Below are 43,593 nucleotides of genomic sequence, written 5' to 3'. Positions count from 1 at the left end.
CCATTGACGAGTTTTTGCGTCAGGCGGGTGTAGCTCACTACCACTGATTCATCGCTCAGCCAGCGCAGATGTGGGCGGGCCATCGTCACGTTCACAGCGGCGGGGGGCTGCGTGGAATCACCGGGAAGTTCGAAGTAGTAGCGATGGAACGGCAGGCCTTCCACCAAGTGCCCTTCGCTTTCGGCTTCAAAGCAGCTGACGTCTTCGGCGCAGGCGGCCGAGTAGGCCTGCCAATCACCTGAGGCCACGCTATTGAGCATGGCTTGATTCAGTCTGAGGATCTCTTGATCGCGCTCGCTAAAAGCCATCGCCAGGATTCAGTCCGCTGTAATCACTGATCCTCGCAAAGCGTCCGGCATCCCGTGCTGGGTTGCCCTCTCGATCGCTGAACAGTGTCTTCATCCCCGCTGCATCCGCTGCCTCCAGTTCTTGTAGTGCATCGCTGATGAACAGGACATCTGACGGGGCAGTCCCCATGGATTTGGCAATCATCAGATAGCTCTCCTTCGCTTGTTTGATTCCCGTTTTGGTGTCAAACCAGTGCTGGAACAGGGACGTGATATTTCCTGCCTGGCAATGGCCATAAAGCAGCTGCTGTGCAGGAACGGAACCAGACGAATACACCGCCAGAGTGAATCCCTGCACATGCCAGCGCTCCAGTGCCTCAGGAACATCAGGGAAGAGTGGTGCGATCAGTTCGCCTGACGCATAGCCCGATCGCCAGATTCTTCCCTGGAGATCTTTGAGTTCGGTCAGCTTGATGTCTCTTTGAATCAGTTGCCTTAAGTATTCCGCTATGCCTCTGATTTCGAGTGGAGTTGCGCCGCCTTGTTCTTGGAGTAGGTCAACGGCATCGCGGTGGTCATCCTCCCTCCAAGCCTGCTCGACGCTTTCGATCAGGCTTTTGATCTCGGCTTCCTCCTGGTGTTCCTCGAGATAACGCTCGAGCGAGGAACTGGCATAGGGAAAGAGCACCTCAGCCACAAAACTCACGGGACAGGTTGTCCCTTCGATATCGAGAAGGATGTGCGTAATGGACATGGTTTACTTGGCCAGGATCGCTTCGAGAAGCAGTTGCCTCCAGCGCTGTTCCAGTAGAAACTCCAGGATCTCTAGGTGACGCATCGCACTGCCCAGGCTGCGTCCCCAGGCATAGAGCCCGTGTCCGGCAATCAGTAGTCCCTGGGGGGCGTTGCTCAGCAGCGGTCTGGCCTGCGCTGACAATTCAGAGAGGTTCTGATTGTTCGCCAGGACAGGGACCTCCACGGAGCAGTCGTGGGTGTTGATGCCATCCAGCCCCTTGAGCATCTCCAGGTCACTCAGCTCGAGCTTGCCCTGTTTGCTCTTCAGGGCCCACTGCGAAAGGAGCGTTCCGGCCTGCGAATGGGTGTGCAGGACTGCACCGGCTCCGCAGGTTTTCACGATCTCCAGGTGCAGGGCGGTCTCGGCGCTGGCTTTGCCATTGCCCAGCACCACATGCCCTTCCCGATTCACCTGAATCAGATCGATCGGAGCAACCGCCCCCTTGTGCACTCCGCTTGGAGCCATCAGCAGGCGGATGGGGTCCCCATCCAGCAGACAGCTGAAATTGCCGCCCGTCCCGTCGCACCAGCCCCGCCGATGGATCTCCGCCATTGCTCCGCACAGGGCCTTGGCGAGGGCTGTGGTGTTGGCATCGGGCATCTTCGCGTCCCGCTCAGGGGGTTCTTCCACCCTGGCAGGAGGGGCACCAGTGGCTGCTGCGGCCGCCCAACTTGTCACGACGGATCGGTGTGCCGCAGACCCGGCAGGGCTCGCCGGTGCGGCGGTAGACCCAGGCGGCATTGCCGTAGTTCCCATTGGTTCCCGTCAGGTCACGGAAATCACTGAAGGTGGTGCCGCCGGCCCCGATGCTCGTGGTCAGGACTTCCACCAAGGCGCTGTGCAGCCGCTCCAACTGCTTGAGCTTGAGCGAACCAGCCCGCTCCTCAGGCGCGATGCCGCTCATAAACAGGGACTCATCGGCGTAGATATTCCCCACGCCGGCCACCAGGGCCTGATCGAGCAGTGCCGTCTTGATGGCCCGCGATGACCCTTTGAGTTTCTGCCGCAGGTACTGGGGCGTGAAGGCCGCGCTGAAAGGTTCTGGGCCCAGCCGTTTCAGTCCCGTCATCACCGACTCGAGGGGTTGACCGGGGGGGACCCACCACATCTCACCGAAGCTGCGCAGATCCACGAAGCGCAGCTCCTGGCCTTCGGGATTCCAGAACCTCACGCGTGTGTGGCTGCAGGGCTCCTTGGCAGTCTCCATCCAGAGGAACTGACCGGTCATCCGCAGATGCACGCCCCAGTGCCCGGCGTCGGCCCCCGCTCGCTTCAGGCTGGCCATCAGATATTTGCCGCGTCTCATCCATTGGTCGACGCTGCATCCCTCCAGGGCGGAGCAGAACTGCGCGGGGACCGGGGGAGCGGCAATGGCCCGGGCCCGCAGCACCTCGACCCGCTCAATCGTGAAGCCACGGGTCTGGCGTTCGAGTCCGCGGCGCACCGTTTCCACTTCGGGGAGCTCTGGCACCCGTGATCCCTGACCGTTGGTGGCCACAGATTGCCACGCAGACCAGACAGCAAAAATCCCCGACCTGAACCCAGGCCGGGGATCACTACGAGATCTTGAGCGCCTGGATCAGGCCTTCTCGAGTTCGCTCTCGGCGAAGTTGTTGGTGTTGATGCCGCCTTCGGAGCCGCTGACGCCGTTGTAGTTCACCTTCTCGAAGCGCACCACGACGGGGTAACGGATGCCGGAGGTGTCGATGGAGGCAACGGTGCCCACATCGTTGAACCAGTAGGACTCAGGACGCTTGATGCGCACCTTGTCACCGCGGGAGATGGCCATCGCTGCGCTGTAAAGGGGTGGCTGTCATTGGGAATTTACCCGTAGCGGGAGTCCCCAAAGCCAGCCCGTCACGAAACGTGGCACCATCGACCTCCACTGAGCGTTTCCCCATGGCCGAGGCCCCCTCCTTCAGCCTCGACTTGCCTGATCCCGAAAGCGACAGCATCAGCTCGATGGAGTTCCTGGCCCGCATTGAGGAGGCCTGGGCCATTTGTGATCGCTTTGACCTGCAGACCGAAATCTGGCGGGGCCGGATCCTGCGGAGCGTGCGGGACCGGGAGCGCCGTGGCGGCGATACCCGCGGGGGCGGCTTCCTGCAGTGGTTGCGGGAACAGGAAATCAGCAAAACCCGGGCCTACGCCCTGATTCAGCTGGCTGAATCCGCCGACCACATGCTCGGGGAGGGGGTCCTGGAGGAGACCAGCGTCAACAACTTCTCCAAGCGGGCCTTCATGGAGACGGCCCAGTCCGATCCAGAGGTGCAGTTGATGATCGGTGAGGCCGCCAATGACGGCCAGCAGATCACCCGTAAACAGGTGCGTCAACTCACTGACGAGTTCACGGCAGCCACCAGCCCGCTCCTGCCGGAGGAGATTCGGGAACGTACGGCGAACAATCTGCTTCCTCCCAAGGCCGTTGCCCCTCTGGTGAAGGAGCTGGCCAAACTGCCCGACGACCAGCAGGAGGATCTCCGCAAGGTGCTGCGTGAAGAGCCCGAGCTTGAGCGGGTCAAGGACGTCACCAGCACCGCCCGTTGGCTGAGCAAAGCCTCAGAAGCTGGCTTGGCTGTTCGGGCCTTCCAGCAAGGGGAGCTCGATCTCGATAAGGCGATGCAGGAGGCCCTGCGTCTCGATGCCCTTGGACTGCTCTCCGATGCTGTTGGGCAAGCCCAGGCCCTGGAATCGGCGGTCCTCAAGCTCCACACCAGCTGGCGCCGCCTCAACGGTCTTCAGGAGCGTCTCTGGGTCGAGAGCGGCAGCAGCACTCCCCACCTGCGGGAGCTGCTGACCGCCCTGCAAACCCTCAGCGGCAACACCATGCGCGTCTCCCTCGGGGAACTTGCCGGCGGTAAGCGCGTGCGCTTGCAGTTGGTGGAGGAATCCCCGGATCAGCTCGAGGCTCCGGCGATCGCGGTGCTGGCTCAGGCCGGCTGAGATCCGCCTGATGAGCGATCCCCTCGACTCCGCCCTCCAGGAGCACTTCGGCTGGTCTGCCTTCCGGCCTGGCCAGCGCCCGGTGATTGAGGCGATGCTCGCTGGCCAGGACTGCCTGGCGGTGCTCCCCACCGGTGCGGGGAAATCCCTCTGCTATCAACTCCCAGCCTTGGTCCGGGAGGGTCTGGTGCTGGTCATCTCGCCCCTGGTGGCGCTGATGGAGGACCAGGTGCAACACCTGCAGCGAAGGGGTATTCCAGCGGCCTGCCTGCACCGCGGTCTGGATCCCATGCGCCGGCGAGACCTGCTGCAGCGAGTGCGCAGCAATCGCCTGCGCCTGCTGTATCTGGCGCCCGAACGGCTCCAGGTGGAGGCCACCCGGCGCTTGCTGGAGGAGATTCACGAGGAGGGGAAACTCGTCGGGCTGGCCATTGATGAGGCCCACTGCATCAGTGCCTGGGGCCATGACTTCCGCCCGGACTACCGCCGCCTGGGCCAGTTGCGCCGGCTCTGCCCTGGGGTTCCGGTGGTGGCCCTCAGTGCCACCGCAGCCCCCCGGGTCCGCGCCGATCTGATTCGCCTGCTGGAGCTGCGGCGTCCCCTGATTCAGGTGCGCTCAGCCCGGCGCGACAACCTTTCTTATGTGATGCGCCGTCGTCCGGCGGACCCCCTGCCGGAGGTCCTCAAGGCGCTGGAGGAGGCGCGCGGAGCGGTCCTGATCTATGCCCGCACCCGGCGGTCTGTGGAGAGCTGGGCCAAGCGCCTTAGCGACAGCGGAGTCGAGGCGATCGCCTATCACGCCGGGATGGATCCAGAGAGTCGTGCCCTGGCCTTGACCCATTTCCAGGAGCACGAGATGCCCGTCCTGGTGGCCACCGTGGCCTTTGGCATGGGTGTCGATCGGCCGGATGTGGGCTTGGTGCTGCACCTGGATCTTCCGGCCAGCACCGAGGGGTACCTCCAGGAGTCCGGTCGCGCCGGTCGTGATGGCCTGCCCGCACGTTGCATCGTGCTCTTTGACCCCGAGGACCGCTCCAGCCTGGCCTGGGCCATTCGCTCCTCGGCCGAGGAATCCGGGGATCCGCAGGACCGCACCCGGGCGGAGCTCTCCCAGCAGAAGCTCCGGCGGATGGAGGCGGTTGCCGAGGGGGCGGGCTGCCGAGAGCAGGCTCTTCTGCTCTCGGTGGGGGAGCTGGTTCCCCCCTGCGGTCGCTGCGATCGTTGCAGCCAGGCCCCGCGGGTGCGGGACTGGTCTGAGATGGCCTCCCAGGTGCTGGAGCAACTGGACCAACGCAGCGGTGTGGACCTGCGCAGCCTCGGCGAGGACCTGGCTAAGGCCGAAGGGGATGAGGTCGATCAGTGGCGCTGGTTAGCGCGGCGCCTGGTGCAGGAGGACCTGATTAGTGAAAGCGATGACGGCAGTCAGCGCCTCTGGCTCAGGCCTGCGGGCCGCCGCTTCCTGCGCCAGCCCTGGCCCCTGAAACTGGCGGCCTGATCAGCCGGGCTTGGCCTTGCAGAGATCGGTGATCAGCCGCTGCTCAAAGTCGCTCTGGGGGGCATCCCAGGTCTTCCAGGCTCCCGACTGACCGGTGGCATTTAGGCGCTTGGCGTTGCAGTTGATCGCCAGGTAGAGGGGCTGACCTTCGCTGTTGAGGCTTGGTGCCACGTAGCTGCCGCCCATGGCCTGCCAATTGGCCCAATCCACCTGCAGGGGGCCATAGCTGCGCCAGTCGGGCGTGCTGCCCGCGGCAGTTGTGCTCGATGCCTGGGTTTTGCTCACCTCGGCCTTGGCGACCGTTGGTTTGGTGGCTTCAGCCTTGACGGGCTCAGCCTTCTTCTCGGGCTTGGCGGCAACGGTTGTTGCTGCGACTGTGGTGGCCACCGAGGGCTTGACCTTCACCGGTTCAGCTTTGGAGACTTCGGTCTTGGCGGGTTCAGGCTTGGCCGCAACGGGCTCAGCCTTTTTCACTGGCTTGGCGGCCACCACTGCTGCGGGCTTTGGCTTCGGCTTGGCGGCAACAGGAGCAGCGGGCTTGGGCTTGGGCTTGCTGGCGGCGCGCAGGGTCAGGGTGCTGCCGGCCATGACCTGGTTGGGGTTGCTGATGCCGTTGATGGCGATCAGGCGCTGCATCGAGACGCCGTAGCGATCGGCGATGGAGGAGAGGCTCTCGCCGGGTTGCACCCGGTGGGTCTTGGCGTTTTTGTTCACGGCCACCTGCGGGCGAGCGCTGGCGCCAGGCACCTGGATACGGCTGCCAGCCCAGAGGTCGTTGGCATCCCGCAGGCCATTGAGCTGGACCAGGCGGTTGACGCTGGTGCCGTAGCGATCGGCAATTTCAGAGAGGGTCTCGCCCGCTTTGACCGTGTAGTTCCCCGATCCCCCACCGCTGTAGACGTTGCCCGGCACCTTGATGCGGCTGCCGGCCCAGAGGTCGTTGGCATTGCGCAGGCCGTTCATCTCCATCAGCCGATTGACCGTGGTCCCGTAGCGATCGGCGATTTCGGAGAGGGTCTCACCGCGCTTGACCACCACCTCGCCGGCCAACCCCGGAAGGGGAAGCAGAAGGGCCAGGGCTAAAGCGGCGGCAGAGCGGCGGCGCATTGGGTTTAACAACGGTCGACTGGGCGCACCATACGGGGCCTGGAGGCGGGCGCCAGTCCCCCTCCCATAAGGCATGGAAATGGCTTCAGCCCAGGAGTCGTCGCATCAGGGGGAGTCGTCCGGCGTAGGGGGGATAACGGAAGGGCAGATCCAGGGCAAAGGGCCGGCGCAGAACGCTGCGCTGGTGGGAAAAGGTGTCGAAGCCAGCCTTGCCGTGATAGGCCCCCATGCCGCTGGCACCGACGCCGCCGAAGGGGAGTTCGGGAACCCCGACCTGCATCACCACATCGTTGAAGCAGACACCACCGGAGCTGGTCTTGTTGAGCACCGTCTCTTGGTTCCGCTGGGAGCTGCTGAATAAATAGAGAGCGAGGGGTTTGGGGCGTTGGTTGATCCACTCGATTGCTTGCTCCAATCCATCCACCTCGAGGATTGGCAGCAGGGGACCGAAGAGCTCCTCCTGCATCAGCGGATCCTCGCGATCGTTCACCTGGATCACGGTCGGGGCGATCCGGCGGCGTTCCGGATCACAGGCCCCCCCCAGCAGCACCTGGCCCCGCTCGCGGGCCCGCTCAAGCAGGGCGCTAAGCCGCGCGTACTGCGCGTCATTGACGATCGAGGCCAGGTCGCTGGAGTCCAGAGGTTCCTCGCCAAAGCAAGCCGTGAGGCGCTCGCCCAGGGCCTGGATAAGTGAGGCTCGGGCGCTGCTCTCCACCAGGAGGTAGTCCGGGGCGATGCAGGTTTGCCCGGCGTTCAGGCACTTGCCCCAGACCAACCGGCGGCTGGTGACCTCGAGGTCTGCATCCCTGAGGACCACCGCCGGGCTCTTGCCCCCAAGCTCCAGGGTGATGGGGGTGAGGTGCTGGGCTGCAGCGGCCATGACCAGCTTCCCGATGCGCTCTCCGCCAGTGAAAAAGATGTGATCAAACCGCTCAGCGAGTAGGGCCTGGGCGGTGCTCCCATCCCCTTGGACCACCTGGACGATCTCGGGCGGGAAGGCCTCCCTGATCAGGCTGCTGATCAGCTGAGCCGTTGCCGGTGCGTGCTCCGACGGTTTGAGGATGGCGGTGTTCCCGGCCGCTAGGGCACTGACGAGGGGCTGAATCGCCAGGTGGAACGGGTAATTCCAGGGGCCGATGATCAGGACGCAGCCCAGGGGTTCAGCGATCACTTCCGCGCGACCTGGCCGCTGGCTCAGGGGAACGCTGACCTTTTTGGGGGCGATCCAGCGCCGTAGCTGCCGGCGGCAGAGGCTGATCTCTTGGCGAACGGCGACGACCTCGAAGTAGGCCTCGACATCAGGCTTCCCCAGGTCCTTGGCCAGGGCCTCCAGGACGGCGTCGCTGTGGGCGCTGAGGGCGGCATCGAGTCGATCCAGTTGCTCGAGGCGCCACTGCAGCGGGCGGGTGGTTCCACCCACAACCAGCTGACGCATCGCAGCGATGGGGGTAGTCAGCTGGAGCACAGATGGACGGGCAGGGCTTGAGACACCCTATGGACAGCGGCGGAAATCCCGTGGTTAGGGCTTGGGTGACTTCGCCATGAAGCCCTTGCTGGGGAGTTCGGAGTCCGCCTCGGGGCTCACGGACGGAGGGGTGGGCGAGAGCTTGGATTCAATCCAGCGGGAGAGGACATAGATGCCGATGAACATCGGCACATAGATCACGCCCGCGCTGCGTTGATCCAATTCCAGTTGGCTGACCGCCGCAACGCCCGCGCTGCTCAGCCCGAAATAGATCAAGACCCGGCGCAGTGCGATCGACTTCAGCATCCCTAAAGCTCCCCGGTCCTGTTCAGCATTTCATGGGCTCTGGAGATCCAACACCTGCTGAATGGCAGGGGTTTGGATGAGGTCCTGACGAAGCAGTGCGTAGATCCGTTCTCCGGCCACCGGCCGGCTGATCAGCGCGCTTGAGGCTGGCAGAAGAGGGGGCTCACTGAGCAGAACAAGATCCAGGAGTCGCCCCTCCAGCAGTGCGGCCAAGCGCTCGGGCTGCCGGCTGCCCGTCAGGGGCAGCGCTGGGGGAAGCCGCAGGCCGAGGTCACCCAGCAGCAATGGCTCATCGAGGCTGTGGAGCCAGCGCAGTTGGCTCGGCATCAGAGCCAGACGCATCTGCTGTGAGGCCAACCGCAGGCTCGCCAGCAAGGGCTGATTGGCTTGGGCTTGATAGAGGCCGTTGCTCCGTTTTTGGAAGTCCAGATTCAGGACTTGGCTGACATGGCGGTAGATCCGAGAGACCGAGCTCTGGTCGCGCTGGATTCGCTGGGCCACGGCGGTCGTGCTGCTGGTGATCTCCAGCAGATCCAGCACCGGGATCCCTTCCAGCAGTAGGTCCGCCAAGGCCTTGACCCCGAGGTATGCACACCGTGCATGACCCCTATAGGTCTGATCAATCCCCAGAATTGGGTAGGGCAGGGAAGCGCAGCCGCAGCAAGGCGCCTCCTTGGGGGCTGGTGGCAACGTCCAGCTGGCCGCTGTGGTTCTCCATGGTGGTTTGCACCACAAACAGCCCCAGGCCACTGCCGCTGGCTTTGCTGGTTTGCAGGGGGAGTTGATCGAGCAGGCTTTGCGGCAGGCCAGGTCCGTTGTCGGCGACCTCCAGGCACCACTGATCCCCCTGGGCCTCGATGCTGATGCCGATCCAGGGGTTGGCGGTCTGGGCGTCGATCAGGGCTTCGGCGGCGTTGCGCAGCAGGTTGACGATCGCGATTTGGATCTGCACCGCATCGCCTTCAATCCAGGCGGGGGCGTCCTCGCGTTCCAGGGTTGTGCTGTCGATGGCCACGTGGGCCGTGCTGCCCCCCGAGCGGGCATAGAGCAGGGCGCTCTGGCTGATCTCCCGCAGGTTTAGGCGCTGATGCTCCGTTTGGACGTTCCTCAGCAGGGCACGCATTTTCTCGATCGTGAGCACGACGCGATCGGCTTCGTGGCGAATGCCCTCCACCTGTTGCTTCCAGCCGCTGGGGAGCGCGCTGAGGTCGACGTTCTCCGTTTGCTTGATCAGCAGCTGGCTGTTAAGCAGCAAGACGCTGAGCGGTTGATTGATTTCGTGGGCCACGGCCGCAGCCTGCAAACTGCTGCGCAACTTGTCTTTCAGCAGCGCCAGGGTTTGGGCATCGCGGTAGCGCTCTTTCTCTCGCGCTTCCGCCAGGCTGGCTTCCCGTTCCCTCAGCTCGCTGGTGAGGCGGTTGTAGCCATCCACCAGTTGCCGTAGAGCTCCATCCAGGGAGACCAGTTCTTCTCCGGACTGATCTGTCACGCCGCTGTGGAACTGCAAACTCTCCGGCTGCAGCTGTGATGTGGCTTGTCTGAGCTTCTGGCTGAGTTGCTCGGAGGTGCTCTCGAGCTGGCGTAAGGGATAGAGCAGGCTTCGGATCTGTCTGTTGGTCAGGGCTGCAGCTCCGGCCAGGGCTCCGGCTGAGGCCAGCAAGGCGATTAGGGCGTTCCGGTCAGCAGCGGCCGTGCCGGGCTCCACCGTGAGGCTGGTCAGCAGGATCCAATTCAGTCCTTCATCGGTGCCCCAGGGCGTGGCCACCAGGGAATAGGGATGGCCATTGATTTGGGCGCGCTCGGGTTTGCCGTTGGCTCCCCCCTTGAGCCGTTGATGGAGGGCTTGCGCCATGGGGTCGCTCAGCGCGGCCAATCGGGAGCGCTCCAGTTGGCCCTTACTGCGGCTGAGGGTTTGGCTGGGTCTTGAGCTCGCCACCAGGGTGCCGTCGGGCTCCACGATCAAGGCCAAACCATCGCGGCCCTTCCAGACCTGCTCGAGCCAGGTGCTCAGTTGGGAGAGAACCATGTCGACCCCCACCACCCCAAGCAGGTTGCGGTTGGCTCCAAAGAGGGGCGCGTTGTAGGAGATCGAGAAAATCTCGGGCTGGTCTTCCCAGGCGTAAATCGAACTCCAGAGGGGTTTGCCTGCTTTGGCCGTGTCGGTGTACCAGGCTTCCTCGTGGGTTTCGGTCATGCCTGGAATGCGCTCCAGCAGCTCCCCCCGTTGTCCCTGCTTCATCGCATAGACAGCCATCGAGCCCCGGCCGCTGCGATTGGTGTCTTCGTTGAGCAGCAGCTCTCCGTCATCGCCGCGCTCCATGCCGATGAAACGGCCGTCGGCTCCGCCGTAGTTGATGTAATCCACGGGGAAGGCACGCATCTGGTTCCAGAAGCGCTCGGCCATCGCCGCATACTCCGAAACACGTCCTGGGTTTTGCTCCAGCCAGGCGAGGTTGAGGGTGTTGATCCAGCGGGGGTAGCTGAGCTTGCGGGAGAGACGCGTCGAGAGTTCCACCACCGAGGCGTTTTGGCGGTAGGTCTCGCTGATCTCCAGGCCGCTGCGTCGGCCGATGGCGAAACTCAGCACGCTGAGGCTGCCTCCGACGAGCACGAGCTGAAGCGCGCTCAGCAGGGCCAGCCGATTGGCCAGTTTTCTGGGGGTGCTCAGCAAGCGACGTGGAGCCATCTAGGTGTCTTGGGCAATGGTGAGGGGGGCGAGCCGCGAGGCTTGGTGCACCAGTTCGGCGCCAGAGAGTCCCAATTTCTGGGCGATGGCTTTGCGGTGGGTTTCTACCGTGGTGATCGATAGGGCGGTCTCTTTCGAGATCTCCTTATTGCTGAGGCCTCGGCCAATGAGGGCATAGATCTCCTGTTGGCGCGGTGTCAGCGTTGCGATGGGTTGCGGCACCAGTTGCTCGAGAACCTGATGCAGTTGCTGGAAGGCGGCTGTCTTGTCCACAACGCCGCAGATTTGGCTCAGGAGCTCAGGCGGACAGACAAAGCTGGAGGCCTGGCCGGAGAGCACCACAACCTTGGACTCTGGCGACCGCCGATGCAGGGCCCGGGCAACGTCCAATCCCTCGCCATCAGGCAGGGCCAGATCGAGCACCAGCAGGTCGGGTGCATCCAGCTCGCAGAGCTCCTTGGCTTCTTGGCAGCTGGTCGCTGAGCCGATCACTTCAATGCCGGCCATGGCTTCCAGTAGCGAGCGCAGCAGCTGAAGAAACATCAGCTGGTCTTCCACGATCAAGCAACGCAGTGATTGTGGGGGTGTTCCGCTCAAGAAGGCCGACGGATTCGTGGTTGAAAATTACCAACCAGCACGTTCAAGCCGCTCGCCAATCTTGTGGTTCTTCATCAAGGTATCGGCTGAAATGTGTATCACTGGCGCCCCTGATGTGGTCCGCGTGCGGGTCATTGCAATAAAAAACCGGCTTGAGAGCCGGTGGGGTGACAAGTCTGGTGCCGCTTGACTTGTCGGTGATTTTTGGAAGCCCTTGACGAGACTTGAACTCGTGACCTCTCCCTTACCAAGGGAGTGCTCTACCGCTGAGCTACAAGGGCATGTGGAAGGTGGGCCGGGTTGGATTTGAACCAACGTAGGCAGAGCCAGCGGATTTACAGTCCGCCCCCATTAACCACTCGGGCACCGACCCGAACCACACCCCAAGAACTTACCAGCCGGTGGGGCCCCACTAGGCACTCTCCCTACGATCGCCGCAGTGGACCTTGACCCTGGCCGGCACCGATGCATCTGCTGTTGCTGAACGGCCCCAACCTCAATCTGTTGGGACAGCGTGAGCCGGGGCTCTACGGCGCCGACACCCTCGATGCCATAGAGCAGCGGCTGGGCGCAGAAGCGGAGGCGCTGGGCGTCCAGCTCAGTTGCTTTCAGAGCAACCACGAGGGAGCCCTCGTCGATCGGATCCATCAGGCCCGCGGCCAGGTGGACGGGATTTTGATCAACGCCGGAGCGCTCACCCATACCTCGATAGCCCTGCGGGATGCCCTGCTGGGGGTAGCCATTCCCTATGTGGAGCTGCACCTGAGCAACGTGCATGCCCGCGAGGCCTTTCGGCATCACTCCTATCTGGCCGACAAGGCGCTGGGGGTGATCAGCGGCTTTGGGCCGGCCAGCTATTCCCTGGCGCTCCAGGGCTTGGTGGCCAAGTTGCGGACGCAGCCATGACCGTGCTCTTGGAGAGCCAGGCGGCGCGGGTGAAGTGGCTGGCGGCCCCCAGCTCGGAGGATTGGCTCGAGCAGGCCGTGGCCCGCGCTGATCTGGTGCTGATTGACCACGCCCACTGCGAACGCAAGGCGGCGGGGGTCGCCCTGCAGTTGATGTTCCGCTATCCCTCCGATGAGTCCTTGGGCGCGCAGCTCAGCGCCCTGGCCCGCGAAGAACTGGAGCACTTTGAACAGGTTCTGGCCCTGCTCCAGCGCCGGGGCATTCCCTTGAAGCAGCTGCCGGCGCCGGCCTACGGCTCCAGCCTGATGGCCCAGGTCCGCAAGGCGGAACCCCAGCGGATGCTGGACACCTTTTTAGTGGCGGGCTTAATCGAGGCCCGCAGCCATGAGCGCATGGCCCTCTTGGCGGCCCATAGCCCGGATGCCGAGTTGCAAGTCCTCTATGGCGAGCTCCTGGCCAGTGAAGCCCGCCACTTCGGGCTCTATTGGGTGCTGTGTGAGCAGCGCTTTGGCCGGGAGGTCACGGTGGAGCGCCTGCAGGAGTTGGCGGCCTTTGAAGCCCAGGCCCTCAGCGGCAGCTTGGAGCGTCCGGAGTTGGTTCGGATGCACTCGGTGGGCATCCAGGCTTAGTTCAGACGGGGGAAGCGGTCGGCGATGGGGTCGCCGCTGAACTGCGCCACCCAGCCCTCGGGGTTGTCAAAGAAGCGAATGGCGCAGAAGCAGGGCTCTGGCCCCATGTCAAACCAGTGTTTCGTGCCGGCTGGCACGCTGATCCAGTCATCGGCTTCGCAGAGCACCTGCAGCACCTCCTCGCCGATGTGCAGGCAGAAGAGCCCTCGCCCTTCAACAAAAAAACGCACCTCGTCTTCGGCGTGGGTGTGTTCTGCGAGGAACTTCTGGCGCAGGGCGGCGCGCTCGGGATGGTCCGGGGTCATCCGAATCGCATCGACTGTCGGGTAGCTGCCCCGGGCTTGGACCGCTTGGATCTCCCGGGCATAGGCCTTGAGCACGTCCTCGGGACCCGCACCCGCCGGGAGCGCCTCACGGGCCGGCCAGCGCTCGAAGCCGATGCCCCGCTCAGCCAGTTCAGCGGCAATGACCGCCGGATCGTTTGTCGTCAGCTTGGCTTGTTGCTCGGCCTCGCCGAAGACCTGCAGGTCGCTCATCGCCCAGCCCGCTGAATCCCATCACCCTAGAAAGGGGCCGGTTGAGCCCCCTTCGATGTCCTCCAGCGCGATCCTGCGCGTCTTGGCAGACGCTGCCACGGCGGCCAAGCCTGGGGTCACCCTGGTGGGTGTGGGTCCGGGTGATCCCCAGTTACTAACAGTGGCGGCGATCCAGGCCATCGCCTCGGCGGCCGTGGTGGCCTATCCCGTGGCAAGACCCGACGCCGAGGGCATGGCGGCCCAGATCGCGGCGCCCTGGATCTCGGCAGCGCAACGGCGGCTGCCCTTGCTGTTCCCGATGGTGGCGGAGGCGGAGCCGCGCCAACAGGCCTGGCGAGAGGCCGCCGATGCCCTGGCTCTGGCCGTGGAGCAGGGCCAGGCGGTGGTGTTGCTGTGTGAGGGGGATGCCTCGCTCTATGCCAGCTGCTCCTATGCCCTGCTGGCCTTGGCCGATCGCCATCCAGGGGTGCCTGTGGCTGTGATTCCTGGGATTACCGCGGCCGCGGCGGCGGCGGCGGCGGCTTCGGCCCAAGGCTTCCCTTGGCCCTTGGCTCTGCAGCAGGAGGGTCTGATGATTCGCCCCACGCCTGAGGATCCAGAGGCCCTGGAGGCTCTCTTGGATTGGGCGCGCCATCAAGAGGTGGTGTTGGCCCTGCTCAAATTGGGCCGCCGCTGGCGCTGGGTGCAACCGCTCCTTGAGCGTCGCGGTCTGCTCGGCGGCAGCCTGTTTGCCCAGCGGGTGGGCTGGCCCGATCAGCTCTTGGCCCCGGCCGATTCGATCCCGGCGGACGAGCAGCCCTACTTTTCACTGTTGCTGATCCGTCAGGGTTGGCCCAAGGTTCTGCCCTAGAGGAGCTGTTGCCATGAGCGCCATTGACTGGTTTGCCCTGCTCCATCCGGTGCTGGTGATCCTGTTCGTCTATCCCCTGATGGGGGCGACGGTTCGTCTGGGCCTGCTGGTGCGCGAGAAGCGCCTGGGCATCACCAAGCAGCCCGAACCGGTGCCGCAGGAGCACGCCGACCATGGCCTTTGGCTGACGGTTGGGGTGGTCGTGGCGGTGCTGATTGCCATCGTTTATTCGTTCACCAAGGCCTATCTGGAGGCCGGTGCGGACTTCAGCGGCGGCGCCGGCCGCTACGGGCTCCTGCTGCTGGTGTCGGCCGGGACCCTGGTGGCCCTGGCGGCTCTGCTGCGGGTGCACCGGGCGATCTGGCGGGCGAGTTTTGCGCTGCTCTGCTGGGCCGGAGTCCTGGGCCTGGGCAGTCAGGCCGAGATTTGGCGCCTCTCCGACAATCCATTCGGGGCGGGGTTCTGGAGCTCCCACTACTGGGCGGGCGTTCTGCTGAGCGGTCTGATGCTGTTCACGCTCTCGGCGCGGCCGGAGATCAAGCGCAACCCTCGGCTGCGGCAGCTGCACATCAGCGCCAATGTGCTGATCCTCCTGTTGTTTGCCGTGCAGGGGGTCAGCGGCACCCGGGACCTGCTGCAGATCGGCGCTTACTAGCTGCCGAGGGCCGCGGCGGTTTGATCCAGCAGTGCGATGGCTTCGGCCGGCGTTGGCGCCCGCATCAGGGCGTGCCGCAGTTGCGGGGCGCCCGTGAAGCCATTGCAGGTCCAGCCCATGTGTTTGCGGGCGATCAGGAGTCCGTGGTCGCCCTTGGCGGCCACCAGGGCCTGGAGTTGTTCCTTGGCGAGCAGCACCCGCTCAAGCGCTGAGGGGGCCTCTGGGATCGGCCGGCCGCTGAGGGCCGCATCGATTTGGCCGACGAGCCAGGGGGCCCCCATGCTTCCCCGCCCCACCATCACCCCATCGGCGCCGGTTTGCTCCAGGCAGCGCAGGGCATCGGCGGCGGAGTTGATGTCGCCGTTGGCAATCACAGGGATCGCCAGGGCGCGTTTGACAGCGGCAATGGCCTGCCAATCGGCGCTTCCTTTGAAGCCCTGTTCCCGGGTGCGGCCATGGAGGGTGAGCAGCTGGGCCCCAGCGCTCTCCAGTTGACGGCACCAGGCCACCGGGTCGAGGTCACTGCCGCACCAGCCCAGTCGGGTCTTCACGGTGACTGGGATCGAGACGGCCGCAGAGACCGTCTCCACGATGCGGCTGGCCAGATCGGGTTCTCGGATCAGGCCGCTGCCGCCCCCTTTTTTGGCGATCTTTTTGACCGGGCAGCCCATGTTGATGTCGATCAGGAAGGCCCCGGCGGCCTCCGCCCTGCGGGCCGCATCGGCCATCGACTGGGGCCGGTGATCAAACAGCTGAACGCCGATGGGCCCCTGCTCGAGGGCTAGCTCCTCGACCTTTTGCAGGCCATGGCCCAGCTCCAGGCTGGTGGCGTTGACCATCTCTGTGAACAGCAGGGCATCGGGCGCCCAGCGCCGCACCAGCCCGCGGAAGATGCGATCGCTCACACCCGCCAAGGGCGACTGCAGGGCGCGGCAGCGCAGCAGGCGCGGTGTGCCCTGGCCGGACAGCTGAATCGCTTCGGTGGTGGTGGCGGGCGTGATCATGGTGATCCGATTCTCGGACTCCAGGTCGATGCCCATTCCCTACCCCCTCAGCAGGGCGCTGCTGGAAGCGGTGCTGGAGGACCGCACCAACGATCGTTTTGTGTGTGAGTTGATCTGGCCGCGCTTGGGATACGAGCAGAACGGCGAGGGGGTTTGGAGCGCCGGCCCGGCGACGGAGGCCAGTTGGCGGGAGTCCTTTCCAATCGAGCCCCAGTTCATTGCCGAGCGTCCAGCCAGCGTGGCCCTGACCCGGTCGGTTCCCAAGCCCTACAAGCAGCTGCTCAAGGAGCAGCTGGGCTTTGGCGGCTACCGGATTGGCGGCCTCTATCCACGCCGCACCCGCCGGGCCACCGCGGTGAACTGGCTGCTGGCCCACCTGGCGGAGCGGGGCGAACCCCTGCCCGCTAGCGGTCCGATGCCTCCTTTGTTGGAGCAACCCGCTGATCCGGTCCAGGGCCATCCAGGTGACCTGCCGATTGGCTGATCCCCGGGCTCGCGGGGGCTTGATGGGCAGGGAGGGCCAGGACCCACAGGCCCACGATCAACAGCTCCAGGCTCAGGAGCTGCAGGATCTGGCTTGAAGGCCCTCCCCGCATGGCTCAGGCCTGGATGCTGACGGGTGTTCCCTTGGGTGTGTTCTCAAACAGCCAGCGGGCATGGGGGCTGGGGATCCGAATGCAGCCGTGGCTGCGGGGCACACCAAAGGCCTCATTGGCCTGCTCCTGCCAGGGGGCTCCGTGCATGCAGATCATTCCGTTCTGGGTGATGCACATCGCCCAGGGCACGTTGGGCGCGACATAGCCCCGGCCGCGCATGGTCACGCTCCGGTACTTGTCGTAGACCTGGCCAACGCCCATCGGTGTGGGAGTGGAGCCTTTGCCAGTGCTCACCAGCACCGTGCGAACGAGCTCTTGTTGTTGGTTGTAGACGTAGAGCTTCTGGTCGGAGAGATCGACCACGATCGAGGCAATCAGTTCCACCATCGCGGGAGACCGCCGTCGGGCGGGGGACAGAACACCCCTCCTCTAGCGAGACTCGCCTGGTCTCGTTTTGAGACTGGCGGAAAGATTTTCGCTTCTGCCGGCCTGTAGGGTCGGATTACGGCAGTTGTTGCGATAACTCTTTGGCGTTGCCCGTCGTTGCCATTATTGGCCGCCCCAACGTGGGCAAATCCACCCTTGTGAACCGCCTCTGCCGTAGTCGCGAGGCCATCGTTCACGACGAACCCGGTGTGACCCGCGATCGCACCTATCAGCAGGGCTATTGGCGGGATCGCCATTTCAAGGTGGTCGACACCGGTGGTTTGGTCTTCGACGACGACAGCGAATTCCTGCCGGAAATTCGTGAGCAAGCGAACCTCGCCCTCTCCGAGGCCTCAGTTGCGGTGGTGATCGCCGATGGACAGCAGGGGTTGACGGCTGCAGATGAGTCCATCGCCGAGTGGCTGCGGGGGCACAACGTTCCGGTGCTTCTGGCGGTCAACAAATGTGAGTCCCCTGAGGCGGGCCTCGCCATGGCCGCCGAGTTCTGGAGCCTGGGACTCGGTGAGCCCTTCCCGATCTCCGCCATTCACGGCGCTGGGACCGGCGATCTGCTCGATCGGATGGTGGACCATCTGCCGGCCGCCGAGGAGTTGGAGGGGGAGGAGCCCATCCAGATGGCCATCGTGGGCCGTCCCAATGTCGGCAAGTCCAGCCTGCTGAATGCGGTTTGCGGCGAGAAGCGGGCCATTGTTAGTCCGATTCGCGGCACCACCCGCGACACGATCGACACCTCGATCGAGCGGGAAGGGAAGCCCTGGAAACTGCTGGATACCGCCGGTATTCGCCGCCGCCGTTCGGTGAACTACGGGCCGGAGTATTTCGGCATCAACCGCAGCTTCAAGGCGATCGAGCGCTCCGATGTCTGTGTGCTGGTGATCGATGCCCTCGATGGCGTCACCGAGCAGGATCAACGCCTCGCTGGCCGCATTGAAGAAGAGGGGCGCGCCTGTGTGGTGGTGGTCAACAAGTGGGACGCCATCGAAAAAGACAGCCACACCATGCCGGCCATGGAAAAAGAGCTGCGGGCCAAGCTCTATTTCCTGGACTGGGCTCCGATGCTCTTCACCTCGGCGCTGACCGGTCAGCGGGTGGAAAGCATCTTTGCGATCGCCGCCGTTGCTGTGGAGCAGCATCGCCGCCGCGTCAGCACCTCGGTCGTCAATGAGGTGCTCCGAGAAGCGGTCAGTTGGCGCTCTCCGCCCACCAGCCGCGGCGGACGTCAGGGCCGGATTTACTACGGCACCCAGGTGGCCGTTCGCCCCCCAAGCTTCACCCTGTTCGTGAACGACCCGAAGTTGTTTGGGGACACCTACCGTCGCTACGTCGAACGGCAAATCCGTGAGGGTCTGGGCTTTGAGGGGTCGCCGCTCAAGTTGTTCTGGCGCGGTAAGCAGCAGCGCGATGCGGAGCGGGATCTGGCGCGGCAGCAGGCCAGGGGACGCTGACGGCCTGAGCCGGCTTCACCCCTGATGGATTGGTTGCGGCAGATCCCCATCGGCCAGTACGTCGATGGAACCAGCAGCTGGCTGCGGCTTCTCGATGCCCGCCTGAAGCTGGCCTGGACGGTGGCGTTTCTTCTGACGCCGATCCTGGCTGGACCGTGGTGGAGGCTGGCCCTGGTGGGTCTGTTGCTGCTGTTCACCGCCTGCAGTGGGCTGCCCTGGCGCCTCTGGCGCCGCACCCTTCCCTTGCTTCTGGTCCTCTCGGTGTTGGTGGGTGCCCTGGCGACGACCCTGCCGACGGGATCCCTGGCGCCTGCCTCCTTGAATCGTCCTCCCCAGGAATTGGAGCTGGGCTCCGATCAGCAGGGCTTGCGTTGGGAGTTGCTGCGGTTGGGTCCCGTGCAGCTGGGCCCCCTGCCGCTCGGTCCGTTGGTGGTGACCCGCCGCTCGGCGGAGTTGGGGATCAACAGCGCCACGCTCCTGTTCACGGTGATTCACAGCGCCAACCTGCTGCTGCTGACCACCCCACCGGAGGAGTTGGTCTGGGGCCTGAGTTGGTGCATCGCCCCCCTGGGTCGCCTGGGGGTTCCCGTGGAGCGGCTGGGCTTCACCTTGCTGTTGGCTCTGCGTTTTCTGCCGCTGGTTCAAGAGGAGTTCCAGAACCTCCTGCGCTCCCTTGCTACCCGTTCGGTCAACCTGCGGCGCTTGGGCTTTCAGGCGTCAGTCGGCCTGGTCCTGGCCTTGGGTGAGCGGTTGCTGGCCAACGTTTTGTTGAGGGCGGAGCAGGGGGCGGAGGCCCTGTTGGCCCGGGGCGGTCAGTGGATAGCCCCCTCACAACTCCTGCGCTCCAGGCTTCGTGCCCCCGTGCTTCAGGCCTTCGGCTGGATGGGCTTGCTTGCCGTTCTGGTGCTGCGCTGGCGCTTCGGTGCGCTTTGATAGAAGGTTGGCCGACCTTGGCGTGTGAGCAACGAGCGCTATCTCAATCACCCCACCTTTGGCTTGCTCTATCGCGTCGCCGAGACGGGCGATGGCCGGGAGGTCTACGCCACCCTCTACGCCCAGAGGATGTTTTTTCTGGTCACGGTGCAGGGCCGCAGCGTCGAATTTGAGGTCATCCCCTTGATGGATGCCCGCCATCTGGCCGAGCAAAATCTCAATCGCGCCCGCCGAGAAGGTCCCGAGGTGCATGCCAGTTGGCGACAATTGTTCGATAAGACCTTCATTTAATTGTTGGGCCTCTAACTGGTGGGCACTTCCTCTGCTGCAGATCGTCTTGCAGCCCTGTCTGCACAGTTGCCCGCCCACACCCGTTTGCTGGCGGTGAGCAAGGGTCACCCCGCCAGCAGCATTCGCGCGTTGGCGCAAGCCGGGCAACGCAGCTTTGGTGAAAGCCGCCTGCAGGAGGCCACGGCGAAGCAGCAGGAACTGACCGATTGCGTTGACCTGGATTGGCACTTCATCGGCCGTCTGCAGGCCAACAAGGTGCGGCCGGTCCTGAAGCAATTCAGCGTGATTCACTCCGTGGACTCCTTGAGCCTGGCCGAGCGGATCTCGCGGATTGCAGGAGAGGAAGGGCTGCGGCCCTCCATTTTTCTGCAGGTCAAGCTGCGCCCCGATCCCAACAAAGGGGGCCTCTCCGTTGAGGAATTGGAGCGGGAATGGCCGCGGCTTCAGCAGCTGCCGCACCTGCAGATTGTCGGTCTGATGACCATGGCTCCCCTGGAGGTGGAGGGGGCAGAGCGGGAGGCGTTATTTGCGGAGTGTTCGGCTCTTGCCCAGCGCCTGGGTCTGGCCGAATTGTCGATGGGAATGAGCGGTGATTGGCCTGAGGCGGCCGCCGCTGGGAGCACCTGGGTCCGGGTGGGTTCAGCCCTCTTTGGCCCGAAGCTTTGAAACCGGCATGAAAGCCAACAATGATCCGCTGAAACCCTTGTCACCGCTCGCGTGGGACGCTATCTAGGTTGAAAGCCAAATCCGAGGTTTCACGGTGTCGTTGTTCTCCCGCCTGCGTGCAGTTGTTTCCGGAGACGATTACCTCGACGGTTATGAGGACGACGATCTCGATTACGACCAGGGCGACATGCCTGAAACCAGTGGTTCGACCCCCTCTGGTGCACTCGCGCTGACCAGCGATTTCGATGCCGTTGATCCCTTCGCTGGGAGCAATGTGATTGGCATGCCCGGCATCTCCACCTCGGCGGCTGAGGTCACCTTGATGGAGCCCCGCAGCTTCGACGAGATGCCTCGCGCGATCCAGGCCCTGCGTGAGCGCAAGACCGTGATCCTGAACCTCACGATGATGGAGCCCGATCAGGCTCAGCGCGCCGTTGACTTCGTCGCCGGCGGCACCTTCGCCATCGACGGCCACCAGGAGCGCGTCGGCGAGAGCATCTTCCTGTTTGCACCGAGCTGTGTCACCGTCACCAGCGCCGGTAGTGAAGAGGCCTCTGCCCCCACCGTGGCTCACCGCGAGAGCGTTGATGAGCCCCAGCAGGACATCGCCCCCACCCCCGCCTGGGGCCGTGAGTACGGCGCGAACGTCGGTTGAGCCTCACCTCCCCCTCGACCTTCGGGGTGATTGGCCTGGGCCGCATGGCCCAGGCTTTGTTATTTCCGTGGCTGGAGAGCTGCCTGGTGCAGCGTGCTTCGGTACGCGCCGTCGTCGCCTCCCAGGCCTCGGCCCAGCGTCTGCAGACTGAACACGCGGGCCTTTCGGTGAGCGTCGATGGCCGCGAAGCCTGGGCGGCTCCGGTTGTGATGCTGGCGGTGAAGCCTCAGCAGCTGGAGGCCGTGGCAGCCGCGGCTCCAGCCCCCGCTCCCGGTGCATCGCCGCTGCTGATTTCCGTGTTGGCGGGGGTGAAGCTCGAGCGTTTGCAGCGCCTCTTCCCCGGCTGGCGTGTGGTGCGCTCGGTGCCCAACACCCCCTGCCTGGTGCGGGCTGGCCTGACGGCCTTGGCCTGGGGCGAGGGTCTTGAGGCCGAGCAGAAGGATTGGCTGCTGGAGTTGTTTGCCCAGGTGGGTGAGGTGCTGGAGCTGCCTGAAACGCAGCTCGATGCTTTCCTCGCGCTGACCTCATCGGGACCCGCCTTTGTGGCCTTGGTGGCTGAAGCCATGGCGGATGGGGCGGTGGCCTCCGGCCTGCCGCGGGCGCAAGCGCTGCACCTGGCCCATCGCACCTTGGCGGGGACCGCCGCGCTGTTGCATCAGCAGCAGTTGCATCCCGCCCAGCTCAAGGACATGGTGACCAGCCCGGGCGGCACCACCATTGCCGGGGTCCGCGCCCTCGAGAGCTCAGGTCTGAGGTCCGCCTTGATCGAGGCCGTTGTGGCGGCCGCAGAGCGCAGCCGCGCACTCGGTTAGGCCTCTTTTTTCTTGTCACCCAGGCGGGGCTCGGTGCCCGCAGCGATCCGGCTCAGGTTGCTGCGGTGCCTCCAGATCACTAGCACGGCGGCGACGATCGAGAGGCTCAGGTAGGCCGGACGGATCGCCTCTCCAAGGGAGGCGAAGCGCGCCAGCATCAGCAGAGGCAGGCTCAGGGCGGCGAGCACGCTCGAGAGGGAGACGATGCGGCTGACGCTGATCACCGTCAGGAAGACCCCGAAGGTGGCCAGGCCGACGGGCCAGGTCAGGCCGAGCAGCATCCCCAATCCAGTCGCAACGGCCTTACCCCCACGCCAGCCCAGCCAGATGGGCCAGATGTGGCCGGCCAACGCCGCTAAACCGGAGGCGACCACCCACCAATCACTCAGGGCGTTGGTGCCATCGGGCTGGAGTAGGGCTTTGGCCAGGAGCACCGCGGCGGTGCCCTTCAGCACATCGATCAGGAACACCACCAAAGCGGGGCCCTTGCCGATTTGGCGCAGGACGTTGGTTGCGCCGGTGGAGCCGGATCCCAGGGTGCGGATGTCGATTCCCTTGAGCCAACGCCCCGCCAGGTAGCCACTGGGGAACGAGCCCAAGAGGTAGGCCAGAGCCAGGGTTAGCAGAGGCGCGATCACGAAGTCGGTCACAGCAGGTCATCCTCCAGGGCGAGCTCGGTGGGGCTGCCTGCAAAGGCGAGCCAGACCGGGAATTGCAAGATCGGCACCTCGACGGCCGGCTCGGCCGCGTCCACCACGATGAAGGGGAGTTCGCCGCGCTCCTCCAGGCGGTCGGCCCGTTCGATCAGGGCATCGGCGCGCTCGAAGAGAACAATGCCGCTGCTGGGCCCAAAGTCTTCGCGGTTCAGGCCCAGGCAATCCTGCAGGCCACGTCGCCATTCCCCGAGGCGCTCGGGCATCCCCGCCAGCACCAAGGTCTGGAAGCGCTCGCCGTAGAGCTCGCCCAGGATCGAGATGGCGGCGGCGGTGGTCAGGGCATTGCGGTTGCGGCTGCCGCAGCTGGGTTGGGCTCCGCGGCCCCCTTGGGCCAGGAACCAGTCCTCCAACAGGGCCGCGCCGCCGGGCTCCAGGCTCCGGCGCAGTTTCCAGGGATCAGCGTAGAAGTCGGCTTGTCCCTGGAAGGCCTGCAGTCGATCGCGAATCAGCGCTTCGTCATTGCTGAACAGCCCCGCCGGTGCCGGAGCAGGGATCTCAGCCGCCGCTGTGGCTTGGGCTTCGGCTGCGGCTGCTTGATCCAAGGGAGAGGGCTGGACCACCAGGGGCTGGACCACCAGCTCCATCTGTTCGGCGGAGACCGCCAGTTCCTGGAGGGCTCCCACCAGATAGTCCTGGAACCCCTTCACCCGCCGGGCGATGGAGTCGGATTGGCCGGCAAAGCTGCTTTGGATCTCCTGTTGCAGTTGATCCCGGCGGCTGCTCAGCTCGCTGATCTCCTGCTGCAGGGCATTGCGCTGCTGCCGCAGTTCGCTGGTGGCTAGAGCCGTCCAGTCGTCCGGTTGTGTTGGGTTGGTGGCGTCGTCGCTCATGGCTGGGCGCTCACGTGGTGGTTGAGCTGCTCGCGCAGGCTGTTGGCATCAAACAACACGGGCAGGAAGTGAATGCTCTGCTGTTCACGGAAATAGAACAGCACAGGGAATGGCCCCCAGAACACCGTCCAATTGAGCCATTCGCTGTAGGGGAAGCGGCGCAGGACGCTCTCGCCCCGCCAGACGATCAGGGCCTCAGCGCAGAACTGCAGGCGCAGGATCTGGCTCTGGACCAGCAGGAACAGGCCAAAGACGCTGACCAGCGCGGCGGCCCAAACGTTGAGCAGCAGGCAGGCCAAGCCCAGCAGCAGGACCCCCAGGGGCACCCAGATCCGCGGGGCCAGGATCGTGCCCTGATCAGGGTTCGGACCGGATCCAGTCACGGTTGCAGGACTCATGAACCGAAGAGCAATTGGGTCAGGACCAGATCCATCAAGGACACGGTCACCAGGATCATCACCACGGCGCCAGTGGTGCTGGTGCCGACTTCCTTGGGGCCGCCCCGGGTCGTGAGGCCCCAGCCGCAGGCGATCACGGCAATCTGAAGGCCGAAGACACCGGCCTTCAGCAGCATCGCTGGCAGGTCCGAGGGCTGCATCCAGCCGCGCACGGAGGTCCAAAAGACATCCGGCGGGATGTTGTAGAGGATGGCGCTGCTGACTTGACCCGACCAGATCGCCACCCCGAAGAAGGCGAGGCATTGGACAGGGGTCATGACAACCATGGCCAGCAGACGCGGGACGACGAGGTACTGGACCGGGTCGGTGCGCAGCATCGTGATCGCGTCGATCTGTTCGGTGACCTTCATGGTCCCCAGTTGGGCGGCATAGGCCGTGGCCACCTTTCCGGTCACCAGGGTGGCGGTGAGGATCGGTGCGATTTCACGGGCCAGTCCCAGGGCCAGGATCCCGCCCACGGTTGATCCCGCGCCCTGCTTGACCAGCTCCGAGGCGGCCTGGATGTTGAACACCGTGCCTGCCGCCAGGCCGGTGATCAGGATGATCAGGAAGCTGCCGGGGCCCGCCTCCATCAATTCGGCGATGAGGTCATTCGGGTTGATCTGGCCCTTGGCCAGGGCCGAGACGGCTTGACCGCCAATCAGCAGGCTTTCCCCCAAGCGGGTCAGCCAGCGGGGGCGAAGCCAGGCGGGAAGGCGGCGGGCAGGCATGCGATGGGGTGGCTAGCTGGCTTGAAGATGCAGGCCCCTCTCGGGCCAGCGGCGCGTCACCACTAGCCCAAGAACCACCAACACTGCGGGAATGATGCCCATGCACAGCCGGATCGCCACTAGGGCGCTGGCTGGTTGGGCGGTGTTGGCGAGGGCTTCGTCGTAACCGCTGGCGCTGAGGACCATGCCCAATAGGGCAATGACGACGCTGATGCAGACCTTTTGGGCCAGGACCATCCAGGCGCTGTACTGCCCGGCGGGCTTCTCCGGGTCCGCGTCGATGGCATCGGGCAGCAGCGACCAGGGAATGAGATAGGCCGTCGAGGCGCCGATGCCGGCCAAAACGATGGTGACCACCAGCAGGACCAGCTTCAGCAGGTTGCCGGTGGCCAGCAGGGGCAGGCTGCTGTTCAGGGGCTGGAGCACCATCACCAGAAGGCAGCCGATGATCCAGAGCAGCCCCCCCTGGCGCAGGGCCTGAAGGCGTCCGGCCCGATGGGAGACGTTGTTCCAGAGCCAGAGCCCCCCAAGGGAGCTGAGCAGGAAGGGCAACAGGATCAATTTGCTTAGCCCCTCGGGCACCTGGAGCACGACCGGAAGGAAGAAGAGTGAGACGGCCTGCATTAGCTGCAGGGAGCACCAGAGCAGCAGATAGAGGGCCAGCACCATTAAGAAGCGGCCGTTCTGGGCCACCCGCCGCAGCAACTTGCGGGTGGTTCCGGGGGCGGGTTCAGGCCGTTGGCAATTGCGGGCGGCCGGCAGCAGGCCCCAACCGCAGAGCAGGCCCGAGAGGCTGATGATCACGCCCGAGACCAGGCCAACCGGGAGATAGGTGGAGGGATCGCGAAGATCGCTCACCAGCACCCCCGCCAGCAGGGCTGCGGTGATCGTGGCCAGGATCGAGCCGGTGAAGCGGGAGGTGTTCAGCCGGGTCCGCAGTCCGACGTCGGTGGTGAGTTCGGCCGCAAGGGCTGTGTAGGGGAGATTGACGCAGGTGTAGAGGCTGTTGGCGACCACGGAGACCACCAAAAAGACCCAGAACTTGGTCCAGATGTTGTCCCAGGGGGGCAGCCACCACATCAGTGCCATGGAGGCACCCAGGGGAACGGCGCTCCAGAGGATCCAGGGGAGACGTGGGCCGAGTTTGGTGTTGATGGTCTTGTCGCTGAGCCAGCCGACGATCGGGTCATTGACGGCATCCCAAAGCCGTCCGAGCCCATAGGCCAGGCCTGCGAGCCAGGGGGGAAGCCCCGCGGCGACGTAGAAGCGCAGTAAATAGAAGCCAATCAGGGAGGCGCCCATGCCCGTGCCGACGTCCCCGAGGCCATAGGCCCAGAGCAAGCGTTGACGTGGTCTGCCCCGCAGATCAACGGCATCGCTAGGGGCTTGAGGCGTGGCGGCCAAGGACGCTGTCCCGAACGCAGGTCATAATGCTCTAGTCAGCGCGAAACCCGATCCGCTGACGTTCAGCACCGAACGCCCTAGTGCGTTTGTACTGCTGCGGGCTTAGTTTAGTGGTAAAACCTCAGCCTTCCAAGCTGATGATGCGGGTTCGATTCCCGCAGCCCGCTTCCCCCTAGAAGCAGCTCTGCTCCACGAGCAGCACCAGGCTGCGGCTCTTCATGGCCTGGGTTGGACCGTTCCAGGCTTGGGGGTCGGCGGGTGCAGCATCGGCCTCAGCGGTGTTGATCACCTGGCGCCAGCCGTGATTCACCTTGGGCACCTCGAAACTCAGGTCCTCGCAGTAGGCGTTCATCCCGCACCAGATCAAGGGGCCCCGTTGGCGGTCGTTGAGACTCCAGGCCAGGGTGTGGGACCAGCTGGCCCAATCCGGCTGTCCGAGTTTGGGGCCGTGCCATTGGCGAATGAGGTGTCCTGGCTGATCGAAGCGGGGGGACTTGGCCTCGGCATGGGGCACCTCGGGATTGAACAAATCAGCCCACTGGTGGCGGATCTGAATCAGCCGTTGCAGGAACCGTTTGAGTTCGAGGTCCTCCGCATCCGGTGCCCAATGCATCCAGCCGAGGATGTTGTTCTGGCACCAGGTGTTGTTGTTGCCGCCCTGGCTGCGGCGCACCTCGTCCCCCATCAGCAACATGGGAACCCCGGGGGCGAGCAGCAGGCTCGCCAGCAGGTTGCGCAGTTGCCGATTCCTTAGGGATTGGATGGCGGGGTCGCTGCAGGGCCCCTCGGCGCCGTGATTCCAATTGTTGTTGTGGTTATCCCCGTCGCGGTTGTCCTCCCCATTGGCCAGGTTGTGCTTACCGCCGTAGCTGACCAGGTCGTTCAGGGTGTAGCCGTCATGGGCGGTTAAGAAGGTGATGCTGCGCCCCAGGACGGCTGGTTGGCCGCCGAAGAGATCGGGACTGCTGCTCAGGCGTTGGCCCATGGCCCAGCAGCTCTTGTCATCTCCCTTCCAGAAGCGACGCACGTCATCGCGGAAACGGCCGTTCCAGCTGCCAATGCGCTTGGCAGGGAAATCGGCCAGGCGATAGAGGCCGCCACAGTCCCAGGGCTCACTGACCAACTTCAGATCGGAGAGCTCGGGGTCGGCTTCGATCTCTTCAAACAGTGGTGGTTTGTCGAGGGGGGCCAGTTCTTCCCCGCGGCTGAGGGCGATGCCGAGGTCGAAGCGGAAGCCGTCGACCCCCAGCTCTAGGGCCCAGCAGCGCATCGATTCAAGAATCAGGCGCCGCACCAAGGGCCGGTTGGCCGCAATGGAGTTGCCGCAGCCGCTGACGTCGAGGTAATCGCCTTTGGCGTTCTGGTGGTAGTAGAGGCGGTCGTCAATTCCTCGCCAGCTGAGGGTTGGGCCGGCCTGGTTGCCCTCGCAGGTGTGGTTGTAGACCACATCCACCAGCACCTCGAGGCCGGCCTGGTGGCAGGCGCTCACCAGTTGCCTCACCTGATGGCGAATCTGTAGGGGATCGTCTCCCTGCTGGTAGCCGTGATGGGGGGCCAGCCAGCTGAGGGGGCTGTAGCCCCAGTAGTTCATGCGTCCCTCGGGTGCATCGTGGGGGTCGAACGCCATCACCGGCAGCAGTTCGACCGTGGTGATGCCGAGGTCCTTGAGATATGGAATGAGTTCGATTAACCCCAGGTAGGTCCCCTGGGCGTCCGGGGTGACCGGGCTGCCCTGGCCGCGGCTGAAGCCCCCCACGTGCAGCTCGTAAATCAGTGTGCGCTGCCAGCTGTGGCGCGGTCTAGGCGCCGCTTGGAAATCAAAGCGATCCCGCTCGGTGACGACCCCTTTGAGGCACTTCGCCGTATTCGGCATCCCGCCGAGGGCATCGATTCGGCTGTAGACATCCCACCCTGTGATTGCACGGGCACAGGGATCAAGGAGCAACTTGGACGGGTTGTAGCCGTGGTTTCCCGGTTGCAGGGGGCCAAAGACTCGGTAGGCGTAGCAGCAGCCGATGCCGACGCCCTCGACCTCCACGTGCCAGAGGTCGCCGGAGCGGTGGCTGCTGTTCAGCTCAATCGTTTGCTCGGGTTCACTGGCGTTGCCATCGCGAAACAGCAGCAGCTCAATCCGGCTGGCACTGGGAGCGGCCAGGGAAAAGTTCACCCCCCTGGGCGTCGCTTGCGCCCCAAGGGGCCAGGGCTGTCCGAGGTGGATCGAAGCCAACGGATCCTGGGGGCTGCCACCACAAGCTAAAGGTGGTGGAGCGGTTGTGGCCCGTCATGAGTGAGGAGAGCCCCCAGCAGGCTGCATCCGGTTCGGTGTTTGCAGAGCCCTTGCCGGAAGGGCGCCCGCCGCGTCAGGTGCTCGAGAACCTTTGGCTATTTGCCCCCAACCGCGACACGCTGGGGGGCTCGGCCTGGTGGCTGGAGACTCCGGAGTGGGAGGGATGCGCGGGTCTTCTGATCGACTGTCCAGGACTGAATCAAGCCAACCTGGCTTTTCTGCGGGAGCGCGGCCCGGGTCGACTGGTCTTGACCAGCCGTGATGGCCATGGCCGCACCCGACGCTTTCAAGAGGAGCTGCAGTGGCCGGTCTCCCTGCAGGAGCAGGAGGCCTACCTCTTGCCGACCGTTGATGGACTCGAGCCCTTCTCGATCGAGCAGTCCCTTGCCCCGGGATACAGCCTGCGCTGGACCCCTGGCCCGACACCGGGCAGTGCCGTGCTGCTTGCTGATCGGGCATTCAATGGCGCGCCGCTGCTGTTCTGCGGGCGGCTTATGAGTCCAGTCGCGTCGGGTGAGGCCCGTCCCCTGCGCACGCGCCGTTCATTCCATTGGAGCCGTTGGTTGCGCAGCCTGGAGGCCTTGGGGGACTGGTTGCCCCGCTCCACGCCGGTTGCTCTAGCGAGTGGGGCTGGCTTGGGGGCCCTGCGGGGCGAGGCCTTGATCGCTGATGTTCAACAGCAGTTGCAGGCCCTGGACTGGGCTGCTTTAGAGGGCCAGGAGCCCGTCTAGGGATCGGCTCGTAGGGGCACAAAACAGTGTGAAAGGGCCGATTTCGGCAGCAAATGTGGCAAAAACGGCATGGGAAAAGGGGTTTTGAGGTTGCCGCCCCTTGCCAACCCCCATACCATTGGCGCGCTGAAACCAGTGGTGGCGGGGTTTTCTCACTCCGCCCTGCTGCTACTGAGCCCAGAGGCTTCCACTCCGATGAACAAAGCTGACCTCGTCAATCTCGTGGCTGCTCGCACCGAGTTGACCAAGACCGACGTGGCCCAGGTGGTCGACGCGGCCATCGACACCATCATCGATTCGGTTGTCGAAGGTAAGAAAGTGTCGATCCTTGGCTTCGGCTCCTTCGAGCCCCGCGAGCGCTCTGCCCGTCAAGGCCTGAACCCCAAGACCGGCCAGAAGATCAAGATCCCCGCGAAGCGCGTCCCTGCATTCACCGCAGGCAAGCTCTTCAAGGATCGCGTTCAGGGCTGATCACGCCGCGCCCATTCACGGTGTTGAGCAGAGGGCGACCTTCGGGTCGCCCTTTTGCGTGTTGCGGGCCTAGCGGTTGATCGATGTCTACCTTGCTGCCCTCTCATCTCAGAGCATTACGGCGCGAGGTCGCCGATCTGAAGGAAACGGCTCGCCGGGGTCGCTATGCGCCGTCCCCGACGGGTCCACTGCATCTGGGCAACCTCCGCACGGCCTTGCTCTCCTGGTTGATCACCCGGCTGCAGGGCGGCGAGTGGTTGCTGCGGATTGACGATCTCGATACGCCCCGCAATCGAGCAGGCGCGGAGGCCAGCATTCGAGAGGACCTGCGCTGGCTGGGTTTGCTTTGGGATGGACCAGTGCTGCGCCAGAGCAAGCGCCGCGGTCTCTACGCCACGGTTCTCTCGGCCTTGCGGCGTAGCGGCCAGCTCTATCCCTGCCGCTGCAGCCGTCGGATGTTGGCTGACATCTCGGCCCCCCATGGCCGATCGGGGGTCTATCCCGGTTTTTGCCGGCCACTCACTCCCCGTTGGGGTCTGGAGGATCAGCGCCTGCCCAGTTGGCGGCTGCAGCTGGAGCCGGGCCCCCTTCGTTGGCCAGAGCAGTTGGGTCCTGAGGGGTGCCTCGACGGACCGACGGAGGTCGGTGATGTGGTCCTGCGCCGGGCCGATGGTTTCCTGGCCTATCACCTGGCGACCGCGGTCGATGAGTGGGCACTCGGCATCAGTGATGTGGTGCGCGGCTTGGACCTCTGGCCGGCCACGGGACCGCAGGTGGCGGTCCTTCAGCAGCTAGGCGTGGAGCCGCCGCGTTACTGGCACCTGCCGCTCTGGATGGATGGTCAGGGCCAGCGCCTGTCCAAACGCGATGGCGGCATGGGCCTAGCGGTTTGGCGGGAGCAGGGCGTTCTGCCTGAGGCGGCGATTGGTCGCTTAGCCGCCTCCTTAGAGCTGGTGCCGGATGGCTCTTGTCTCAGCGCCCAGGAGCTGTTGCAGCAGTGCCAGCTCGGGACCTTGCGGCAGCAGTTGAGCAAGGCTTAACAATCCCTTCGGGATCAAAACCCCTGGCTGCGAACAAAGTGAGTCCATCACCAGGAGCGGCCCATGGCCAGGCCCGAGGAGCAGGGGAACACATCCATCACTGAGGGTGCAAAGCCTTGTCCCAGGTGTGGAGGGAGCGGCATCCAGCGCACGCAAACGGCCGGCTACCGCACCTGCTTGCAATGCGTGGGTCAGGGCACCATCCTGTTGATCAGCGCTTCGTCTTCTGCCGCCAGATGAAGAAAGCCGTCGTTGCGACCACGGCCAACAGGGGTGCGGCAGTCAGCAGCAGCAGGGCAATGGCGGTCCAGTCGGTGTACATCGCGGCCAGGGCGAAAGCGGCGCCCATCCTCTCAGGCGCTCTGCTCGTTGTGAGCTGCTGTTGCGTTCCGGTTTCGGCCCGGGCGGGTGTGGTCTTTGACGATTGCCAGCCCACGCCGGATGGGGGAGTGACCTGCAACACCCAGCCGACGGGGAACACGCTGATGGATGACGAGGCGGCCCGTTACGGCCTCTTCAATGAAGCCAGCCCTGGCTGGTCGGAATTTGACCCGTACCAGGGCTACGACGACATGTTTGGCGGGAACGAAACCTGACCTGCAGGTGAGGGCTCCGTAGGATCCGCCCCATCTCGAGTTCGCTGAGCCAGCCCCCGATGGAGCTCACCTACCGCCCCCGCCGCCTGCGCCGTTCCCCTGCCCTGCGGGCGATGGTGCGGGAGACCTCCCTGAGTCCCGCGGACTTCATCTATCCCCTCTTTGTCCATGAGGGGGCCAGCAACGAACCCATCGGGGCGATGCCCGGCTGTCAGCGCTGGAGCCTGGATGGGCTCGTGCAGGAAGTCGGTCGTGCCTGGGACCTGGGGATCCGTTGCGTCGTCCTCTTCCCGAAGGTGGCCGATGGCCTGAAGACCGAAGACGGTGCGGAGTGCTTCAACGAAGGTGGCCTGATCCCCCGGGCGATCCGCCGCCTGAAGGAGGTGCACCCCGAGATGGCGATCATGACGGACGTCGCCCTGGACCCCTATTCCTGCGATGGCCATGACGGAATCGTCAGTGGCGAAGGGGTCGTGCTCAACGATGAAACCGTTGCCCTGCTGTGCAAGCAGGCCGTTGCGCAGGCCCGTGCGGGTGCGGATCTGATCGGCCCCAGCGACATGATGGATGGCCGCGTTGGTGCCATCCGCGAAGCGCTCGATGAGGAAGGCTTCGAGCACGTCGGCATCATTAGCTATACGGCGAAATACGCCTCGGCCTACTACGGCCCCTTCCGTGAAGCACTGGATTCCGCCCCTCGTGCGGTGGCCAGCAAGCCCATCCCGAAGGACAAGTCCACCTACCAGATGGATCCGGCCAACGCCCGCGAGGCCATCACCGAGGCCCAGCTCGATGAACAAGAGGGTGCCGACATCATGATGGTCAAGCCCGGTCTGGCTTACCTCGACATCATTCACCGCCTCCGTGAGGAGAGCGAGCTGCCGATCGCGGCCTACAACGTCAGTGGTGAGTACGCCATGGTCAAGGCGGCCGCTGAAAAGGGTTGGATTGACGAGCGGGCTGTGGTGCTTGAAACCCTCCTCTGCTTCAAGCGTGCTGGTGCGGATTTGATCCTCACTTATCACGCCTGTGATGCAGCCGAATGGCTGCGCCAGGGCTGAGGCTGGCTTCTCAACGGTTGAGACAGCGGCCATCTCACAATGGGTTGGTCGCCTTGAGCCCCATGTCCTGCAACCATCGCCTTGGCCATGTCGCCCTGCGGGTGCAGGACATGGAGAGGGCCAAGCGTTTCTATCTCGATTTGGGCTTGCGGCTGACCTGGGAAGCCGAGGACTGGTGCTATGTCCAGTGGCCGACCGGTGAGGGCATTGCCCTGCTTAGCCCGGATTACAAGGCGGCAGGCCCCCACTTCGCCTTTCACGTTCAGAACCGCGCTGAAGTGGATCAGGTGCGGGAGCAGCTGCTGGCCAAGGGGCACTCCTGCGGTCCGGTGCATGACCACCGTGACGGCACGGCCTCCTTCTATATGCAGGATCCAGAAGGGAACTGGTTGGAGATGCTCTATGAGCCCGCCGGCGGGCTGCCCTCCAATATCGGAGCCGAGCCGATACCTCTGACCTACTCGTGACGGCTGAGCTGCACGCGCCCATCCAACAGGAGGCCCTGGAGCTACTGGAGTGGCCGCGGCTGGCCCAACACGTCTCCAGCTTCGCCAGCACCGCCGCCGGTCGCGTCGTGGCGGCGCGGTTGCCCCTGGCCACGACCCGCCAGCAGAGCGTGGGCTGGCTGGCGGAGACGACCGAGCTGCTGGCGCTGGATGGCCTGATCGAAGGGGGATTGAGCTTCCAGGGGGCTGCTGATCTGGATCACACCCTCCAGCTCTGTGCCAAAGGGGGGGTGGCCAGCGGTGATGACCTCTTGGCCGTGGCGACCACCTTGGCTGCGGCCCGGCGCCTGCGCCGGCAGATCGACGATCCCGAGCTGCGGCCGGTGACGACTGCCCTGGTGGAGCCCCTACGCACCCTGCCGGAGCTGGAGCAGCGCCTCCGCTTTTGCATTGAGGACGGGGGGCGTGTGGCGGATCGCGCCAGCCCTCCCCTCTCAGGCCTGCGTCGTCAGCTCGCCTCCGTGCGGATGGAGCGCCGTGATCGTCTGAATGAGCTGATTCGTCGTTACGCCGCGCTCCTCCAAGACACGGTGGTCGCCGAGCGCAATGGCCGGCCGGTCTTGGCGGTGAAGGCGGGCGCCGGCAGTCAGTTGCCGGGCTTGGTGCACGACAGCTCCGCCTCCGGCAACACCGTCTTTATCGAGCCCCAGGCGGTGATCCCCCTGGGCAACCGGATCCGGCAGCTGGAAGGCGAGGAGCGCGAGGCGGAGCGGGCGGTGCTCCAGGAGCTCAGCGCCCTGGTGGGAGAAGAGCAGCCGGCGCTCGAGCACCTGCAGCAGGTCCTGATTCAGCTGGATCTGGCCCTGGCCCGCGCCCGATACAGCGCTTGGCTGGGGGCTGTGCGCCCCGAGCTGGAGGCCGATCCCCTGGCGCCGCTTCAGCTGGAGGGACTGCGGCATCCGCTCTTGCTCTGGCAAGAACGTCGCCAGGGAGGCCGCACGGTCGTTCCCGTGAGCGTCCGCGTGGAGAGCAGCCTGCGGGTGGTGGCGATCACCGGCCCGAACACGGGCGGCAAAACGGTGACCCTTAAAAGCGTCGGCCTGGCGGTCCTCATGGCCCGGGCGGGCTTGTTTGTGCCCTGCAAAGGGTCGCCCCGTTTGCCCTGGTGTCAGCAGGTCCTCGCTGACATCGGCGATGAGCAGTCCCTCCAGCAGAACCTCTCGACCTTCAGTGGCCATGTGCGCCGGATTGCGCGAATCCTGGAGGCCCTGCCTGCCGCCGGTAGCGATCTGGCGACCCAGGCCGGAGCTCAATTGGTGCTTCTCGATGAGGTGGGTGCCGGCACCGATCCCACCGAGGGGACCGCATTGGCCATCGCCCTGCTGAAGCAGTTGGCGGATCGGGCGCGCTTGACCATTGCCACGACCCACTTCGGGGAGCTGAAAGCCCTGAAGTACGACGACCCGCGCTTTGAGAATGCCTCCGTCGCCTTCGACGTCGAGAGCCTCTCGCCGACCTATCACCTGCAGTGGGGCATCCCTGGCCGCAGTAATGCCCTGGCCATCGCCACCCGACTGGGTTTGGACGGCGCGGTCCTTGATGCGGCCCAGGCCCTGCTGGCTCCCCGGGGAGAAGGGGAACTCAATCAAGTGATTGCGGGGCTGGAGAGCCAACGTCAACGGCAACAGGAGGCGGCCGAAGAAGCGGCTGCCCTGCTGGCGAGAACCGAGCTCTTGCATGAGGAGCTCCTCATGCGCTGGCACCAGCAGAAGGAGCAGAGCGCTGAGCTGCAGGAGCAGCGCCGCGAGCAACTGGAGCGCTCGATCCGTGATGGCCAAAAGGAGGTGCGCCGCATCATTCGACGTCTCCGCCATGGCCGTGGCACAGGCAGCAGTGAACTGGGTGAATCAGCTCGCCGGGCAGGGCAGCAGCTGAAGCAGCTGGAGCAACAGCATCGCCCTCTGCCGGAGCGCCGTGACCACAAGGGTTGGCTCCCCAAGGTTGGCGATCGCGTGCGGGTCCTCTCCCTCGGCAAGGCAGGTGAGGTCCTCTCCCTCAGTGAAGACGGCCGGGAGCTCAGTGTCCGCTGCGGGGTGATGCGCCTGAACCTGGAGCTCTCCGCCATTGAGGGACTTCAGGGCGAGAAGCCCGAGCCGCCGCAAACCCAGGTCTCGATCCGCAGTCGCCGCAATCCCGCCAGTCGAGGTCCTGAGGTGCGCACGGAGCGCAACACCATCGATGTCCGGGGCATGCGGGTGCATGAAGCCGAGTCCGCCGTGGAAGAACACCTGCGCGGAGCCAACGGTCCGGTTTGGGTGATCCACGGAATCGGCACCGGCAAGCTCAAACGCGGACTGAGGGAGTGGCTCTCCAGCGTTCCCTATGTGGAGCGGGTTACGGACGCCGCCCAGGGGGATGGCGGCCAAGGGTGCAGCGTGATCTGGGTGAAGTGAGGGGTTAGCCCAGCGATGGCAGCACCGGTTCGGGACCGCTGGCTGTCGGGGCGATTGGCTCGGGCGCCGGAGGGATCGCTTCTCCGTCGGCGTCAAAGAACCGCCAGCCCTTCGGATCGATGTCCAGGTGAACCGTTTCCCCTGGGGTGAGGTGCTCGCTGGGATCGGCCCTGAGCTGAACCAGGTGGCTTCCCTCCTGCAAGCGGCAGGTGAGCAGTTGTTCATTGCCGAGGCCCTCCACATGGCAGACCTCCGCCGGCAGATTGCGGTTGGTGGCCGGAGCCAAGTGCAGGTGTTCCGCCCGCAGGCCTCCCGTGAGGGCTTCGCTGCCCCCCGCCTCCTGCCAGTGCAGGAGGGCATCACCGCTGGGACCTTCCGGGAGAAAACGCCGGCTCCCGAGCTGCAGTTGACCCTTGCCGGCAACGTTGACGGGCAGCAGATTCATGGCGGGGCTACCGATGAATTGCGCCACAAAGAGGTTGCTGGGCCATTGATAGAGCTCCGCTGGTGTCCCGAGCTGTTGCAGGCAACCGCGGTTCAAGACGGCGATCCGATGGCCCATGGTCATCGCTTCCACCTGGTCGTGGGTCACGTAGACCGTTGTGGTGCCCAGACGGCGCTGAAGCTCGACGATCTGGGCGCGGGTTCCCGTTCGCAACTTGGCATCCAGGTTGCTCAGGGGTTCATCCATCAGGAAGACGGACGGTTGACGGGCGATGGCACGCCCTAGGGCGACCCGTTGTTTTTGTCCGCCGGAGAGTTCCTTGGGCATCCGCTCCAGCAGATGCTCCAGCTCCAGGGTGCTCGCGACCTCTTGGATGCGTGCTTCGATGCGCTGCTCTCGGCTGGAGGGAACCCGTAGCGACTGGGGCAGGGTCCGTCCCGCCCGATGGAGGCCGTCTTGAAGTTGCTGAAGGCCCGTGCGTTGGCGCTGCCGGCGCAGGCCAAAGCCGATGTTGTCCGCCACGCTCAGGTGGGGATAGAGGGCGTAGCTCTGGAAGACCATCGCCACATCCCGCTGGGAGGGGCGCAGATGGGTCACCCGGCGACCACCCACGATGATTTCACCGCCGCTTGGGCTCTCCAGTCCGGCCAGGAGGCGCAGCAGCGTGCTTTTGCCGCAGCCGGAGGGTCCGACGAGAACTAAGAACTCGCCATCACGGATGGAGAGATCCAGCTGCCGTAGGACCTCAACCGCTGCACTGCCCCGCCGCGGTGGGTAGGTCTTGCTGACCTGCTGGAAGCGAACCTCTGCCAAGAACCGGCCTCACGGCGGCCCGATCTTAGGGTTGGTCAAATGCAATTCATTGATCAGGCCCGGATCTCACTGCAGGCAGGACGCGGCGGCGATGGGATTGCCGCTTTTCGCCGTGAGAAGTACGTCCCTGCCGGCGGTCCCTCCGGTGGGGATGGTGGTCGCGGTGGTGATGTCTGGCTCGAGGCCGACCCCAACCTGCAAACCCTGCTGGACTTCAAATACAAGCGGCTCTTTGCCGCCGATGACGGTCGTCGCGGTGGGCCGAACAAGGCCACTGGAGCCAGCGGTTCTCCCCTGGTCATCAAGGTGCCCTGCGGAACGGAGGTCCGAGATGCCCGAACCCACATCCTTCTGGGGGACCTCACGGAGAAGGACCAGCGCTTGCTCGTGGCCGTCGGAGGCCGTGGTGGCCTGGGCAACGCCCACTACCTGAGCAACCGCAACCGCGCCCCCGAGAAGTTCACCGAGGGACGCGACGGCGAGGAGTGGTTGCTGCAGCTCGAGCTCAAGCTCTTGGCCGAGGTGGGGATCATCGGTTTGCCGAATGCCGGCAAAAGCACCCTGATTTCGGTGCTCTCTTCAGCCCGGCCCAAAATTGCCGACTACCCCTTCACAACCCTGGTTCCCAACTTGGGGGTGGTGCGCCGCCCCAGTGGTGATGGCACGGTCTTTGCTGATATCCCTGGCTTGATCGCCGGGGCAGCCCAGGGGGCTGGACTGGGCCATGACTTCCTGCGTCATATCCAGCGCACCCGTCTCTTGATCCACCTTGTGGATGCGAGCTCAGAGGACGTCCTGCACGATTTCCAGGTGGTGCAGCAGGAGCTGGCCGCCTATGGCAATGGCTTGGACGAGCGGCCCTGTCTGGTCGCCCTCAACAAAACCGAGTTGTTGCTCGAGGATGAGCTCGAAGAGAGAGTCCAACAGGTCAGCGACCACTGCGGCCAACCCGTGCTGGATATCTCAGCAGCGACATCAAAAAATTTGGATCAGCTCTTGGCCAAGGTCTGGAAAGAGCTGGGGGTGTGAGCCAGAGAAACGAAGTTCCACTGGCTCACTGCTGCTTAGAGACTCAGTCGTCGTAGACGAGGCACTCAGGGGCGTCGGGATTCAGGTCGCAGTAGACCTCCATCGGGGAGGGGTCTTTTTTGTCCTCGGGGTGGTGGGCCTTGTACTCCTCGAGGCCTTTCACTTCGTCCTCAAGGTGGCGCACTTTGCCTTGATCACCAGCAGCTTTGGCCGCTTCGATCTCGGACTTGTCCTTAGCGATGTGCTCGTCGATCGTGTTCATGCAATGAGGCCGGAGAGATCAGGCTGCTCGACGTCGCTGCACACCATACGGGGTGTCTGGCGGATGCGGAGCCAATTGTGATCGGGTTCTGATTTCGGCTTTCTGTTTTCTTCGCGGTCCGATCGCAGGACTCTGGCTAGCAGAGGGCTAGTGATGGGCTTCCAGATGGCGCGAATCACGCAGCGACACGATCGTCACTTCATGGATGAGTCCGGTCGTTTGTTCTGGATCAATGGCCCAGACCATCACTGCTATCTGTCTGAGCAGAGGCAGTGGCGTGATGGGCTGAGCTTTGAAGACACCCTGGAGTGGAAGCAGTGCTCTCCGACCGGCTTGGTCAGTCAGCGTTTTCACTCCCTGCAGGCGGCCTGTGAGGCCTTTGAACACAACCAGATCCAGTGGACTTTGGATCTCTACCTGCGGCACATGGGCGATGAGATGGCCCTTCAGCGCAGCCTGAGCGACTACAAGCCAACGGCGATGAAGGAGGCGGAAGCTCGATCGGGTCGCGCCCGCCAACAACCTTGGCTGGGGCAGGACACTCCGGCGATGCAGTGCGAGCTCAGCGCCAGACCATCCCGCCGTGCAGCGGACCTGCCTCCCCACGCCCATCGCCGCCGGCGCAGCAGTGCCCCTAGCTCGGCATCTCGCTGAGCTCGAGCCAGCGCTCTTCCCCAGCGGCGATCTGCTCAAGCAGGTTCGAGAGTTCTGCGCTCTGGGTCTCGAGGGCGGCGTAATCGCTGCCTCCTGCAGCCATGAGTGCTTCGAGTTCCTCCTTGCGTGCCTCCCAAAGGGGAAGGTTGGCGTCCAGTTGCTCGAGTTCACGGTTTTCCTTGAAGCTGCGCCGCCGGGCCTTGGCCGGTTTGGCGGGGGCCTCCTTGGCTTTCTTCTCTGCTGGACTGCTCGGAGCGGCTGGGGCTGGGCGGCAGGCGGCCTGCCGCTCGAGATAACTGCTGTAGTTCCCTTCAAAGCGCTGGAGTTGGCCGTCCTCGAAGCTGAAGAGGCGATCGACGGTGCGGTCGAGGAAGTAGCGGTCGTGGGAGACCACGACGACACAACCGCGGAAGTCCTCTAGGAAATCCTCGAGAACCGTCAGGGTCTGGACGTCGAGATCGTTCGTCGGCTCATCGAGCAGCAGCACGTTGGGCGCCTCAATCAGGAGGCGGCAGAGATGCAGTCGCCGCCGCTCCCCGCCGGAGAGCTTGCTGACGGGCTGGTGTTGCTGCGCCGGAGGAAACAGAAATCGCTCCAGCAGCTGGGAGGCACTGAGGGTGGAACCCTCGATCTCGACAGTGCTGGCGGCCTCCTTGACGATGTCGATCACCTTGCGCTCCCGGCCGGCGGCATCGGTCTGATCGAGCACGGTGTGGCTGTGCTGGTCGAAGTAGGCGAGCTTCACGGTTGATCCCAGCTCAACCCGTCCGCCCTGGGGGATGCGTCGACCGGCAATCAGATCCAGCAGGGTTGATTTGCCGGAGCCATTCGGCCCGATGATCCCGATCCGATCCTCCGGGCTGAAGTCGTAGCTGAAGTCGCGCAACAGCGGCGTCTGGCCGCTGTTTTGGGCCTCCTCGCTGGCCCAGACCAGCACCGCCTCGGCTTCGATCGCTCGCTTTCCGAGCCGCCGCTGGTTGCTGGTCAGGCTCAGGTCCCCTTTCCCCTGGCGCTTGGGGGCCTCCTGCATGGCCTCGATCCGCTGGATGCGCGCCTTTTGTTTGGTGCTTCGCGCTTGGGGGCCCCGCTTGAGCCACTCCAGCTCACGCCGCAGCACTCCCTTGAATTTGGCTTCGCTGGCGGCAGCCGCTGCCTCCTCTTCGGCTTTGCGGGCGAGGTAATAGGCGTAATTCCCGCTGTAGTTGCGTGCCTCGCCGCGGTCCACCTCCACGATTCGGTTGGTGACTTGATCGAGGACGTAGCGGTCGTGGGTGATCAGCACCAGGGACCCGCTGAAACGCTGCAGATAGCCCTGGAGCCACTGGATGCAGTCGGCATCGAGATGGTTGGTGGGCTCGTCCAAAAGCAGGACATCCGGGTCGGCCACCAGGGCGGCCGCCAGGGCCAGGCGCTTGCGGTAGCCGCCGGAGAGATCCCCGACCCGGCGTTGGGTGTCGCCGATGCCCAGCCGCTGCAGAACTTCGCGGATTTGCTGCTCCAAGCCCCAGGCTTGGCTTTGGTCCATCCGTCCATTCAGTTGGCCCAGCTCCGCCAGCAGGGCGGCATCGTCGTCGCCCCGCTCATGGGCCGCGGCGAGGGCCTCGCTGACCTCGGTGTAGCGGCGCAGCAGCTGCATCTTCTCGCCGCTCTCAGCAAAGACCTGCTCGAGCACGGTCCGCTGCGGATCCATCTCCGGCTCCTGGCTCACCAGGACGATGCGGGCCTGGGGCAGGACCCGGCGGTTGCCACTCCCAGTGGGTTCGAGTCCCGCCAGGACTCGCATCAAGGTGGACTTCCCGGCGCCGTTGGGTCCGATTAGCCCCAGGCGCTCGCGTTCACCGATGTGCAGGGTCAGCCCGTCGAAGAGGGTGCGGATGCCGAAGTCCTTGCGGACATCCACCAGGCTGATCAGGCTCACAAGTTGGGGGGCTGTCGCTGCGCTTCCAGATAAGCAAACACGCTCTTATCGCCCACGTCGGCCGCGGCATCCATCGGGAATTTCCGCAGGGTCAGCACCAGCAGTAGCGCCGCCTCGATGGCCAGCAGGGTCGCCGTGGCTTCAGGGCTGAGCAGATGGCTGAGGCGTCCGAGCAGCGCCAGAGGCAGCAGCAGAGTCACGCCGATGGCCTCGGGGCGGCGGAAGCAGAAAAACTCCTTGAAGCCGATCCCCGCCAGGGCCGCGAAGAAGGGACCCACGGCCCAGATCCAGCGGCTGTCTGTGCTGAGTGCGCCGGCCATTCCTTGGGGACCGGCGCTGATCAGCAGGGCGAGGAAGCCCAGGCATCCCGCCAGCCAGAACCATTGCAGGGCGCGGTGCAGGGGGCGCAGATAGATATGAATCCAACGCAGGGCCAGGCCAACCCCTCCGGCCAATGGCAGTAGCCAGGGCCAGATCCACGCTCCACCGAGCTGCTGCCATTGGATCAGCAGTGCGGCCTGGGCCACCGCCGCCGTGAAGAGGGCCAGCCGGTACCCCAGGACCTCGCGCCGGTCCGTGTCCGTGATGCTGTAGTTGCCATAGACACCTTCAAAGACCGGATCGGCGGCGGCGCTCATGCGGAGACGGTTCCTGACACCAGTGTGGCCAGGGCGGGGCCTGCGGGCACGATCCCCGAAGGATGGAGGGGAAACAGGGCGCCGAAGTAGTCCTTGCGCCAGGCCTGATCGCAGCAGGTTTTGGCCACGCCAGGCAGCGCGAAGAAGCGCTGTCTCCAGGCCCAGAGCCCAGGGAGTTGCCAGAGCGGCTGACGGCTGACCCCAAACAGGGGGGCGTAGACCAACTCCAGACGGATCAAGGTGGGAAAGAGCTGAACATCAGCCAGGCTGGGTCTCTCTCCGCAGAGCCAGGGCGAGGTGCCGGCGTCAGCCAGGACCGATTCCGCTTCGCTCAAGGTCTCAAAGAGCGCTGATTCGGCCCGGTCATAGGCGGCTTGGTTGCGGGCAAATCCGCAGCGATAGACCCCATCATTGACGTTGTATTGCAGGCGCTCGCGCCAGTGCGCGATGGCCTGGGCCTGGTTGGCGGGTTCCAGGTCGAGGGCGTCCTGCGCCGCTGGCCAGCTGTTCAGCAGTTCCATCAGGCGAGCGCTTTCGCCCACCACCACGCGTCCTGAGCGGCTGTCTACCAGGACCGGAACGGTGGCCCGCTGGTTGGGGTCTGCCCCAGCAGCTCGGTAGAGCTCCTGCAGGGTCTGGCAGCCACGGAAGGGCTCGCTGAAGCGCCAGCGGCCTGCCTTGGGATCGGGCTCCACCACCAGCAGCTCAATGCTCTGGTGCAGTTGCCGCAGCTGCCAGACGAGCCAAGCCCGGTGGGCCCAGGGGCAGCTCCGTCCCACGATCAGCACGTGGGCCCCCGCCTCGCCGGCTGATGGAGGGAGCGCTGGTTTGGCGACAAAGGCTCCGGCGGGACGGGTGTAGTTCCCCTCGGCATCGGCGGGTCCAAGGCCCCCCATCAGTTGCTGCCACTGCCACTGCCAGCCGTTGCGGGCGGCTGTCACCACGGCAGGGGGGATGGCCATGGACGTTCAGAAGACTTCTGCCAGGCTGACTCAGCTGCGGGCTGGAGCAAAGGGCATGGGGCGGGCTCAGGTTTTGGTTGTGGCGGGGACCCACGGCAATGAGCGCAATGCTCCGGCTTTGCTCGAGCGTTGGCGCAGGGAGCCCCGGGACCTCGACTGCGCTGGGCTGCCTGTGCAGCTGGTCCTCGGTAATCCGGCGGCCCATGCGGCCAATCGCCGTTACATCGATCGCGATCTCAATCGCTGTTTTGCCCCCGAGCTGCTGGCCGATCTCACCCAGCAGCCCTTGGAGCTGCAGCGTGCCAGGGAGCTGCTGGCCCAGTTCGCCCCGACAGGCGCGAATCCCTGTGCGGTCGCGATTGACCTGCACAGCACCACCAGCGGCATGGGCAATTCACTGGTGGTCTATGGACGGCGTCCCGCCGATCTCGCCCTGGCGGCGGGTGTTCAGGCTCGGCTGGGGCTACCGATCTATCTGCACGAGGCCGATGCTGCCCAGACGGGTTTTTTGGTGGAGTGTTGGCCCTGCGGCCTGGTGATCGAGGTGGGGCCTGTGGCCCAAGGGCTACTCAGTGCGCCAATCCTGCGACAAACCCAGCTGGCGCTCGAGGCGGTCTTCGCGGTCTTGGCCGAGGCGGCCGCTGGGGAGCTGCGCCTGCCGGCGGGCCTTCAGGTCTATCGCCATTGCGGCAGTGTCGATTTGCCCCGGGACGCGGCCGGCGAGGCCATCGCCTGTGTGCACCCGGCCCTCGAACGTCAGGACTGGAGGCCGCTGCAGGTCGGGCAGGCCCTCTTTTGGCAGCCCGGCGGCGAGGACTGCCCGGCTGAATGGCGCTTCGATCCGCAGACCCTGGGTTTTCCTGCCGAGGCCCACTGGCCTGTCTTTATTAATGAGGCGGCTTACGGCGAGAAGGGCATCGCCTTCAGCCTCTGTCGCCGGGAACGTTGGGCGAGCGAGGGGGCCTGGCTTGAGGCCCTGCAGGCCCTGATGGCGGCCTAGCCGCAGGCCCAGGTGCCCTGCTCCTTGGTGCAGGGCAGATCGCTGGTGCTGCCGTCTGCCCAGTAGATCCTGAGGCGGTCATCGGCGCTGTCGGTGCGGAAGGTCAAGGACTTGACCGGCCCGGCCGGGGCCTTGCCGGTGGGATCACTGGTATCCACCCCTCCAGGGTTGGCTTGCCGTTGCTCCAGCTGCTGAAGGCGCAGTTCCAGCCGATTCAGGCGTTCGATCTGCGCTTCGTTATCGCGGCGCTCCCCTCCTTGGCAGCCCGCTAGCAGGAGACCGGCAGCAAGCAGCAGCAGGGGAAGACGCATGGCGCTGAAGGCGTGACAGGCGACTCCTAGCAGCGGTTTTGGGGCTTGGCTACCTGCAGTCATGGAGGCGTTGCGCAAGATCGCTTTACAAAGCGCGCAAACTTCCTTTACATTCCTCGGGGCAACCCGTTTGGGTCGCCCTAACTACCGCTCTGACGGCTTGCCGTTGAGCCTTTCTTTCCCGTACTCATGACGACCACCCTCCAGCAGCGCCAAGGCGCTTCTGCGTGGAACCAGTTCTGCGAGTGGGT

General features: G+C 64.8%; 50 protein-coding genes and 3 tRNA genes. 24 read left to right on the top strand and 29 right to left on the bottom strand.

Annotated features, from left to right (window positions below):
- From ACXIQ9_RS12020 to ACXIQ9_RS12000, 5 genes are all read right to left on the bottom strand, one after another.
- Positions 1-308, bottom strand: a 308-nt coding sequence (locus ACXIQ9_RS12020) for a nuclear transport factor 2 family protein (RefSeq protein WP_459016775.1), incomplete at its 3' end; no start/stop codon positions are given.
- Positions 298-1,041 carry an acireductone synthase gene (gene mtnC / locus ACXIQ9_RS12015; protein WP_459016774.1) on the bottom strand — a complete coding sequence of 248 codons (744 nt, stop codon included), beginning with the start codon at positions 1,039-1,041 and terminating at the stop codon, positions 298-300. The genes ACXIQ9_RS12020 and mtnC, both read right to left, overlap by 11 nt.
- Before the next feature lie 3 nt (positions 1,042-1,044).
- On the bottom strand, positions 1,045-1,683 hold the full coding sequence (mtnB, locus tag ACXIQ9_RS12010; RefSeq protein WP_459016779.1) for a methylthioribulose 1-phosphate dehydratase: 639 nt from the start codon (positions 1,681-1,683) through the stop codon (positions 1,045-1,047).
- Positions 1,684-1,696: 13 nt separating this feature from the next.
- Positions 1,697-2,554 carry a DNA-formamidopyrimidine glycosylase gene (locus ACXIQ9_RS12005; protein ID WP_459016778.1) on the bottom strand — a complete coding sequence of 286 codons (858 nt, stop codon included), beginning with the start codon at positions 2,552-2,554 and terminating at the stop codon, positions 1,697-1,699.
- A gap of 108 nt (positions 2,555-2,662) precedes the next feature.
- Positions 2,663-2,872 (bottom strand): photosystem I reaction center subunit IV, encoded by a 210-nt coding sequence (locus ACXIQ9_RS12000; protein ID WP_010315087.1) that lies wholly within the window; start codon positions 2,870-2,872, stop codon positions 2,663-2,665.
- A gap of 110 nt (positions 2,873-2,982) precedes the next feature.
- Between ACXIQ9_RS12000 and ACXIQ9_RS11995 the strand changes: the two genes are divergently transcribed.
- Both ACXIQ9_RS11995 and ACXIQ9_RS11990 read left to right on the top strand, forming a co-directional pair.
- On the top strand, positions 2,983-4,026 hold the full coding sequence (locus ACXIQ9_RS11995) for a hypothetical protein (protein ID WP_010315089.1): 1,044 nt from the start codon (positions 2,983-2,985) through the stop codon (positions 4,024-4,026).
- Positions 4,027-4,036: 10 nt separating this feature from the next.
- Complete coding sequence (locus ACXIQ9_RS11990; protein ID WP_459016773.1) at positions 4,037-5,521, top strand: RecQ family ATP-dependent DNA helicase; 1,485 nt, start codon at positions 4,037-4,039, stop codon at positions 5,519-5,521.
- On the opposite strand, the gene ACXIQ9_RS11985 is transcribed toward ACXIQ9_RS11990, so the two are convergent.
- The 8 genes from ACXIQ9_RS11985 to ACXIQ9_RS11950 all read right to left on the bottom strand — a co-directional run bounded on the left by ACXIQ9_RS11985 (position 5,522) and on the right by ACXIQ9_RS11950 (position 12,055).
- On the bottom strand, positions 5,522-6,628 hold the full coding sequence (locus ACXIQ9_RS11985; protein ID WP_459016772.1) for a LysM peptidoglycan-binding domain-containing protein: 1,107 nt from the start codon (positions 6,626-6,628) through the stop codon (positions 5,522-5,524).
- Between the two features lie 85 nt (positions 6,629-6,713).
- Positions 6,714-8,063, bottom strand: coding sequence for an aldehyde dehydrogenase family protein (locus ACXIQ9_RS11980; protein WP_459016771.1), 1,350 nt, complete (start codon positions 8,061-8,063; stop codon positions 6,714-6,716).
- An 84-nt stretch (positions 8,064-8,147) separates the two neighbouring features.
- Entirely contained in the window at positions 8,148-8,399 is a 252-nt protein-coding gene (locus ACXIQ9_RS11975) for a hypothetical protein (protein ID WP_459016770.1), read from the bottom strand.
- A gap of 30 nt (positions 8,400-8,429) precedes the next feature.
- Complete coding sequence (locus tag ACXIQ9_RS11970; protein ID WP_296416676.1) at positions 8,430-8,969, bottom strand: hypothetical protein; 540 nt, start codon at positions 8,967-8,969, stop codon at positions 8,430-8,432.
- Positions 8,970-9,018: 49 nt separating this feature from the next.
- Positions 9,019-11,085, bottom strand: coding sequence for a sensor histidine kinase (locus ACXIQ9_RS11965; protein ID WP_459016769.1), 2,067 nt, complete (start codon positions 11,083-11,085; stop codon positions 9,019-9,021).
- Positions 11,086-11,643, bottom strand: coding sequence for a response regulator transcription factor (locus ACXIQ9_RS11960; RefSeq protein WP_459016768.1), 558 nt, complete (start codon positions 11,641-11,643; stop codon positions 11,086-11,088).
- A 248-nt stretch (positions 11,644-11,891) separates the two neighbouring features.
- A tRNA-Thr gene (locus tag ACXIQ9_RS11955) sits at positions 11,892-11,963 on the bottom strand.
- 10 nt (positions 11,964-11,973) lie between these two features.
- A tRNA-Tyr gene (locus ACXIQ9_RS11950) sits at positions 11,974-12,055 on the bottom strand.
- A gap of 92 nt (positions 12,056-12,147) precedes the next feature.
- Between ACXIQ9_RS11950 and aroQ the strand changes: the two genes are divergently transcribed.
- On the top strand, positions 12,148-12,588 hold the full coding sequence (aroQ, locus tag ACXIQ9_RS11945) for a type II 3-dehydroquinate dehydratase (RefSeq protein ID WP_296421534.1): 441 nt from the start codon (positions 12,148-12,150) through the stop codon (positions 12,586-12,588).
- Positions 12,585-13,217 (top strand): MiaE family protein, encoded by a 633-nt coding sequence (locus ACXIQ9_RS11940; protein WP_459016767.1) that lies wholly within the window; start codon positions 12,585-12,587, stop codon positions 13,215-13,217. The genes aroQ and ACXIQ9_RS11940 overlap by 4 nt, the downstream gene beginning before the upstream one ends.
- Here ACXIQ9_RS11940 and ACXIQ9_RS11935 read toward each other — a convergent pair.
- Complete coding sequence (locus tag ACXIQ9_RS11935; protein ID WP_459016766.1) at positions 13,214-13,753, bottom strand: 1,2-dihydroxy-3-keto-5-methylthiopentene dioxygenase; 540 nt, start codon at positions 13,751-13,753, stop codon at positions 13,214-13,216. The genes ACXIQ9_RS11940 and ACXIQ9_RS11935 overlap by 4 nt on opposite strands.
- Positions 13,754-13,808: 55 nt before the next feature.
- Here ACXIQ9_RS11935 and ACXIQ9_RS11930 point away from each other — a divergent pair, with 55 nt between their 5' ends.
- A complete protein-coding gene (locus tag ACXIQ9_RS11930; RefSeq protein ID WP_296416545.1) occupies positions 13,809-14,603 on the top strand; it encodes a precorrin-2 C(20)-methyltransferase in 795 nt (264 codons plus the stop codon).
- A gap of 13 nt (positions 14,604-14,616) precedes the next feature.
- On the top strand, positions 14,617-15,258 hold the full coding sequence (locus tag ACXIQ9_RS11925; RefSeq protein WP_424163744.1) for a DUF4079 domain-containing protein: 642 nt from the start codon (positions 14,617-14,619) through the stop codon (positions 15,256-15,258).
- Here the strand turns inward: ACXIQ9_RS11925 and dusB are convergent.
- On the bottom strand, positions 15,255-16,262 hold the full coding sequence (dusB, locus tag ACXIQ9_RS11920) for a tRNA dihydrouridine synthase DusB (protein ID WP_459016777.1): 1,008 nt from the start codon (positions 16,260-16,262) through the stop codon (positions 15,255-15,257). The two genes, ACXIQ9_RS11925 and dusB, sit on opposite strands and share 4 nt — an antisense overlap.
- A 28-nt stretch (positions 16,263-16,290) precedes the next feature.
- On the opposite strand from dusB, the gene ACXIQ9_RS11915 reads away from it, so the two are divergent.
- Complete coding sequence (locus ACXIQ9_RS11915; RefSeq protein WP_296416546.1) at positions 16,291-16,746, top strand: DUF1823 family protein; 456 nt, start codon at positions 16,291-16,293, stop codon at positions 16,744-16,746.
- A 115-nt stretch (positions 16,747-16,861) separates the two neighbouring features.
- On the opposite strand, the gene ACXIQ9_RS11910 is transcribed toward ACXIQ9_RS11915, so the two are convergent.
- A complete protein-coding gene (locus ACXIQ9_RS11910; protein ID WP_010315122.1) occupies positions 16,862-17,245 on the bottom strand; it encodes a L,D-transpeptidase in 384 nt (127 codons plus the stop codon).
- Between the two features lie 140 nt (positions 17,246-17,385).
- Between ACXIQ9_RS11910 and der the strand changes: the two genes are divergently transcribed.
- The 6 genes from der to proC all read left to right on the top strand — a co-directional run bounded on the left by der (position 17,386) and on the right by proC (position 22,107).
- Positions 17,386-18,750 carry a ribosome biogenesis GTPase Der gene (der, locus tag ACXIQ9_RS11905; protein ID WP_010315124.1) on the top strand — a complete coding sequence of 455 codons (1,365 nt, stop codon included), beginning with the start codon at positions 17,386-17,388 and terminating at the stop codon, positions 18,748-18,750.
- 24 nt (positions 18,751-18,774) lie between these two features.
- Positions 18,775-19,683, top strand: coding sequence for a CbiQ family ECF transporter T component (locus ACXIQ9_RS11900; RefSeq protein ID WP_459016765.1), 909 nt, complete (start codon positions 18,775-18,777; stop codon positions 19,681-19,683).
- Between the two features lie 24 nt (positions 19,684-19,707).
- On the top strand, positions 19,708-19,974 hold the full coding sequence (locus ACXIQ9_RS11895) for a PipX family protein (protein WP_010315131.1): 267 nt from the start codon (positions 19,708-19,710) through the stop codon (positions 19,972-19,974).
- An 18-nt stretch (positions 19,975-19,992) separates the two neighbouring features.
- Complete coding sequence (locus tag ACXIQ9_RS11890) at positions 19,993-20,640, top strand: YggS family pyridoxal phosphate-dependent enzyme (protein WP_459016764.1); 648 nt, start codon at positions 19,993-19,995, stop codon at positions 20,638-20,640.
- Between the two features lie 94 nt (positions 20,641-20,734).
- Positions 20,735-21,295 carry a cell division protein SepF gene (locus ACXIQ9_RS11885; RefSeq protein ID WP_029626127.1) on the top strand — a complete coding sequence of 187 codons (561 nt, stop codon included), beginning with the start codon at positions 20,735-20,737 and terminating at the stop codon, positions 21,293-21,295.
- Positions 21,292-22,107: a pyrroline-5-carboxylate reductase gene (gene proC / locus ACXIQ9_RS11880; RefSeq protein WP_459016763.1), complete on the top strand. Its 816-nt coding sequence runs from the start codon at positions 21,292-21,294 to the stop codon at positions 22,105-22,107. The genes ACXIQ9_RS11885 and proC overlap by 4 nt, the downstream gene beginning before the upstream one ends.
- On the opposite strand, the gene plsY is transcribed toward proC, so the two are convergent.
- The 5 genes from plsY to ACXIQ9_RS11855 are packed head-to-tail and all read right to left on the bottom strand — an operon-like array spanning position 22,104 to position 26,162.
- Complete coding sequence (gene plsY / locus ACXIQ9_RS11875; RefSeq protein WP_459016762.1) at positions 22,104-22,757, bottom strand: glycerol-3-phosphate 1-O-acyltransferase PlsY; 654 nt, start codon at positions 22,755-22,757, stop codon at positions 22,104-22,106. The genes proC and plsY overlap by 4 nt on opposite strands.
- A complete protein-coding gene (locus ACXIQ9_RS11870; protein WP_459016761.1) occupies positions 22,754-23,653 on the bottom strand; it encodes a DUF3086 domain-containing protein in 900 nt (299 codons plus the stop codon). The genes plsY and ACXIQ9_RS11870 overlap by 4 nt, the downstream gene beginning before the upstream one ends.
- Entirely contained in the window at positions 23,650-24,051 is a 402-nt protein-coding gene (locus tag ACXIQ9_RS11865; protein ID WP_071777941.1) for a DUF3119 family protein, read from the bottom strand. Before ACXIQ9_RS11865 ends, ACXIQ9_RS11870 begins: the two co-directional genes overlap by 4 nt.
- Entirely contained in the window at positions 24,048-24,821 is a 774-nt protein-coding gene (locus tag ACXIQ9_RS11860; RefSeq protein ID WP_296416550.1) for an MlaE family ABC transporter permease, read from the bottom strand. The genes ACXIQ9_RS11865 and ACXIQ9_RS11860 overlap by 4 nt, the downstream gene beginning before the upstream one ends.
- A gap of 12 nt (positions 24,822-24,833) precedes the next feature.
- On the bottom strand, positions 24,834-26,162 hold the full coding sequence (locus ACXIQ9_RS11855) for an MFS transporter (protein ID WP_459016776.1): 1,329 nt from the start codon (positions 26,160-26,162) through the stop codon (positions 24,834-24,836).
- 159 nt (positions 26,163-26,321) lie between these two features.
- On the opposite strand from ACXIQ9_RS11855, the gene ACXIQ9_RS11850 reads away from it, so the two are divergent.
- Positions 26,322-26,392, top strand: a tRNA-Gly gene (locus tag ACXIQ9_RS11850).
- A gap of 5 nt (positions 26,393-26,397) precedes the next feature.
- On the opposite strand, the gene ACXIQ9_RS11845 is transcribed toward ACXIQ9_RS11850, so the two are convergent.
- Positions 26,398-28,452 carry a glycogen debranching protein gene (locus ACXIQ9_RS11845; RefSeq protein ID WP_459016760.1) on the bottom strand — a complete coding sequence of 685 codons (2,055 nt, stop codon included), beginning with the start codon at positions 28,450-28,452 and terminating at the stop codon, positions 26,398-26,400.
- Positions 28,453-28,508: 56 nt separating this feature from the next.
- Between ACXIQ9_RS11845 and ACXIQ9_RS11840 the strand changes: the two genes are divergently transcribed.
- The 3 genes from ACXIQ9_RS11840 (at position 28,509) to gluQRS (ending at position 30,754) form a co-directional block, all read left to right on the top strand.
- Entirely contained in the window at positions 28,509-29,243 is a 735-nt protein-coding gene (locus ACXIQ9_RS11840; protein WP_459016759.1) for an MBL fold metallo-hydrolase, read from the top strand.
- 195 nt (positions 29,244-29,438) lie between these two features.
- On the top strand, positions 29,439-29,714 hold the full coding sequence (locus ACXIQ9_RS11835; protein WP_010315164.1) for an HU family DNA-binding protein: 276 nt from the start codon (positions 29,439-29,441) through the stop codon (positions 29,712-29,714).
- An 83-nt stretch (positions 29,715-29,797) separates the two neighbouring features.
- The gene (gene gluQRS / locus ACXIQ9_RS11830) at positions 29,798-30,754 is read left to right on the top strand and encodes a tRNA glutamyl-Q(34) synthetase GluQRS (RefSeq protein ID WP_459016758.1); all 957 of its coding nucleotides are present in this window, start codon (positions 29,798-29,800) and stop codon (positions 30,752-30,754) included.
- A gap of 211 nt (positions 30,755-30,965) precedes the next feature.
- Here gluQRS and ACXIQ9_RS11825 read toward each other — a convergent pair whose 3' ends face one another.
- Entirely contained in the window at positions 30,966-31,103 is a 138-nt protein-coding gene (locus tag ACXIQ9_RS11825; RefSeq protein ID WP_010315168.1) for a hypothetical protein, read from the bottom strand.
- Between the two features lie 100 nt (positions 31,104-31,203).
- Between ACXIQ9_RS11825 and ACXIQ9_RS11820 the strand changes: the two genes are divergently transcribed.
- The 4 genes from ACXIQ9_RS11820 to ACXIQ9_RS11805 all read left to right on the top strand — a co-directional run bounded on the left by ACXIQ9_RS11820 (position 31,204) and on the right by ACXIQ9_RS11805 (position 35,310).
- Positions 31,204-31,350: a hypothetical protein gene (locus ACXIQ9_RS11820; protein ID WP_247477012.1), complete on the top strand. Its 147-nt coding sequence runs from the start codon at positions 31,204-31,206 to the stop codon at positions 31,348-31,350.
- A gap of 59 nt (positions 31,351-31,409) precedes the next feature.
- Entirely contained in the window at positions 31,410-32,411 is a 1,002-nt protein-coding gene (hemB, locus tag ACXIQ9_RS11815) for a porphobilinogen synthase (RefSeq protein WP_010315171.1), read from the top strand.
- A gap of 62 nt (positions 32,412-32,473) precedes the next feature.
- Positions 32,474-32,878, top strand: a complete 405-nt coding sequence (locus ACXIQ9_RS11810) for a VOC family protein (protein WP_424174265.1) — start codon at positions 32,474-32,476, stop codon at positions 32,876-32,878.
- Positions 32,875-35,310: an endonuclease MutS2 gene (locus ACXIQ9_RS11805; RefSeq protein WP_459016757.1), complete on the top strand. Its 2,436-nt coding sequence runs from the start codon at positions 32,875-32,877 to the stop codon at positions 35,308-35,310. Before ACXIQ9_RS11810 ends, ACXIQ9_RS11805 begins: the two co-directional genes overlap by 4 nt.
- 4 nt (positions 35,311-35,314) lie before the next feature.
- Here the strand turns inward: ACXIQ9_RS11805 and ACXIQ9_RS11800 are convergent, their stop codons facing one another.
- Positions 35,315-36,568, bottom strand: coding sequence for an ABC transporter ATP-binding protein (locus tag ACXIQ9_RS11800; RefSeq protein WP_459016756.1), 1,254 nt, complete (start codon positions 36,566-36,568; stop codon positions 35,315-35,317).
- A 39-nt stretch (positions 36,569-36,607) separates the two neighbouring features.
- Here ACXIQ9_RS11800 and cgtA point away from each other — a divergent pair, with 39 nt between their 5' ends.
- On the top strand, positions 36,608-37,597 hold the full coding sequence (gene cgtA, locus ACXIQ9_RS11795) for an Obg family GTPase CgtA (RefSeq protein ID WP_459016755.1): 990 nt from the start codon (positions 36,608-36,610) through the stop codon (positions 37,595-37,597).
- 43 nt (positions 37,598-37,640) lie between these two features.
- Here the strand turns inward: cgtA and ACXIQ9_RS11790 are convergent, their stop codons facing one another.
- Complete coding sequence (locus tag ACXIQ9_RS11790; RefSeq protein WP_010315181.1) at positions 37,641-37,859, bottom strand: Calvin cycle protein CP12; 219 nt, start codon at positions 37,857-37,859, stop codon at positions 37,641-37,643.
- Positions 37,860-38,024: 165 nt separating this feature from the next.
- Between ACXIQ9_RS11790 and ACXIQ9_RS11785 the strand changes: the two genes are divergently transcribed.
- Positions 38,025-38,513 carry a hypothetical protein gene (locus ACXIQ9_RS11785; RefSeq protein WP_459016754.1) on the top strand — a complete coding sequence of 163 codons (489 nt, stop codon included), beginning with the start codon at positions 38,025-38,027 and terminating at the stop codon, positions 38,511-38,513.
- On the opposite strand, the gene ACXIQ9_RS11780 is transcribed toward ACXIQ9_RS11785, so the two are convergent.
- The 3 genes from ACXIQ9_RS11780 to ACXIQ9_RS11770 are packed head-to-tail and all read right to left on the bottom strand — an operon-like array spanning position 38,494 to position 42,031.
- Positions 38,494-40,431, bottom strand: coding sequence for an ABC-F family ATP-binding cassette domain-containing protein (locus ACXIQ9_RS11780; RefSeq protein ID WP_459016753.1), 1,938 nt, complete (start codon positions 40,429-40,431; stop codon positions 38,494-38,496). The two genes, ACXIQ9_RS11785 and ACXIQ9_RS11780, sit on opposite strands and share 20 nt — an antisense overlap.
- Positions 40,428-41,069: a DUF2301 domain-containing membrane protein gene (locus ACXIQ9_RS11775; RefSeq protein WP_459016752.1), complete on the bottom strand. Its 642-nt coding sequence runs from the start codon at positions 41,067-41,069 to the stop codon at positions 40,428-40,430. Before ACXIQ9_RS11775 ends, ACXIQ9_RS11780 begins: the two co-directional genes overlap by 4 nt.
- Positions 41,066-42,031 (bottom strand): glutathione S-transferase C-terminal domain-containing protein, encoded by a 966-nt coding sequence (locus tag ACXIQ9_RS11770; protein ID WP_459016751.1) that lies wholly within the window; start codon positions 42,029-42,031, stop codon positions 41,066-41,068. Before ACXIQ9_RS11770 ends, ACXIQ9_RS11775 begins: the two co-directional genes overlap by 4 nt.
- A gap of 55 nt (positions 42,032-42,086) precedes the next feature.
- On the opposite strand from ACXIQ9_RS11770, the gene ACXIQ9_RS11765 reads away from it, so the two are divergent.
- Positions 42,087-43,031: an aspartoacylase gene (locus tag ACXIQ9_RS11765; protein ID WP_459016750.1), complete on the top strand. Its 945-nt coding sequence runs from the start codon at positions 42,087-42,089 to the stop codon at positions 43,029-43,031.
- On the opposite strand, the gene ACXIQ9_RS11760 is transcribed toward ACXIQ9_RS11765, so the two are convergent.
- Entirely contained in the window at positions 43,028-43,342 is a 315-nt protein-coding gene (locus ACXIQ9_RS11760) for a hypothetical protein (protein ID WP_247477035.1), read from the bottom strand. The two genes, ACXIQ9_RS11765 and ACXIQ9_RS11760, sit on opposite strands and share 4 nt — an antisense overlap.
- Positions 43,343-43,593: the final 251 nt, after the last annotated feature.

The sequence above is a fragment of the Synechococcus sp. LTW-G genome (genome assembly GCF_054459035.1).
This window is presented reverse-complemented; position numbering and strand designations above follow the sequence as displayed.

Excerpts from the sequence above, each read along its gene's own strand:
- mtnC (WP_459016774.1), bottom strand. The coding sequence starts at position 1,041 with ATGTCCATTACGCACATCCTTCTCGATATCGAAGGGACAACCTGTCCC.
- mtnB (WP_459016779.1), bottom strand. The coding sequence starts at position 1,683 with ATGCCCGATGCCAACACCACAGCCCTCGCCAAGGCCCTGTGCGGAGCA.
- ACXIQ9_RS12000 (WP_010315087.1), bottom strand. The coding sequence starts at position 2,872 with ATGGCCATCTCCCGCGGTGACAAGGTGCGCATCAAGCGTCCTGAGTCC.
- ACXIQ9_RS11995 (WP_010315089.1), top strand. The coding sequence starts at position 2,983 with ATGGCCGAGGCCCCCTCCTTCAGCCTCGACTTGCCTGATCCCGAAAGC.
- ACXIQ9_RS11990 (WP_459016773.1), top strand. The coding sequence starts at position 4,037 with ATGAGCGATCCCCTCGACTCCGCCCTCCAGGAGCACTTCGGCTGGTCT.
- ACXIQ9_RS11985 (WP_459016772.1), bottom strand. The coding sequence starts at position 6,628 with ATGCGCCGCCGCTCTGCCGCCGCTTTAGCCCTGGCCCTTCTGCTTCCC.
- ACXIQ9_RS11980 (WP_459016771.1), bottom strand. The coding sequence starts at position 8,063 with ATGCGTCAGCTGGTTGTGGGTGGAACCACCCGCCCGCTGCAGTGGCGC.
- ACXIQ9_RS11975 (WP_459016770.1), bottom strand. The coding sequence starts at position 8,399 with ATGCTGAAGTCGATCGCACTGCGCCGGGTCTTGATCTATTTCGGGCTG.
- ACXIQ9_RS11965 (WP_459016769.1), bottom strand. The coding sequence starts at position 11,085 with ATGGCTCCACGTCGCTTGCTGAGCACCCCCAGAAAACTGGCCAATCGG.
- aroQ (WP_296421534.1), top strand. The coding sequence starts at position 12,148 with ATGCATCTGCTGTTGCTGAACGGCCCCAACCTCAATCTGTTGGGACAG.
- ACXIQ9_RS11940 (WP_459016767.1), top strand. The coding sequence starts at position 12,585 with ATGACCGTGCTCTTGGAGAGCCAGGCGGCGCGGGTGAAGTGGCTGGCG.
- ACXIQ9_RS11935 (WP_459016766.1), bottom strand. The coding sequence starts at position 13,753 with ATGAGCGACCTGCAGGTCTTCGGCGAGGCCGAGCAACAAGCCAAGCTG.
- ACXIQ9_RS11930 (WP_296416545.1), top strand. The coding sequence starts at position 13,809 with ATGTCCTCCAGCGCGATCCTGCGCGTCTTGGCAGACGCTGCCACGGCG.
- ACXIQ9_RS11925 (WP_424163744.1), top strand. The coding sequence starts at position 14,617 with ATGAGCGCCATTGACTGGTTTGCCCTGCTCCATCCGGTGCTGGTGATC.
- dusB (WP_459016777.1), bottom strand. The coding sequence starts at position 16,262 with ATGATCACGCCCGCCACCACCACCGAAGCGATTCAGCTGTCCGGCCAG.
- ACXIQ9_RS11915 (WP_296416546.1), top strand. The coding sequence starts at position 16,291 with ATGCCCATTCCCTACCCCCTCAGCAGGGCGCTGCTGGAAGCGGTGCTG.
- ACXIQ9_RS11910 (WP_010315122.1), bottom strand. The coding sequence starts at position 17,245 with ATGGTGGAACTGATTGCCTCGATCGTGGTCGATCTCTCCGACCAGAAG.
- ACXIQ9_RS11900 (WP_459016765.1), top strand. The coding sequence starts at position 18,775 with ATGGATTGGTTGCGGCAGATCCCCATCGGCCAGTACGTCGATGGAACC.
- ACXIQ9_RS11870 (WP_459016761.1), bottom strand. The coding sequence starts at position 23,653 with ATGAGCGACGACGCCACCAACCCAACACAACCGGACGACTGGACGGCT.
- ACXIQ9_RS11865 (WP_071777941.1), bottom strand. The coding sequence starts at position 24,051 with ATGAGTCCTGCAACCGTGACTGGATCCGGTCCGAACCCTGATCAGGGC.
- ACXIQ9_RS11860 (WP_296416550.1), bottom strand. The coding sequence starts at position 24,821 with ATGCCTGCCCGCCGCCTTCCCGCCTGGCTTCGCCCCCGCTGGCTGACC.
- ACXIQ9_RS11840 (WP_459016759.1), top strand. The coding sequence starts at position 28,509 with ATGAGTGAGGAGAGCCCCCAGCAGGCTGCATCCGGTTCGGTGTTTGCA.
- ACXIQ9_RS11835 (WP_010315164.1), top strand. The coding sequence starts at position 29,439 with ATGAACAAAGCTGACCTCGTCAATCTCGTGGCTGCTCGCACCGAGTTG.
- gluQRS (WP_459016758.1), top strand. The coding sequence starts at position 29,798 with ATGTCTACCTTGCTGCCCTCTCATCTCAGAGCATTACGGCGCGAGGTC.
- ACXIQ9_RS11825 (WP_010315168.1), bottom strand. The coding sequence starts at position 31,103 with ATGGGCGCCGCTTTCGCCCTGGCCGCGATGTACACCGACTGGACCGCC.
- hemB (WP_010315171.1), top strand. The coding sequence starts at position 31,410 with ATGGAGCTCACCTACCGCCCCCGCCGCCTGCGCCGTTCCCCTGCCCTG.
- ACXIQ9_RS11810 (WP_424174265.1), top strand. The coding sequence starts at position 32,474 with ATGTCCTGCAACCATCGCCTTGGCCATGTCGCCCTGCGGGTGCAGGAC.
- cgtA (WP_459016755.1), top strand. The coding sequence starts at position 36,608 with ATGCAATTCATTGATCAGGCCCGGATCTCACTGCAGGCAGGACGCGGC.
- ACXIQ9_RS11790 (WP_010315181.1), bottom strand. The coding sequence starts at position 37,859 with ATGAACACGATCGACGAGCACATCGCTAAGGACAAGTCCGAGATCGAA.
- ACXIQ9_RS11785 (WP_459016754.1), top strand. The coding sequence starts at position 38,025 with ATGGCGCGAATCACGCAGCGACACGATCGTCACTTCATGGATGAGTCC.
- ACXIQ9_RS11775 (WP_459016752.1), bottom strand. The coding sequence starts at position 41,069 with ATGAGCGCCGCCGCCGATCCGGTCTTTGAAGGTGTCTATGGCAACTAC.
- ACXIQ9_RS11770 (WP_459016751.1), bottom strand. The coding sequence starts at position 42,031 with ATGGCCATCCCCCCTGCCGTGGTGACAGCCGCCCGCAACGGCTGGCAG.
- ACXIQ9_RS11765 (WP_459016750.1), top strand. The coding sequence starts at position 42,087 with ATGGGGCGGGCTCAGGTTTTGGTTGTGGCGGGGACCCACGGCAATGAG.
- ACXIQ9_RS11760 (WP_247477035.1), bottom strand. The coding sequence starts at position 43,342 with ATGCGTCTTCCCCTGCTGCTGCTTGCTGCCGGTCTCCTGCTAGCGGGC.